The sequence below is a fragment of the Myroides sp. C1519 genome (genome assembly GCF_038039755.1).
Classification (GTDB): Bacteria; Bacteroidota; Bacteroidia; order Flavobacteriales; family Flavobacteriaceae; genus Flavobacterium; species Flavobacterium phaeum_A.
Genome location: NZ_JBBPHM010000001.1, coordinates 230,686 through 288,356 on the forward strand (window position 1 = coordinate 230,686; position 57,671 = coordinate 288,356).

At 32.2% G+C, this 57,671-nt stretch carries 50 protein-coding genes (2 of these 50 only partly in view); 8 read left to right on the forward strand and 42 right to left on the reverse strand.

Going from position 1 to position 57,671, the window contains the following annotated elements; translation table 11 throughout:
* From AABL81_RS01010 to AABL81_RS01060, 11 genes are all read right to left on the reverse strand, one after another.
* On the reverse strand, positions 1 to 652 hold the 5' portion of the coding sequence (locus AABL81_RS01010) for a glycosyltransferase family 4 protein (protein WP_341340136.1). Its footprint begins 521 nt before the window's first position; only the first 652 of its 1,173 coding nucleotides appear in the window; the start codon lies at positions 650 to 652; its stop codon lies off the left edge, out of view.
* Between the two features lie 2 nt (positions 653 to 654).
* Complete coding sequence (locus tag AABL81_RS01015; protein WP_341340137.1) at positions 655 to 1,719, reverse strand: right-handed parallel beta-helix repeat-containing protein; 1,065 nt, start codon at positions 1,717 to 1,719, stop codon at positions 655 to 657.
* A gap of 1 nt (position 1,720) precedes the next feature.
* Positions 1,721 to 3,085 carry a phenylacetate--CoA ligase family protein gene (locus AABL81_RS01020; RefSeq protein WP_341340138.1) on the reverse strand — a complete coding sequence of 455 codons (1,365 nt, stop codon included), beginning with the start codon at positions 3,083 to 3,085 and terminating at the stop codon, positions 1,721 to 1,723.
* Positions 3,086 to 3,090: 5 nt separating this feature from the next.
* On the reverse strand, positions 3,091 to 4,203 hold the full coding sequence (locus tag AABL81_RS01025) for a glycosyltransferase family 1 protein (protein ID WP_341340139.1): 1,113 nt from the start codon (positions 4,201 to 4,203) through the stop codon (positions 3,091 to 3,093).
* The gene (locus AABL81_RS01030; RefSeq protein WP_341340140.1) at positions 4,200 to 5,294 is read right to left on the reverse strand and encodes a glycosyltransferase; all 1,095 of its coding nucleotides are present in this window, start codon (positions 5,292 to 5,294) and stop codon (positions 4,200 to 4,202) included. Before AABL81_RS01030 ends, AABL81_RS01025 begins: the two co-directional genes overlap by 4 nt.
* On the reverse strand, positions 5,291 to 6,487 hold the full coding sequence (locus AABL81_RS01035) for an EpsG family protein (protein ID WP_341340141.1): 1,197 nt from the start codon (positions 6,485 to 6,487) through the stop codon (positions 5,291 to 5,293). The genes AABL81_RS01030 and AABL81_RS01035 overlap by 4 nt, the downstream gene beginning before the upstream one ends.
* A gap of 1 nt (position 6,488) precedes the next feature.
* Positions 6,489 to 7,496 carry an ATP-grasp domain-containing protein gene (locus AABL81_RS01040; protein WP_341340142.1) on the reverse strand — a complete coding sequence of 336 codons (1,008 nt, stop codon included), beginning with the start codon at positions 7,494 to 7,496 and terminating at the stop codon, positions 6,489 to 6,491.
* On the reverse strand, positions 7,493 to 8,740 hold the full coding sequence (locus AABL81_RS01045; protein ID WP_341340143.1) for an oligosaccharide flippase family protein: 1,248 nt from the start codon (positions 8,738 to 8,740) through the stop codon (positions 7,493 to 7,495). Before AABL81_RS01045 ends, AABL81_RS01040 begins: the two co-directional genes overlap by 4 nt.
* Complete coding sequence (locus AABL81_RS01050) at positions 8,740 to 10,086, reverse strand: nucleotide sugar dehydrogenase (RefSeq protein WP_341340144.1); 1,347 nt, start codon at positions 10,084 to 10,086, stop codon at positions 8,740 to 8,742. The genes AABL81_RS01045 and AABL81_RS01050 overlap by 1 nt, the downstream gene beginning before the upstream one ends.
* A 70-nt stretch (positions 10,087 to 10,156) precedes the next feature.
* A complete protein-coding gene (locus tag AABL81_RS01055) occupies positions 10,157 to 11,128 on the reverse strand; it encodes an SDR family oxidoreductase (protein WP_341340145.1) in 972 nt (323 codons plus the stop codon).
* 445 nt (positions 11,129 to 11,573) lie between these two features.
* Positions 11,574 to 12,200: a DUF6266 family protein gene (locus tag AABL81_RS01060; RefSeq protein ID WP_341340146.1), complete on the reverse strand. Its 627-nt coding sequence runs from the start codon at positions 12,198 to 12,200 to the stop codon at positions 11,574 to 11,576.
* Between the two features lie 683 nt (positions 12,201 to 12,883).
* On the opposite strand from AABL81_RS01060, the gene AABL81_RS01065 reads away from it, so the two are divergent.
* Entirely contained in the window at positions 12,884 to 13,411 is a 528-nt protein-coding gene (locus tag AABL81_RS01065) for an antirestriction protein ArdA (RefSeq protein WP_158210635.1), read from the forward strand.
* Between the two features lie 73 nt (positions 13,412 to 13,484).
* Here the strand turns inward: AABL81_RS01065 and AABL81_RS01070 are convergent, their stop codons facing one another.
* Together AABL81_RS01070 and AABL81_RS01075 are read right to left on the reverse strand one after the other, a co-directional pair.
* The gene (locus tag AABL81_RS01070) at positions 13,485 to 13,661 is read right to left on the reverse strand and encodes a topoisomerase C-terminal repeat-containing protein (RefSeq protein ID WP_341340147.1); all 177 of its coding nucleotides are present in this window, start codon (positions 13,659 to 13,661) and stop codon (positions 13,485 to 13,487) included.
* Positions 13,662 to 14,279: 618 nt separating this feature from the next.
* The gene (locus AABL81_RS01075) at positions 14,280 to 14,504 is read right to left on the reverse strand and encodes a helix-turn-helix domain-containing protein (RefSeq protein ID WP_233269263.1); all 225 of its coding nucleotides are present in this window, start codon (positions 14,502 to 14,504) and stop codon (positions 14,280 to 14,282) included.
* A gap of 1,187 nt (positions 14,505 to 15,691) precedes the next feature.
* Between AABL81_RS01075 and AABL81_RS01080 the strand changes: the two genes are divergently transcribed.
* Genes AABL81_RS01080 through AABL81_RS01090 form a run of 3 tightly spaced genes read left to right on the forward strand, consistent with a single transcriptional unit; the run spans position 15,692 to position 22,633 of the window.
* Positions 15,692 to 18,757: a SusC/RagA family TonB-linked outer membrane protein gene (locus tag AABL81_RS01080; RefSeq protein ID WP_341340148.1), complete on the forward strand. Its 3,066-nt coding sequence runs from the start codon at positions 15,692 to 15,694 to the stop codon at positions 18,755 to 18,757.
* 11 nt (positions 18,758 to 18,768) lie between these two features.
* Entirely contained in the window at positions 18,769 to 20,148 is a 1,380-nt protein-coding gene (locus AABL81_RS01085) for a RagB/SusD family nutrient uptake outer membrane protein (protein WP_341340149.1), read from the forward strand.
* A 55-nt stretch (positions 20,149 to 20,203) separates the two neighbouring features.
* On the forward strand, positions 20,204 to 22,633 hold the full coding sequence (locus tag AABL81_RS01090; protein WP_341340150.1) for an alpha/beta hydrolase family protein: 2,430 nt from the start codon (positions 20,204 to 20,206) through the stop codon (positions 22,631 to 22,633).
* Positions 22,634 to 22,684: 51 nt separating this feature from the next.
* Here AABL81_RS01090 and AABL81_RS01095 read toward each other — a convergent pair whose 3' ends face one another.
* The 4 genes from AABL81_RS01095 to AABL81_RS01110 form a co-directional block, all read right to left on the reverse strand.
* The gene (locus tag AABL81_RS01095; protein ID WP_341340151.1) at positions 22,685 to 22,975 is read right to left on the reverse strand and encodes a DUF6520 family protein; all 291 of its coding nucleotides are present in this window, start codon (positions 22,973 to 22,975) and stop codon (positions 22,685 to 22,687) included.
* Between the two features lie 52 nt (positions 22,976 to 23,027).
* Positions 23,028 to 24,521 (reverse strand): DoxX family protein, encoded by a 1,494-nt coding sequence (locus AABL81_RS01100; RefSeq protein WP_341340152.1) that lies wholly within the window; start codon positions 24,519 to 24,521, stop codon positions 23,028 to 23,030.
* A gap of 86 nt (positions 24,522 to 24,607) precedes the next feature.
* Complete coding sequence (locus AABL81_RS01105) at positions 24,608 to 25,252, reverse strand: response regulator transcription factor (RefSeq protein WP_341340153.1); 645 nt, start codon at positions 25,250 to 25,252, stop codon at positions 24,608 to 24,610.
* Positions 25,242 to 26,012, reverse strand: coding sequence for a sensor histidine kinase (locus AABL81_RS01110; RefSeq protein ID WP_341340154.1), 771 nt, complete (start codon positions 26,010 to 26,012; stop codon positions 25,242 to 25,244). The genes AABL81_RS01105 and AABL81_RS01110 overlap by 11 nt, the downstream gene beginning before the upstream one ends.
* Positions 26,013 to 26,869: 857 nt before the next feature.
* On the opposite strand from AABL81_RS01110, the gene AABL81_RS01115 reads away from it, so the two are divergent.
* Together AABL81_RS01115 and AABL81_RS01120 are read left to right on the forward strand one after the other, a co-directional pair.
* Complete coding sequence (locus AABL81_RS01115) at positions 26,870 to 27,706, forward strand: RteC domain-containing protein (RefSeq protein WP_158210626.1); 837 nt, start codon at positions 26,870 to 26,872, stop codon at positions 27,704 to 27,706.
* Between the two features lie 486 nt (positions 27,707 to 28,192).
* Positions 28,193 to 28,768 (forward strand): Crp/Fnr family transcriptional regulator, encoded by a 576-nt coding sequence (locus AABL81_RS01120; protein ID WP_341340155.1) that lies wholly within the window; start codon positions 28,193 to 28,195, stop codon positions 28,766 to 28,768.
* 129 nt (positions 28,769 to 28,897) lie between these two features.
* Here AABL81_RS01120 and AABL81_RS01125 read toward each other — a convergent pair whose 3' ends face one another.
* The 19 genes from AABL81_RS01125 to AABL81_RS01215 form a co-directional block, all read right to left on the reverse strand.
* Positions 28,898 to 30,289 carry an aminopeptidase P family protein gene (locus tag AABL81_RS01125; RefSeq protein WP_341340156.1) on the reverse strand — a complete coding sequence of 464 codons (1,392 nt, stop codon included), beginning with the start codon at positions 30,287 to 30,289 and terminating at the stop codon, positions 28,898 to 28,900.
* A gap of 200 nt (positions 30,290 to 30,489) precedes the next feature.
* Positions 30,490 to 31,377, reverse strand: a complete 888-nt coding sequence (locus AABL81_RS01130) for a helix-turn-helix domain-containing protein (RefSeq protein ID WP_341340157.1) — start codon at positions 31,375 to 31,377, stop codon at positions 30,490 to 30,492.
* Between the two features lie 102 nt (positions 31,378 to 31,479).
* Positions 31,480 to 32,373, reverse strand: a complete 894-nt coding sequence (locus AABL81_RS01135; protein WP_158210623.1) for an urea transporter — start codon at positions 32,371 to 32,373, stop codon at positions 31,480 to 31,482.
* A 37-nt stretch (positions 32,374 to 32,410) separates the two neighbouring features.
* On the reverse strand, positions 32,411 to 33,199 hold the full coding sequence (locus AABL81_RS01140) for an urease accessory protein UreD (protein ID WP_341340158.1): 789 nt from the start codon (positions 33,197 to 33,199) through the stop codon (positions 32,411 to 32,413).
* Positions 33,200 to 33,201: 2 nt separating this feature from the next.
* Positions 33,202 to 33,840, reverse strand: a complete 639-nt coding sequence (gene ureG / locus AABL81_RS01145) for an urease accessory protein UreG (protein ID WP_158210621.1) — start codon at positions 33,838 to 33,840, stop codon at positions 33,202 to 33,204.
* A 15-nt stretch (positions 33,841 to 33,855) separates the two neighbouring features.
* Positions 33,856 to 34,545, reverse strand: a complete 690-nt coding sequence (locus tag AABL81_RS01150; RefSeq protein WP_158210620.1) for an urease accessory protein UreF — start codon at positions 34,543 to 34,545, stop codon at positions 33,856 to 33,858.
* Positions 34,546 to 34,553: 8 nt separating this feature from the next.
* Positions 34,554 to 35,048 carry an urease accessory protein UreE gene (locus tag AABL81_RS01155; protein WP_158210619.1) on the reverse strand — a complete coding sequence of 165 codons (495 nt, stop codon included), beginning with the start codon at positions 35,046 to 35,048 and terminating at the stop codon, positions 34,554 to 34,556.
* A 132-nt stretch (positions 35,049 to 35,180) separates the two neighbouring features.
* A complete protein-coding gene (gene ureC / locus AABL81_RS01160) occupies positions 35,181 to 36,902 on the reverse strand; it encodes an urease subunit alpha (protein ID WP_158210618.1) in 1,722 nt (573 codons plus the stop codon).
* The gene (locus AABL81_RS01165) at positions 36,899 to 37,273 is read right to left on the reverse strand and encodes an urease subunit beta (RefSeq protein WP_090406265.1); all 375 of its coding nucleotides are present in this window, start codon (positions 37,271 to 37,273) and stop codon (positions 36,899 to 36,901) included. The genes ureC and AABL81_RS01165 overlap by 4 nt, the downstream gene beginning before the upstream one ends.
* A 17-nt stretch (positions 37,274 to 37,290) precedes the next feature.
* Positions 37,291 to 37,593: an urease subunit gamma gene (ureA, locus tag AABL81_RS01170; RefSeq protein WP_090406267.1), complete on the reverse strand. Its 303-nt coding sequence runs from the start codon at positions 37,591 to 37,593 to the stop codon at positions 37,291 to 37,293.
* A gap of 134 nt (positions 37,594 to 37,727) precedes the next feature.
* Positions 37,728 to 38,108, reverse strand: coding sequence for a hypothetical protein (locus AABL81_RS01175; protein WP_341340159.1), 381 nt, complete (start codon positions 38,106 to 38,108; stop codon positions 37,728 to 37,730).
* A gap of 854 nt (positions 38,109 to 38,962) precedes the next feature.
* A complete protein-coding gene (locus AABL81_RS01180; RefSeq protein ID WP_199269096.1) occupies positions 38,963 to 41,395 on the reverse strand; it encodes a TonB-dependent receptor in 2,433 nt (810 codons plus the stop codon).
* A gap of 28 nt (positions 41,396 to 41,423) precedes the next feature.
* Positions 41,424 to 41,924 (reverse strand): GNAT family N-acetyltransferase, encoded by a 501-nt coding sequence (locus AABL81_RS01185; RefSeq protein ID WP_158210616.1) that lies wholly within the window; start codon positions 41,922 to 41,924, stop codon positions 41,424 to 41,426.
* 1 nt (position 41,925) lies between these two features.
* Positions 41,926 to 42,699, reverse strand: coding sequence for an ABC transporter ATP-binding protein (locus tag AABL81_RS01190; protein WP_341340160.1), 774 nt, complete (start codon positions 42,697 to 42,699; stop codon positions 41,926 to 41,928).
* Positions 42,696 to 43,703 (reverse strand): FecCD family ABC transporter permease, encoded by a 1,008-nt coding sequence (locus tag AABL81_RS01195; protein WP_090406278.1) that lies wholly within the window; start codon positions 43,701 to 43,703, stop codon positions 42,696 to 42,698. The genes AABL81_RS01190 and AABL81_RS01195 overlap by 4 nt, the downstream gene beginning before the upstream one ends.
* A 15-nt stretch (positions 43,704 to 43,718) precedes the next feature.
* Positions 43,719 to 44,723, reverse strand: coding sequence for an ABC transporter substrate-binding protein (locus tag AABL81_RS01200; protein ID WP_158210614.1), 1,005 nt, complete (start codon positions 44,721 to 44,723; stop codon positions 43,719 to 43,721).
* Entirely contained in the window at positions 44,713 to 45,195 is a 483-nt protein-coding gene (locus tag AABL81_RS01205) for a hypothetical protein (RefSeq protein ID WP_090406284.1), read from the reverse strand. The genes AABL81_RS01200 and AABL81_RS01205 overlap by 11 nt, the downstream gene beginning before the upstream one ends.
* A gap of 7 nt (positions 45,196 to 45,202) precedes the next feature.
* Positions 45,203 to 45,913 (reverse strand): hydrogenase nickel incorporation protein HypB, encoded by a 711-nt coding sequence (gene hypB, locus AABL81_RS01210; protein WP_341340161.1) that lies wholly within the window; start codon positions 45,911 to 45,913, stop codon positions 45,203 to 45,205.
* Positions 45,914 to 45,924: 11 nt separating this feature from the next.
* Positions 45,925 to 46,269: a hydrogenase maturation nickel metallochaperone HypA/HybF gene (locus AABL81_RS01215; RefSeq protein ID WP_090406290.1), complete on the reverse strand. Its 345-nt coding sequence runs from the start codon at positions 46,267 to 46,269 to the stop codon at positions 45,925 to 45,927.
* Between the two features lie 909 nt (positions 46,270 to 47,178).
* Between AABL81_RS01215 and AABL81_RS01220 the strand changes: the two genes are divergently transcribed.
* Together AABL81_RS01220 and AABL81_RS01225 are read left to right on the forward strand one after the other, a co-directional pair.
* Positions 47,179 to 48,405: an MFS transporter gene (locus AABL81_RS01220; protein ID WP_158210611.1), complete on the forward strand. Its 1,227-nt coding sequence runs from the start codon at positions 47,179 to 47,181 to the stop codon at positions 48,403 to 48,405.
* Positions 48,406 to 48,605: 200 nt separating this feature from the next.
* Entirely contained in the window at positions 48,606 to 49,529 is a 924-nt protein-coding gene (locus AABL81_RS01225) for an Abi family protein (protein ID WP_341340162.1), read from the forward strand.
* 200 nt (positions 49,530 to 49,729) lie between these two features.
* Here the strand turns inward: AABL81_RS01225 and AABL81_RS01230 are convergent, their stop codons facing one another.
* The 6 genes from AABL81_RS01230 to AABL81_RS01255 all read right to left on the reverse strand — a co-directional run.
* Entirely contained in the window at positions 49,730 to 50,755 is a 1,026-nt protein-coding gene (locus tag AABL81_RS01230; RefSeq protein ID WP_341340163.1) for a hypothetical protein, read from the reverse strand.
* 312 nt (positions 50,756 to 51,067) lie between these two features.
* Positions 51,068 to 51,439, reverse strand: coding sequence for a VOC family protein (locus AABL81_RS01235; RefSeq protein WP_158211364.1), 372 nt, complete (start codon positions 51,437 to 51,439; stop codon positions 51,068 to 51,070).
* 189 nt (positions 51,440 to 51,628) lie between these two features.
* Complete coding sequence (locus tag AABL81_RS01240) at positions 51,629 to 52,870, reverse strand: McrC family protein (protein WP_341340164.1); 1,242 nt, start codon at positions 52,868 to 52,870, stop codon at positions 51,629 to 51,631.
* 7 nt (positions 52,871 to 52,877) lie between these two features.
* Positions 52,878 to 55,853: an AAA family ATPase gene (locus tag AABL81_RS01245; protein WP_341340165.1), complete on the reverse strand. Its 2,976-nt coding sequence runs from the start codon at positions 55,851 to 55,853 to the stop codon at positions 52,878 to 52,880.
* 6 nt (positions 55,854 to 55,859) lie between these two features.
* A complete protein-coding gene (locus AABL81_RS01250; RefSeq protein ID WP_341340166.1) occupies positions 55,860 to 56,984 on the reverse strand; it encodes a PDDEXK-like family protein in 1,125 nt (374 codons plus the stop codon).
* A 184-nt stretch (positions 56,985 to 57,168) separates the two neighbouring features.
* On the reverse strand, positions 57,169 to 57,671 hold the 3' portion of the coding sequence (locus tag AABL81_RS01255; protein ID WP_341340167.1) for a toxin-antitoxin system YwqK family antitoxin. 226 nt of this gene lie beyond the right edge of the window; only the last 503 of its 729 coding nucleotides appear in the window; its start codon lies off the right edge, out of view; its stop codon occupies positions 57,169 to 57,171.

Consider the following 57,671-nt stretch of genomic DNA (forward strand, 5'->3'; position numbering starts at 1 on the left):
CTTTATCACCAACTAAACGTCCTACAAATATAAAAACAAAATCACCTTCTTTTATATCTAAGGTCTCTTTTAATTTTTCTAACTCCTCTTTACAAAGTACATCTCTATTGAAAATAGAAGTATTAATACCATTAGAACTACCATCAGCAATTACTTCTAATTTAGATGGCGAAGTGAATTTTTCTAATAATATAAAATCATACAATCCTTTGGAATTAGGATAAACCTTAGTAGCAGAAGAGTAAGTAAGTTTTTCTACAAAATTTAGAATACTACGTTTTATTCCCGTTGCTTCCATTAAAGGCAATCCTGCAACTGTATGTAAACGAATTGGAACTCCTGCTAATTTAGCACCTAACATTCCTACAATACCTGCTTTAGGTGTATGTGAGTGTACTATTAGAGGTTTTTCTTTTTTACATAGCCAATAAAAATTCCACAATGACTTCAAATCTTTAATTGGAGAAATTGTACGAGTCATTTCGAGTGGTACAACACCTACTCCTTCATCTTTATGTACATCATCCAATTCTTTTCCACAAGATGAAACGCCTAAAACATTAAATCCTTTTTCAAACATAAATTTATGCTGTCCTTTTAAAAGGGTTTTTAAAGATATTGGTACTGTAGTTATACGAATTAAAGTATTCACAATTAATTAAATTTTATATTACTGAATATAATATTTCTTATTTTATTATTCTCAACTAACTTTCTTTGGTTTTTCTTAACAATTAAATCTTCAATATGTATATCAATACTTTTAAAAACGACATAAGGACTAAATTCATAACCATAAGGACTAAATAATTTTATACCCATAAAAATAGGATTTATAATTTTTATATCTTTAAATTCTATAAGTCCTACAAGTTTTTTAAAATCAACATCATAATTTCTTTTATAATCACCATAAACGATCCCAATACTATCATTTATTGAAATAAGATTACTAATTGTAATGGACAATTCTCTATCCTCATATGATGGATATCTCATTAAACCCACCGAAACACCAACACCATTATTTGAAGACTTAATATTACTTATTTTTAAATTTTCTAATAATGCTTTACTATTATTGGGCTCTATACAAATACCTGCTGTAGGTAATGTACCATCAGTAAAACTAACATCGATTTCACTAAGAGTAATATTCTTTCCACTTCCAATGGTTATACCATTTCTTCTATTCTTGTGAAGATTTATTTCACGAATAATAACATTTTCACTATTTTGCTTATCTGAATGAGTTACATCTATCCCATCCCCCCAACATTGAGAAACACTCACATTATTAATCAAAATATTAGTACCCCCTTTTATATAAATTCCCATACCCCATTCGCCTTTTTTGCCTTTATGATTAAACCTATCACCTATTATTACGGCATTTTGAACTATTACATCATGTACATTTTCAATTAACAACATTGCATAATGAGATTTCGAGCTTGGCTTCAAGACAAGCCTTCCTCCATCTTCAAAATCTAATTTTGTAGATGACCTAAGAATTAATCCTGTATCATTTATTAAAATCGGAAAATCTGGAAATACAATATTATCATAATTATCTAATACATCTTGCAAGTATTCTGTATAATCTACACTTGCATCTTTCACATACCCATTAGGAAGGAAACTTTTAATATTAACTTGGCTAAAAACTAAAGTAATATTAAAAATAAAAAATAATGTAAAAAAACGTTTTTCTAACATTTTAAATCAAATCTTTAATATTATTCTTAACAATTCGAAATTTACCACTCTTTTCTACTGGAATTTCATCAACATACGAAATATTTAAATTCATTTTCACACCTATTCTATCCCTCCAATTCTGAATAAATTTTTTTTCTATTTCTTTGGTATAAATTTTTGAATCTATTTCCATTAATACACCAATGCTATTTAATTCATCTTGGATTACTTGAAATTTTATTATTCCCTTTGTATCCTTTAATGTATTAGAAACATTTCCCAAATTTATTTTTCCATTTTCAGGTGAAAATACAAAATCATCAATCCTTCCTAATATTTCTTTAACCAAAGGATTATTATTTCCACAATTACAAATTTTATTCTCTTTTTCTAAAACTATAGAATCTCCAATATCATATCGAATTAAAGGCGTTCCTTCCGTTGTAAAAGAAGTAAAAACTAACCTTCCTGATTCACATCTCTCATCTAATTTGTTTAAGACTTCGAAAACACCACTTTGCAATTCTAAATGTAAATTTCCTTCACTACATTCAAATATAAATGGAGCCCCCTCAGATGAAGCGTATTGATTATACATTTTACATTTAAAAAATTCTTCAATTATAACTCTCATCTCTACAGTAATTGTTTCTGCAGTAGGAAAAATAGCTTTTAAACTATTTAGAGGATAGATATACCCATTTTTTAACCCATATTTTGCAATTTCTAATATAGTTGATGGAAAACCTACAAAATATTCAGGTTGATATTTTATTAAATCTTCTATGTAATATTTCATATACTCCTCTTTTATATGAAAAGTAGAATAATAACGTACCTTATAAAGGTAATCTGATTTCCAGAATCTATTTTTTTTTAAATCACATTTTGTTAATAAATCTTTACCTGAAAACCAAGCTGTTTTCTTTCCTAATTTATATCCAAATCTATTTCTAAAATCATCTAACATTGCAAATCTTTCTTGCATATTAGATTTAGTAAAAATTACTTCTAATGACTTCCCTGTTGTCCCTCCCGTTTTTGAAATTATTCCCTGAGATTTGCTAATGGTATAAACATTATTAATATTCGACCTTAAATCCTCTTTTCTAACGATTGGTAACCCCTTTATATCTTCTATTTTACAAGCATCATATTCTTTATAGAAACTTGATTTTTCAATACTTTTTTTTATAAAAAAATCAAATCGTTTCGATTGTATATCTAATAAGTCATTTAAACTTAATCCCCTATTTTCATTAAACACTTTTAAGTACTTATAATAATCCTTCCCATATCTATTACGATAAGCTAATAAATTAAACAAGGAAATTAAAATACACTGAGCAAAGTTTGGTAATAATTTATATATTTTTTCTTTCATCCTTTTTATAAAATTACAGACGCATAAAACGACTCTAAAAATCTAACATTTTCATCAACATCATAATGAGCTTCTTTTATTTTATACTGCCAATTATCACGACTTAATTTATTTGCCAAAAAACGACACATTATATCTGCCCAATCCTTAGCAGGAAGTTCTAAACTTACCCTTTGAACAAGTTGAGTAATCTCAACTTCGTTTGGCAAGCTATCTGTCATTATTACAGGTAATCCGCAACATTGTGCTTCTACGGCTACTATACCTAATCCTTCGAATAAAGAAGGAAATAAAAAAATATCCATAGCATTCAAATATTCATTAGCATTTGCTACTGCACCAGTAAAAATTACTTTATCTTTTAATCCAAGCTTCTTAACTTTTTCATTTATATCAGTCAATAATTCTCCATCCCCTAATAATAATAAACAACTATTAGGCTCCTTCTTATGAAACTCATAAAAGACATCTATCATAAACTTATGATTTTTTTGAAAATTGAACCGTGCAATATTACCAACTAAAATAGTTCCATCTTTTATAGCTAATTCTCTCCTAATTCCTTCACGAACTTCATTGTTATAAACAAAATTATCACTCTTAATAGCATTATTAAATACAATAAAATTATTTTCAATTCCAAACAACCATCTTCCCGCTTGGACTGAACATGCAAATCTATGAGTTGCAACTTTATTTATTTTCCTCTTTAAATAACTTTTAATTAAACCTTTTATTCCTGAACCAGATTTATCAATATGACTATGAGAGATTCGTATGAGCACATTAGATTTCATCGCTACATCTAAGACTAAACTACTATTTGCATTTAAATGTGAATGAATAATCTTATAGCTATATCTATTCAATATTAATGCTAATTCCTTTTTATATGAAGAATATTTAAAAGGATTTAAAGATTGTATAGGTATTATATTACCTCCTAATGCTTTAATCTCTTTATCAAAAAAACCTTCTTCCTTTCTATGTACTAAAAAATCAAATTGAACTTTACTTCTATCTATATTACGATACAATGTCATTAAAAAAGTCTCAATACCTCCTAAATTCATTATAGTAACTACATGTAAAATTCTGATAGCACTTGTTTCTTTCATGACACTACTTCTTTAAACCAATTATTATAATCAAAATTAACAAATGTATTTTTTGGAACATTGTGAATATCTCTAATTTTAATCAATCCTTTTGCTAATTCTTCAGGATCTTCCACTGGTACAACTACACCATTTACCCCCTCAATAATTACATTCGTAAAATCAACGCAATTAGTGACTAAACAGGGTTTTTGTAAAACTAAAGATTCTAAAACAACATTAGGAAACCCTTCCTTTCGTGAAGATAACACAAATGCATCAGCATTACTTATATATGAATAAGGATTTGATTGAAATCCAATTAATTTTACAAACTCCTGTAAATTCCTTTCCTTAATTAAATTTTCTAAATAGCTCTTATAATCTTCATTTTTCTCTCTATTATCACCCATTATCAAAACTTGGCTATCTAAAAATCCTTGTTTCACTACAATATCAACAGCCTTAATCAAAATATCAAAGCCTTTAACGTCTCCCAAACTTCCTGCTGCAATGTAAGTATAAAGACATCTGTTGAAATAATCTTTTTTCACCTTTTCTAAACTACTATTAATTACATGATTTACATCTACAATATTCCTAATAGCAATTATACTATCTGAACTTAGACCATAACAAGACATAATATCTTGCTTCATCTCTTCACTTTGACTAATAACGAAATCAGACAATTTAATAACTCTTTTAAAAAAGAAAGTATATACCTTACTTCTCCAATTAGATATTAATTTATTAGAAGGCAATGTATTTAATCTCACTATAGTTTTCCATTTTTTTCTATTTAAATATTTATAAACTAAAATAGGTAAACTTAAATGATCAAATGAAGTGAAAATTAAGTCAATTTCATTCTTACCAATAAAACCAAATATATCAGGAAGAGCTTCTCTTACATTATTTTTGTTCAAATAAATAACATTAACTCCATCTTGCAAGAGACAAAACATTTCATTCTCTTTCTCTGTCCCTTTACAAATAATTAAAATAATTTCGTATAATTCTAATGATAAGCAATTAATAATATTTGTTGTAACTCGTTCAACCCCTCCTCTTCTCAAAGAGGGAATAATAAAAACTATTTTAATTTTCATAGATAAAAAATATCTTTTAATGTATATGTAGTTTGTAATATCTTGTAAAGAAATAAATTCTCTATCGTAAAGTAAGGCTTAATATTATGCCTATATAAATAAACAGAAAAAATAAAATATAGAATAAAAGATAAATACAAAATTTTTCTTAATAAAATCAAACTATACATATGTTTTACATATGCACTAGTCGTACAAATATATATCAGGCTAATTACTAAAATTGGTTTAAAATTCATTACATATCTATCATAAACTAAAAAACCAAAAGGAATAGTAATAACAACTGGTAATAAAACCAATAACAAAACATTCAACAGCGTTTTTGGTAATAAAACATAATATTTAACCAAAAAAAACAACCCAATAGATATAGTAATAAAATAAGATAATAGTATTGACCAATTTGTATCTCTTACCTCATTTATATATATTATTGCTTTATTACTAAAACCGGGTAAAATAGGACTTATCAATGATAATAACCCTTGTACAGGAATCAAGGTGAACAAGACAAAAGTAACACATGACAATTTTATCATTAACTTCCTATTTTTCACTTTATAAATTAAAATAAAAACAGGTAAATATATTAAAACTCCAATATGTGTTAATAAAGATAAAACAAAAAAAAGTCCACCTTTCAACTTTGAATCTTTAAAATAAAAAAACAATATTGATAATAAGAAAAATGAACAGCCTAAGACATATCTAGTACCAGATAGATAATACAATATAGTAATTGAAAAAAAATAGAATATAAAACTAAAAAAATACACTCTATTGTTAACTATTTTTTTTCCTATTATATGATCAAACAAATAAAAAAATACAAAAAAATTAAAAGTTGATAAACAAAAAAGTAATAATTGAAATTTTGCAGATAATTTATTAAATATGAAAAAAAGTAAATAAAAAACATAATCTGTACGAGTCTCTAAGTATGAAAGAAAATCTTTCAATGAAAAATATTCCATTTCTTGATACCCCCTATAATACCTTGCAATATCAAGCGACCAATCAGGTAATAACAAATATGTTAATATCCCCATAAACATTGCAAGAATAAACAAAGCACCCCTTTTTCTAAAATAAACATCATGCAATATAAACGGTAAAGAAAATATTGGTGATATTAAAAAAATTAAAAAAGGAATTAAACTTCTTTTTCTAAAATTACTTTCTTTAATCATCTCATAAATCAATTAAATCTTCAATTATCCAATCTAATGGTGAAAAACTTCCTTCATTCCATTTTAAATTTCGATCCCAATATCCTTTACAATTTCCAGAACCAGATGTACCGAACCCATAACTCATTTCAACTATTCTAACCTTTTTTTCTTGATCGTAAATAAAATCAAAAGCAACCGTTTGCAATTCTAATTTTTCAGCAACTTCGAAAGCTAATTTAACAACTTCAGAATCGATTTCATTATAAATAAAGTTTTTGCTACCTGATGCCCTAAAATCTCCTTCACGAACCATACGTTTCATACCATATGCTCTCTTTCTTCCAATCACAATCAATCTAATATCACAATCATTTTCAGGTAAAAATTCTTGATAATATACATAACCTCTCTCTTTATGAATAAGTTTAACTGCATTATTTGGAAAAAACAAACGTCCTATTGCTTTAATTAAGTCGGAATTTGTTGCTCTTCCACTTTTATAAAGATTAAAAGTATCTTTGATTCTTGTAAAAGGATTAAAACTACTATGTCCTGATCCAAAACTCTTTGAGATTATCCTCTTATTTTCATTATAACTTTTTATAAGCCTCACATTTGCTGCTCCAGCCCCACCCCTTAATTTAAAAACTACAGGATAATGAATCTTTTTAGCCCATGCCAAAGCTTTATTTTTATCATAAAATACAAAACTTGGTACAAGGGGAGCATCAACTAATTCTAACAAATATTTTTGTCCTACCTTATCATCAAAATGCCATCCACTTTTAAAATCAGGATAAACCTTTTTTCCTGATTGTTCTATAGAAAAAAGTAATTGTTTAGCAAATAACAAATCACGATAATCATTCTGTTGATGATGCCACATTACAATATCACAATCTTTGATATTCTCAGCTATACTAGAACTATAACAATCGACAATTTTAAATTCTAATTTATTAACTTTACAATAACTAATCCAAGCATTTGAAAAAGTACTATTATTATCATGTATTGCTATTTTCATTTCTTATTAAATTTTAAATATTTTATATATAGTCCTCCTCCCATTAACCATCTACTTAAACTCAAATTAAAAGCAGCTCCAATTATACCAAAATAATACACTAAAGGAAATGCTAAAATAAAACCTATTATAGAAGCTCTTATTGTGTTTCGCATTACCAATTTATCTTGTCTTTCAACTAAAAAATAATTTAAACCAAAAATATTTGAAAACACATACCCGAATAATCCTATTAACAAAATGACCAAAATATAAACAGCTTTTTCATCAAAAACATTTAAATACCAAAACACTAATTTATGTAAACTTAAAACTATTATACACATTGTCAATGATACAATAATTATCATTTTTTTATATTTAGGAAAAAAAAATTTCTTTCTATTCAAAAAAGGGAAAAAAACTCTTGATAATATATCTACAACGGTTATTACTAAATTTACGACTATCAGTATGGCCTGATACAATCCAACCATAGATTTAGTTCCCATAACCCCCAGTAAGAACAAACTTGTATTATTGTAAAGTGTAGGTACAAATTGATTTACAAATAAAGGAAAATTACTTTTTATAGTTCTTTTTATAATTTTATGTGATAACCACACAAACTTCAATTTATACTTATAAATTAACATAAGTTGTCCTACTAAACCAGCACCTATTAAACCTAACGCTTGTAATAACGGATAAATCCAATAATCTTTTTCTGATCGAATAAAAACAAATATACAGAGCGTAAAGAAAATCTTTATACCTAAATTTAAATAGGTTATATATCGCATTTTTTCAATACCTTGAAAAAACCATTCAGGAAATAATGCATATCCAATAAGCATTATTGCACTAAAAAAATAAATTAATTTAAATTCATAAAAAGGAGGATATACTAAAACTATTATTGTTATCAATAGTAATGAAAACAACAAAAAAAGCCCCTTTACAATTAATACTTTACTATAAATTAAGTTCAGTTTAGTTTGACTATGCCTAAAGATTGCTACATCCCTAACAGCTGTAATTCTAAAACTAAAGTCGGTTAAAGATTGGAAATAGGCAATCAAAGAAGCAGCAAAAACAATTATACCATATTTTTCAAACCCAATAATACGTAGAACATAAGGTAGTGTAATTAATGGCAGAATCATCCCTATTAGCTGTAAAGCTGATAGGGAAATAAAGTTTTCTAAAAGTGCACGAGCATCCTTATTTTTAAACTTTTGTTTTATTTGTTGAAAAACACTCACTATAATCTACAATCAACCCCTTCGTTTAAAGCACCTTTCACATCATAAACCACAGCAACCTCTTTTTTCAAAGGCTCTAAGTCTAATGCCACTAATTCATTGTGAGATACTCCTAAAACAATAGCATCAAAACGCTGTGGTGCATCTGGTAATCTGTGATCTGCTACTTGTACTTTATTGTTCAAAATATCATCTAAAGTAGTATGACTCACTACACCATATTCGTGCATAACCTCTGCTGGGTTAGCCCAAGGATCATAAGTTGTAACTTTTACACCGTAATCTTCTAATGCAGCAATTACATCTACAATTTTTGTATTACGTACGTCTGGACAGTTTTCTTTAAATGTTACTCCTAACATTAATACTTCTGCTTTGCTAACATTGATTCCTTTTTTAATCATTGTTTTCACTACTTGAGAAGCTACATACTCGCCCATTGAGTCGTTTAAACGACGTCCTGCTAAGATGATTTCTGGGTGATACCCTTTTTCCATCGCTTTTTGAGCTAAGTAGTATGGATCAACTCCAATACAGTGTCCTCCTACTAATCCTGGTTTGAATGGTAAGAAGTTCCACTTAGTACCTGCTGCTTCTAATACAGCGTGTGTATCTATATCTAATAGATTAAATATTTTTGCCAATTCGTTTACAAAAGCAATATTGATATCACGTTGCGAGTTCTCAATTACTTTTGCCGCTTCTGCTACCTTAATTGTTGGTGCTAAATGCGTTCCGGCTGTAATAACAGCTTTGTAAATATCATTTACTACTACCCCAATCTCTGGTGTAGATCCTGATGTTACTTTTAATATTTTTTCTACCGTATGTTGCTTATCTCCTGGATTGATACGCTCTGGCGAGTATCCTCCATAAAAATCTTCATTGAATTTCAATCCTGAAACTCTTTCTAATACGGGCACACATTCTTCTTCTGTTACTCCAGGATATACTGTTGATTCGTAAATTACGATATCTCCTTTTTTCAACACTTTACCTACTGTTTCAGACGCTTTGTATAAAGGTGTTAAGTCAGGGCGATTGTGTTTATCTACTGGTGTAGGTACTGTTACAATATATACATTACAATCTGCAATATCTCCTAAGTCATAACTACAAAATAAACCATTAGTAACTTCTCCAATTGTTGGGTTAGTTTCTACTAAAGCAGCTTTTAAAACATCATCAGCTACTTCTAACGTACTGTCTTTTCCTTCTCTTAGTTCAGCAATACGTCCTTTATTGATGTCAAATCCTACTGTAGGAAATTTTGTACCAAATAATCTGGCTAATGGTAATCCTACATATCCTAATCCTATTACAGCTATTTTATGTTGTGTGCTCATATGGCTATTGTATATTTTGTTGATGTTCTATTTTTATTTTTTATTTAATCTCTTCAGTTCGCTTAATCAGTTAATCCCTAAGGTTATCCCAATACCACTTAACAGCTTCTCTTAATCCTTCTTTAATTACGTGCGTTGGCTCATATCCTAATAAAGTTCTTGCTTTATCTACAGAAGCCAATGAGTGAGGAATATCTCCTACTCTATTAGGTCCGTGTTTTACCTCTACGTTTGTAATTTCTGCATCGTATTCAGCTAAAAACTCTTTCAAATATCCTATTAATTGGTTTAAGGTAGTTCTATCTCCTACTGCTGTGTTATACACAGTATTAACAGCTTGTGGATTGGTAGTAAGCATTGCACGTTCATTCATCTGAATTACGTTGTCAATGTAAGTGAAGTCACGAGAATAATCTCCTGTTCCGTTGATTACTGGACTCTCGTGTTTCATAAATTGTTTTACGAATAATGGAATAACTGCTGCGTATGCTCCATTTGGATCTTGGCGACGCCCGAATACGTTAAAGTAACGCAATCCTATTGTTTCAATTCCATAAGTTCTTGCAAATACGTCTGCATATAATTCGTTTACATATTTTGTAACAGCATAAGGAGAAAGAGGTTTTCCAATAATATCTTCTACTTTTGGTAAGTTTTCTGAATCTCCATAAGTTGATGAACTTGCTGCATATACAAAACGCTTAATCTTAGCGTCTCTTGCTGCTACTAACATATTTAAGAATCCTGATACATTCACATCGTTACTTGTGATTGGATCTTTTACAGAACGAGGTACTGATCCTAAAGCTGCTTGGTGCAACACATAATCCATTCCCTCTACTGCTTTTTGACAAGCCTCTAAATCACGGATATCCCCTTCGTGCAACTCATAATTTTCATTGCTCATAAAAGGTTCGATATTATGTTTATGCCCCGTTGCAAAGTTGTCTAAACAACGTACAAAATATCCTTTATTCAAAAAGTACTCCGTTAAATTGGAACCTATGAATCCAGCTCCACCTGTAATTAAAATCTTAGTCATTTTCTTTTTTTTATATAACGTATTTCCGTGATAAATAGTCTAACAAATGTTAGCAGATTGCCAATTATAGGCATCGTTCACATCTTGTCAAGCTACAAATGTACACTTTTTAAAAACTTTTTCTCAATTAAAAACACCCTTTTTCAGTGAAGTAGTACTTTTCTTGAGGGAGTATATTTAAGACAAGGAATCCCTTGAAAAGACACATAATTCAACACCTTTAAACACCTTTTAACAGGTTTAAAATGTTTATTTTTTGTTTTTAAGCTTATTAAAGTGTTTTACTATATTTTTTAAGATAAATATTAAGTAAACGTAAAGTGATAATCGGGAATGGGAAATGGGGAACCGAAAACCGTGATGCGGGAACCGGAAACAAAAAAGAAGGTTCACCACATACGGTGAACCTTCTCAATTAAACAATCAAATTACTATGGGCTATCGACTACACAATACCTACGTACATACTTGTACTACACTGATCGCCTTTTGTAACAACAAGCCATACTTCATTTTCATTTGCTTTCCACTCCTCTGCTAAAACAACTGTCATAGTACCCTCATCGCGACTTGCAGAGATCTGGTTTGGTAAAAACATCTTTTGAACTTTGTTATAAACAATAGCGGTAACTCTGTCGTCTCCTTTGCTTAGGTTATTACTAACGCCGCTTGTCCACTCAATCGTAAGGTTACGGTTTTCAAATTCGTAGTTGCTTACACGAACATTGTCTAATACTCCTTTTGTAATTACTACTTTAGAATAGTTGATCTCAAATTCTCCGCCTTGTGATTCTTCAATCGTTTCTAACAAGTGATACGACATCGCTAAGTTGGTTCTCGATTTAACGCCTTGGTATTGTCCAAAGTACTTGCTTGTTAGGGCAAATAACGGGCTCAAAAAGTTGGCTACTAATTTGAACTTGGTACGCTGAACTAATTGTTTGGCACTTGGTGCTTTTCTGCTTTTTCGAGGTACTGATCTCAAAATGTTTTTACCTCTCCAGTTTGCTCCTACAACTGTTCCTACTTTTCCTCTTACAGGTCCTAAAATTCCTTTTTCTGATTCTGCCATGATAATGGTTTTTTAAAATTTAATTAATAAAAATTTGCGTCCTTATCCAGTAGCTACTATTTGATTCTGAACCCATTGCAAACCTACGGCGACTTTTTAAAACTTTTTTATAGCCCTTCCGCGTTTGTCCTTTTTCTTCCGTTCCTTTCCCTTTTCTTCCGTTCTTTTCCTTTTTTTTCCGTTCTCGTCTCGACTTTATATTGCATTGCTTTTTGTGGGGCACACAAATTGTGTTTAACGTAACTGATAGGTAACATTCTTCGCTAAAATTCAAGAATTAATCGGGAAGCCTGCCCCTTTTCCAAACGACTTGCGAACAAGTCTAAATTCATATAGGTGTAAAATTCAACATAGGTGATGATGCTTTGGGGGCAATCTTATCTTTTTTATATAGACACATCCCTATCAAAACAAATTTATTCAATGTAAATTAGAGCAGAATATCCCTATAACAACCGACTAAATTTCCCTTCATTATTTCCATATAGACCTTAGCTCTGGTATTTCCATTAGGCAAAGTTTTTTAGCTTTTTAGCTTTTGCAAGTTCAAGTCCTATGGATTACCGCAATAAATCTTCCTCACTCTATGAGCGTATTTATTTTGTGAAACTTGCTCATAGCTAAAAACCAAAACTCTATAGCCATGAAATTAACCAGACCCTAAGGTCATAATACTATTTATCATGGAAAATTTAATGCACTCAAAAGTTTATGTTGGTACTTATGCTAAGTATAACAATGGTTCAATTAAAGGACAATGGATAGAGCTTAATAACTTTAGTTCTATTGAGGAGTTTTATGAGTTCTGCTCGGAACTGCATGCTGATGAAACAGATCCTGAATTTATGTTTCAAGATTGGGAAAACATTCCTTCTGAATTAATCTCTGAAAATAGTCTTTCAGAAAATATCTTTTCAATCATTGAAAAAGTATCAGATTTAGATTATAAAACCTTAGAAGCTTTTTCAGCTTGGATAAGCATTAGTAATCCAAATATTGAATCTGATGATATAGACTCATTATTTGAATCATTTGAAGATGACTATCAAGGATATTACAATAGTGAAGAAGATTTCGCTTATCAAATCATTGATGAATGCTATGATTTATCTGATTTTGCAAAATCATATTTTGATTATGAGAGCTTTGCTAAAGATCTTTTCATTGGTGATTATACCAATGAAAATGGTCATATATTTAGAAATAGCTAATAATTCTTTGATTAGTATATACCAAAAGAAGTTATCTAAATTAGATAACTTCTTTTGGTATATTTAGTTTTAATTACTTACTTTTAAACTCAAATCCAGTAGTACAATCTTCTTTAAGGTTAATATAAGCCTCAAATTTCTTTCCTGATTTACTTATCAATCCTTTTAGCAGTTTGGTTTTCCCCTGTTCAAGTAAATCTGTGATATCATCAATGGAGAGCTTAACGCCACAAATCTCTCTAAACAACACCCAATTACAATCAGTATCTAAACATTTAACGACCTTTTCTCTTTGTTACAATGTAGTTCCGCCCAAGCAACTACAAATTTCATAACCTGATGTGAGATAGTTGGTTTGTTTCAAAGAATAGAGATAAGCAAACAAGAAAGTAAGTACTCTCATAGAGAAGCCCTTTCATATGTTCGGACAAATAATCAAAACATGTCATAATACGCTCCATTCATAAAAGGAATTCTGTACGATTTATATTCATAATTTTAGATTTTAACAGATTGATTAAATTTGTTAAATCTAACATCACAAAAAAACTTGATAGAATCAATCTGCCAAGTTTTACCAATAGAAGGTAATAATAAAGACAAGAAATCTTATTTCAATGAGTTTTAATTAGAAAGAACTATACAAACTCTAGAATTCTCAAAATTCCACACCTGTAGCAGAGACATATATTCCAATAGTCCAAAATGTATTAACTAAATTATTAATCGTATTTAAACTATATGTTTCAAAAGCATGTTTTTTTATTTAAGAGGCACAAATATTTTCACTACTATTAGAATTAAAATAACTACTGGAACAATGTTGCTACTTTCTCTCAGATATGACATTTTTAGTGCACCATATATCTTAAAATTTAATATCTAATAATTCTTTAGGTGGTTTATTTAACCCCTTTGCTAAATCTATCAAAGTTGTCAAAGAACAATTTCTTTTTCCATTTTCTATATCACTAACTGTTCCTTTAGTAATCTTATAGCCATTAAGAACAACATCATCTTGACTTAGACCTACACTTTCTCTTAATTCCTTTACATGCTCACCAAATTTTTTTAAAATTAGTTCTTTTTCCATATTAATTACTGCTGTTTCTACAAATTGCGTAATTAATTACGTTATAAATGTTACAAGTTCTTGTAACATAACTATTTTTTTGTATATTTGTTTTTATATAAACCTTTTTTATTTGGTTTAAGTTTTAATGACACATTTTTTATTATATAAGCTAAAGCTTATTTATTTCTCTTATCGAAAACTGGCACTTTTCATTTTAGCAACGAGAAAATAAGTATCTTAGCCCATGACCTAGGCATGGGCTCACTTATTCGTTGCACGGTATGCCAGTACCTCGATTTGGATATTGTGAGTACCCATGCCAACTTATTTTATATAGGATTGTCATTTACTTCTCACTTTATCGAAATACTTAAGTTTCGCTTTATATTAAACATACTACATACCTCTTATTCATACCGTCTCCCAATTAGGTATATAGAGGTTTTAAAACAAAGGTGGATTTGTTTAGTGTTCATTGTTTGAATGAATGCTTTCAATACCTTATCTATCCTTAATGGACTTATCGAATGTTCTATTCGAGATTTTTTCAATTATTACATTTTATTATTTATCAAAAAACAATTAGTAACTAAACCCACATTTTAGCCTATGAATAAATTTTAGTTTAACTAAATCTTATCGCTGTAGATTGATTTGACATTAACTCTTTAATGTTAGATGGCTACCCTATTATCTATTTAGTTAGAGTTATAACACATTTTACGCTATGTCTAAAAACAGTTTTTAGATGCGTACAGGACATTTATTGCCTTATAATTCATACAAGTTAAATTATTCATCCATTCAATTATAAGGCAAGGTTTTTTAGTTAGTTATAAAAATGCTATGAAAAGTTTTTCACTGAACTATTTATTAATCAATTTTTAAAACATTTTAATTATGGAGAAAAAAAGCTTGCTAAAAAGCTATACTTAAGTTATTTAATACAGGTATAGTACTTAGTAGGCACTTTAAAAAACAACAAAAAGTATTGCTTAAAGGGAGTTTTAAGTAATGCTAACAGTCCATGACTATCCCTTTGCTCTAGTTTGCATTTTGGGAGACGTGCTTTAGAGCTTGGGGATAGTTTTTATAAAATAATATGAATACCTATTAACTAACCTTTTGATATAAGCTTATTAAGTACTACGGCAATAAGAATCTTAATGATTTAAAAGCATATATCAAAATCAACTATAAACATTATGAAAACTCTATTTACAACCATTGCTGGTTATGGGATAGTTCTGCTTTTAAGTAGCTTTACTATTTACCCTATTTATGCCGTATCAAATGATAAGAACTTGTTTTTAAATGTGTCTAATACATTACAAGATACAAAACAAAAAACAACTATAAAACTCTCAGGAACAGTAAAGGATTCCTTTGGTGCTCTTGGAGGTGTTATAGTGACAGTTGGGACTACAGTAGTTACAACAGATTTAAATGGAAAATATACCATAGATATTTCTTCTGGTGACAAGATAACCTTTTCAATGATGGGTTATAAAGATCAGTCTATTGTCTACACTAAGGGTAATGTTCTTAATATTACCCTTAGTGAAGATAGTAGCACACTTGATGAGATTGTAGTTAATGCAGGGTATTACAGCGTTAAGGATCGTGAGCGCACGGGAAGTATTGCTCGTGTGACTGCTAAAGATATTGAATTTCAGCCAGTAACTAATCCTTTACAAGCTATACAAGGAAGAATGGCAGGAGTTAGTATAACGCAAAACTCAGGAGTTCCCGGAGGAGGATTTGATATACAAATACGTGGTAGAAATAGTTTGCGTACTGCAACAAATAGTCTTTACGATGGTAACTTACCCCTTTACATTGTAGATGGCGTACCACTATTATCAGATAATATGGGATCAAGTAACTTATCAGCCTCTATTATTCCTTATTCAAATATCAATCCTTTAAACTCTATAGCTCCAGATGATATAGAAAGTATAGAGATTTTAAAAGACGCTGATGCTACTGCTATATATGGCTCAAAAGGAGCTAATGGGGTTATTTTAATTACAACTAAGAAGGGTAATAAAGACAAAACTTCTTTAACAATGTCTTCTTCTACTTCATTTAGCAAAGTAGCAAGTAAAATGAAGTTACTAAACACCGAGCAGTTCATCAAACTAAGAGAACAAGCTTATGTAAATGACAAAGTAACACAATATCCTACAATTGCTTATGACCTTAATGGAACATGGGATAAGAATAGGTATACAGATTGGCAGAAAGAACTTATTGGAAATACAGCATTGACTAATAATATTCAGTTAGGAATATCTGGTGGGTCTCAGTTGTCTTCTTTCCTAATTACAGCTAATCATAATAAACAAACAACTGTTTTTCCTACCAATGATGGATATACTAGAAATACTTTTCTTGCCTCTTATAATTACAAGAGTAAAGACAACCGATTAGATGTAAATGTATCCACAAATTATGCTATTCAAAAAAATAATCTTTTGCAAAAAGATCTAACACAAGCAGCTTTATCTCTTGCTCCTAACTCACCTGAGTTATATGATCAAGATGGTAAAACTAATTGGCAAAATGGAACCTTTGTTAATCCTCTTGCACAAAAAGATGCAACATATAATTATAATACTAAAAATCTAATTTTAAACAACAATATTAGTTACAATATCTTCTCAAATACATACATAAAGTTAAACACAGGGATAACCTCAACAAACTTTGATGAGACTACCCTAACACCCCATACAATATATAATCCTGCATTGGGGTATACAAGTGAGAAATCCTCTGCTCAAAAAGCAACTAATAACTCATTTTCATATGTAATAGAACCACAATTGTCATGGTTAAAAACATTTCAAAAACATCGGATAAACATACTAGTGGGTAGTACATTTCAATCAACTAAAAGAAATAGTTTATCTATTAATGCAAGTAATTTTACTTCCAATGCTCTAATATCAAATATAAACGCAGCGAAAGTTAAAAATATCCAACAAACCAATGATTATCAATATAAGTATGTTGCTGTATTTGGTAGATTAAATTATAACTATGACAATAAATATATCTTAAACCTAACAGCAAGAAGAGATGGTTCTTCTCGTTTTGGGGAAAATAATAAATTCGGCAACTTTGGAGCAATTGGTGCTGCTTGGTTATTTTCAAATGAGTCAATACTAAAAGATATCTCATGGTTAAATTTGGGAAAACTACGTGCGAGTTATGGAAGTAGTGGTAGTGATAATATTGGGGATTATCAATATTTAGACACATACTCTCTTACCAATACATCATATGATGGAATTGTTGGGCTTTTCCCTTCTAGATTACATAATCCTAATTTTAGTTGGGAAAAAACAGTTAAACTAGAAACTGCTTTAGAATTAACGCTTTTAAATAATAGAATTAACTCAACTATTGCGTGGTATAAAAATAGATCTTCAAATCAATTAGTTGGTATACCATTAGCAGCTACAACTGGCTTTTATACCATACAAGACAATCTACCAGCTACAATTAAAAATACAGGATGGGAACTAACATTAAATACCATTAATATTGACCAGTTTGATTGGAAATGGACCACTAATTTTAATATTTCATTTCCCAAAAATAAACTTGTCTCTTTCCCTGGTCTTGAAAACTCTGCCTACGCAAATCAATATATAGTTGGTAAACCTACTAATATTAAAAAAACATATTACTATGAAGGTATAGACTCTCAAACTGGTTTATACAAGTTTACTGATTACAATAAAGATGGAAAAATAACCGCAAGTGAAGACAAACAATATGTAGTAGAACAAGGAACAACTTATTTTGGAGGGTTACAAAACACGTTAACTTATAAAAATTTCAGTTTAGACTTTTTATTTCAATTTGTAAAACAACGAGGTTATAATTATTTGAATTCTTATTCAACTATTGGTTTCTTAAAGAATCTTCCTATTGAGCTATTAGACTTATGGAGTCCTGAAAATCCAAATGCTCAATACACTTATCCTACAGCAGGAGGTAACAAAGAATTGAATTCACTTTCAACTTATATCGGACAAAGTGATAGAGCTATAAGTGATGCCTCATATATAAGATTAAAGAATGTTTCTTTCTCTTATAGCCTTAAACTTCCTAAAGCTAAGATAGAATCACTTGTTATATATATTCAAGGACAGAATCTATGGACTTATACTAACTACTTTGGCCTTGATCCTGAGTCTTTGCAAAATAGATTACCTCCTTTAAAAACCTATGCCTTTGGTATGCAACTAACTTTTTAATTCTAAGAACTATGAAAAATCATATTTATAAATTCTACACATTACTCTTATTCACAATATCACTTATTTCTTGTGAGAGTATGATTGATATAGATTTGCCTAATGATCAAATAAATACTGAAGATGTATTTAAAGAATATCACACAACAAAAGCCGCTTTATCCAATATCTACGTTTCAATAAGACAGAAGTCTTTATTTACTGGTAATAGTAGCGGTATGGGAAATGCATTGGGGTTATATACAGATGATCTAGTAAGTTATGCTCAACCTAATTCTGCTTCTGGTATATATGAAATCAACAATAATACTTTACTTTCTTCTAACAGTACTATTAGCTCTTTATGGAGAAATACATATGAAACTATCTATTCAATCAATGCCTTTATAGAAGGCTTGAATGCAAGCCCTTATATAGAAACTAAACAAAAAGAAGAACTTCTTTCACAAGCATATTTACTTCGAGCATTGTTATATCAATATCTCACGCAATTATTTGGAGATATTCCCTATATCACAACCACAGACTATAAACAAAATACAATTGCTAGTAAAAGTAACTATCAACAAGTCTTAAGTTTTGTTGAGAGTGATCTATTAAAAGCCTTATCAGGTCTTACTTACACATATGACAATAAAGAACGTATTTACCCTAATAAGAGTGTCGCAGAATTGCTTTTAGCTAAAAATTATCTATTACAAAAAGATTATACCCAAGCATTTAATTATGCAACTAAAGTAGTAGAAAACCCTTTGTATAAGATTGAAGAAAATCTAGACAGAGTATTCAAAAAAGATGCTATGAGCACACTGTGGCAATTAAGTCCCAACTCACCTGGAGAAATGACCTATGAAGCTAGAAATTATTATATCGCTACATCTCCTCCTACTACGCAATCATTATCAGAATCAATAATACGTGATTTTGAGAGTAAAGACTTACGCAAACAAAAATGGATTACAACTATCACAAAAAACAATCAAACATGGTACGCTCCTTATAAGTATAAAAACATAGAAAATAATACCAATGAATACTCTATCATATTTAGAATCGAAGAAGCACATTTTGTCTTAATAGAAGCATTAGCGTATCAAGATAAAATAGATGAAGCCCTTGCTTATTTAAACAAGATAAGACAAAGAGCTAATCTTGATCCTATTAATCAGAAAATAAGCAAAGATGATTTTATAAAGATGATGCTACAAGAAAGTAGAAAAGAATTCTTTACAGAACACGGGCATCGCTTCCTTGATCTAAAAAGAAATAATATGCTTTCTACTCTTGCAGTAAACAAAGTAAACTGGGAACAAAAACACACCTTATTTCCTTACCCAGAGAGTGAATTAGAAATAAACAAAAATCTTAAACCACAAAACTATGGTTATTAAAAAACTAATACTATGCTGTCTAATACTAATCTCTCACATTGTTTTTTCAAGCACTATGAGAGATACTATTGTCAATTATAAAAATGAATATACTTTAAAAAGCACTCAATTTTCATCTAATGGAAATTGGGCGATTATAGCTTCAAAAAATAAAAACAAAACAGACTCTATTTACCTAATCAATACTAAAACTAAGTTACAATCTCCTTTAATCAAGCTTGCTAAGCATGAATTTATAAAAAATTATCTATTCACTTTTAAAAACAGTACCTTAAATATAAAGAATTTAAATACTCTTGAAAATAGCATAATCTCTGATGTAAACAAGTACAACCTCTTAGATGTTTCAAGCCAGTTAGTATATCTAAGTAAAAACAAGACACTAACTCTTGTAAAAATAAAACAGTCAAAGAACATTCTTCAATCTATTAATACTATTAGTGGTGTTGACAATTATTTTCTAAATACTGAGAAAAATCAATTACTCTTATTAAAAAACAACGCCCTATACCTTTATGATTTAGATAATTTAAGAGTAGACAAAATAATAGATCTTGATGATGAAATTCAAGAAGTTAAATGGCAAGTAGAAGCAGATACATGTTTAGTTGTTACTAAAAAACAAGAAGCCATTTATATCAATACCAAATCACTTCAAGCTACTCCTATTAAACTTCCACAAAGTGAAGCAAAAGTTGTGCTTTTTCAAACAGTACTACCCTATAATGGAGATGCCCTTTTTATAAGAGTTATTGAACAAAAGTCTGTTAACTCTTTCGCTACATACTTAGATATTTGGAATGGAAATGATCAATACTTAAACAAAAAAGGATTCGATGAATCTGTGCAAAATAGCTATAAAGAAGTCTATTTATACAACCATTCTACGAAGGCTTTACAATTAATTTCGTTTAAAGAAAATAAGGACTTTTTATATATTAACTCCCCTACTAAATTACTCCTATACGAAACAGCACAAACCAACAATTACTCAACTTACAAGCCGAACATAAAGCTTAGTATTTTTGATATTAATACACAACAAACAAAAGAACTAGATCAGTCTATTTCTTGGCCTAGTAATCATCTTTCATTCTCTCCTAAGGGTACTCATATTGTCTATAAAAAAAACACCACTTGGAAACTTTATGATATTGAAAAAGATAGGACAATACTATTAGATACATTTTCTGAAAGTGCTCAAATTTATTGGTCAAAAAACAATGAAATGCTTTATGTAATTAATCATGGAAATATATGGTTATATAATATAGAGACTCAAAACGTTTCGAATCTAACCAACTTTAAAACTAAAAATGAAATAAGTATACTAAATGCTACAGGGTATGTTAATATGCCTTTACAAGATATCAGTCCTATAATTATAAAACAGAATGAACCTGTTGTTTTTATACAGAAAGATAAAGATAAAAATACCAATAGCTCTAATCTATATCTACTGACTAAAAATAAATTAAGCATCATTCATAGTAATACATCTAATAAAATAACAGATGTACAAGCAAGCAATGATTATAAAAGGTTTATGTTCACCCAAGAGAATTTCAACCTACCTACTACCGTTTTCATTTCTAATCTTTTTAAGATTGATACCTTACTACAAAACAAAACACCGAAGAACTTATACAATTGGAAACAACAGAAAATAATAGCGTATAAAGATAAAAATGGAACTCCTTTAAAAGGTATTCTATATTATCCTAAAGAGTTTCAAAAAGACCGAAAATATCCGATGATTACAAGTGTATATCAAGAACAATCATTTCTACATAATTACTATACCCCTCCATCAGACACTGAAAGTAAGGGATATAATACAACATCAATGGGCTTGAAAAACTACTTTGTTTTCTTACCTGACACCCATATTTCGGAAGAAGACGGCCCTGGTGTTTCAGCTGTTGATTGTGTTACACGAGCCATCAAAGCTGTAAGTGCAATTGAACCAGCTATAGATACAGAAAACCTTGGGATTATAGGTAACTCCTACGGTGGGTATTTAGTTAACTTTATCATTACACAAACTAACTTGTTTAAAACAGCTATAAGTGGCGTTGCTGTAAGTGATATTATATGGGATTATAATTCCTATAATTACAATTTTCCAAATCCTTCCTATTGGAAATATGAAAATGGACAATATGGTATAAAAAATTCACTAAAAGATGTACGAGAAATATACTTGAAAAACAATCCAATTCTCTTTGCTGATCAAGTAAATACTCCCCTATTATCCTATACTGGATATTTAGATGAAAATGTACCATGGGAAAACACTAGACATTTTTATATTGCACTTAAAAGATATAACAAAAAGCAAATCGCATTATTCTATAAAAAAGATGGACATGCTATATTAGGTAAAGAATCAGCATTAGATATAAATAAAAGAGTTCTAGACTGGTTTGATTACTTCTTAAAGGACAATAAAGATCATACATGGATTAATCAAGGATTAAATTAAATAGAAAGAGACGCTTTTTAGGCGTCTCTCTTTATTATGACAAATTAGTACTTATTGTCTTTGATAAAGTGGTTTACTACAAGTTGTTCCTTCTAATTCAAATAAAGCATGTTCCTTCTCTAATGGATCATTCTCATCTGTCCAAGTACAAAGAATTCCACTATTAATTACTGAACAATTCTGCTCTGAGTTCATACAAACGACAGGAGCATTTTCATCAAGATAGTAGCCCTCACGCTCATTTGGATCAACATTTTTCATTGCATTTGTTGCAAATGCACTACCGATAGCAAGTGCGAATACTCCGATTGGCAAACCTGCTGATTTTAAAAATTTTCTCATGACTTTAATGTTTTTATTTTGTTAGTTAGCTTTTTTAAGGTTGAGCTAAACCTTACTGAAACTTGCTTGTTAGCGATCTGGCCAGTTTGTAACGAACAAGGTTCTTGTCAAATAGACCATAGAGATAATGGTCTGTAACAATTAAATCAGATAGCTTATCTTCCCCTAGGTGGTTGATGTAAAAGCTTCCAACATAACTGTTATTTATAAAGTCATACACATCTACAATACTGGCTTGTTTCCACATCTCTTGGGACTCATTTTGTCCCATTGAATTTGATACTATAAACAAGAGATTGCGATGAGCGATAACTTTTGAATTAATAGCTTTTACAGGAGAAGTCATTTTGTTTTCTCCTGTTGATAATTTAGCTGAAGCGATACTTTGGGTTTTAGTCCTATCTATAGTGTTTTGTATGTTTAGTAGATTTAGTTTTTGATCCGTTTGAATAAACTGATTTTTATAATAGTATGTGTATATTAATTGTTGTTTTTCTTTACTATAACTTAGTATTCCATCTGTGTCAAAAACTCCATCTGAATCACTTTGTAGTAAATCAGAATTGAGTTTTACTTTAGTGGTACTTTGTTGATTTATTATACCTAGTACATTTTGATAGTTTTTACTACTTTGCCCTTTAAAGGCAATAGTAGTGGAATCTATTGGAGTAAAGTCTGAAAAGTAAGCCTCTTTGTAACTTAGTATTTCTGTAGGTTGTTGCTTATTTTGATTATCTAGTCTTCCTTTAAATACTATAGAAATAGTCCCGTCAGCTACGTAAAAATAAGGGTACTTTGTTTTGAATTTTAATTGAGTATAGGGAAGTTTTAGAGAGTCAATCTGTATCTGAAAATCTTGTCTTTGAAATTGTTGATCAATTGATATATATCGAAGTGGAGCGGTATAATTACCCAAATATATAGTGTCATTATAGTAACCTGAAAAGTAGAAAGAGTTAACTTGTAAATCAAGAGTTTCATCCTCTATTACTCCATGAGGTAAATACCTTCTTATAAAGGGATTTTCTTTTTTAATAATGTGTTCTGAAGAAAGAAAAAGCAAAATAACAATACCTATGCTTAGTATAGTTAGTAATATAGAAGATATAATAAAACGCTTTTTGTTTTTTTTATTATTCTCTTTATCATTTTCTTGAAAGTAAATAGCTAATAACCCCAAAATACAGACGATGATATTAAACCAAAGATGCTCTGTCCATCCCATCTTTTCAAGTATGCCTCCACAAGAACAAGGAATAAAATCACTGTAGTTTAATATAAGGTAGATGTAAATGGTAAAAGCTACCATTAATCCATAACTAAAATATAATCCTAAAGTTTTGGTCTGCTTTAATGATAAAAGTAAAGCAATAACAACTTCAACAATAATAACCAAATAAGCTATAATAGTAGCATAAGCACTTAATAATGGAGACTGAGTCAGTTGAACTTGAAACTCTTCAAATGTGATTAGTTTACTTATTGCTGCATAAACAAAAAGTAGCATAACAAAATAACGTACAATAAGGACATACTTGGCTTTCATGGTATTGCATTTTGGGATATCCAAAAATACAAACACCTAATTATCAAAACAATACGTGTTTTTACGTAACTTTAGTAGTTTATCTTCTAAAGAAGATCGTCTTCTGTTATATAGTGTCGAATAATAGCATAAGCAATAGCTCCAATAAAGTTATTGGCTTTTGTTTTTTGCATAATAATCTCTTTGTGCTTCTCCACAGTTCTAACACTTAGATGAAGCTTTTCTGCTATTTGTCTTCCACTATACTGCTTTACAAATAACTTAATAATCTCTATCTCCTTGTGAGTTAAACCAGCATCCTTTTTGTAATCAGCATCTTGCAAGTGTTTTACTATACTCCTTATTTGACTATCATAATACACTCCATCCTCATATACATTGTAAATAGCTTTTTTAATCTGAGACAATCCTGCATTCTTTGTTAGATATCCCGCTATATTATATTTAAGCATTCTCTCTATAGTATAAGGATCATTAAAGCTACTAAGAACAAGTATTTTAATGTTTGGATAACTCTCATTGAGTTTAAAAGCTATCTCAAAACCATCCATAATAGGCACTTGAATATCTAAAAATAAAATATCTACCATTTTATTTTTTAAAATCTCTAATAACTCTATACCATTAGAACACTGAAGTACCACTTTTAATGTGTCCAATTGAGACAAAAGCAAACCAAAACTTGTTCTAAAAAGTTTGTGATCATCTACTATTCCAACTTTAATTTTCATATTTATTCTTTATTTTTAATTTGACAACATTTACTTCTTTTTGTCGCTGATAAATAAAGTCTGCCTTAATCTGCTGTACTCTTGTTTTAATATTACTAAGCCCCAAGCCAACATCCTGTCCTTTTAAATCAGCATTAAAATCATACTTTATACCATCATCAATTATAGATAATATTAACTGATTATCCACCCATTTAAGTTCTAAGACCGTATAAGTTGCCATACTATGTTTAATAATATTTTGGATTAACTCCTGTACTATTCTATAGAGTTCTAACCTAACTAACTCACTTAAAGAAAATGTTTGTTTATCACATTTAAAAAACATACTTATATTGGTTGCTCTGGATATCCTAGTTAGATAATTACTTAGTATAATGCTAATTGGATTATCTTTAATCAAAACAGGAGAAAGATTATAACTCACTCTTAAAGCTTCGTCATAACACAATAAAACACTTTCTTGGATATCTGAAATTGTAGACTTTATCAAATCCTTGTCTTGACTAAGTTCTATAACACTAACATAATTTTTTAAAGCAGCTAAATCTCCACAAAGTCCATTGTGTAGCTCCTTAGCTATTCTTGCCCTTTCTTTATGCTTTACTATTAAATTATTTCTAAGTTGTTGTTTTAACTGATTATTGCGATACTTGTTTAAATTCTTCTGATAAACAATCACAAGGATAATCACAGTAATAACAAGAGCAATCATAATAAAAATCTCAAGCCAAAAGAGTAGTTTTATTTTATTTTCCATATTTAATTAATAATATGATTTTAAGAATCTCATTTACTTATACTATTTACTAAGCAATAATCATTAAAATTGGTATCGTTATTGTAGGTATAACCAAATAGCATAAAAGTAAAAACATTGTTCTTATCATGAAAAATAGCCGACTAATACCTAAAACACACCACATAATAAACAAAGACGAAAAAAAACTGAACTAACTATACGCTCATTCATAGAAACCTCTCAATCAAAACCTTAATAAAATAATTAATTGTTCTTTTTTGCGTAAATGATTTCTTTTTACTAATAAACATAATTAATAAAAAAAGACCTACTATACAGAGTTAAATATATGAACATTATAAATCTACCTTCCTTATAGACTTGGTTGGCTTTTTTTATTATATATAGATATATACTAATTCTTCAAACGTCATTCAACACATTAAATCTCTGTTCTTTGATTGACTATATAAGACCTCTTTCTTAATGCTTAAAAATCTAACACTCGAGAAATTTGAAATCCAATATTTTCATTTTATTATAAAACTCGCTAATCTTATCAATACCTACAAAATAACGATTAAGCTTATATGTTGATATATTAATCACAAGACCTATACTAATTTGAGTTTTTTAACATTCACAGCATTTTTTTTATTAATATAAATAAAACTAATTACAAAAAAGTCAATTATGTAAATATTCACTATTTAAAAACAATAAACAATACGTGTTTTCCGCATATTTACCGCATATTTACCGTGTTTTTACGTATTGTATTTTAACTATAGATTGTTTTATTTTAAAAGAGCTACTAAATGATGGTTTTCCCCAAGTAACTGTGTCAATAATTAACCAACCAATATTCAACAATTATGACACAAAATGTTCTTTACACAAGTGTATTAAAACAAATCGAATCAAAAGAAATTGAACTAAACTTAAATGATTCTACTTCCATTTCACAAACCTATGAAATGATTCATTTTTTAAGACTCCTACTTGTAAAACTCAAAAAAGAAATACTGCAAACTGGATTTTTAAATCAAATAGAAGAAATAGAGTTTTTTAAAGTAATTAAACCTCAAGTTTTAGGAAAACTAATCTATTATAACAAGCTCTATAAAATAGAAACAAGTTGTCCAATAGATTTTGTTGTTAAGAATAAATACTATCATAAACATCTGCACGAATTAAACCTTGAGTATAAGAAGTATTTTGCTCACAATGAATTTTATAAATATTATAATGCAAACCGCATAGACAAAGACATCGAGTACTTTACTCTTGGTAAAATGGATTTACTTATTGGTTTAAATAGCTTCATATTTGAAGTAGACGCTATGTTTTCAACTTATTATGACTATAAGATAGCTAGAATCCTATCTCATGATCTCCTTCAAAATTATCTTCATGAGAAAATACAAGAATACAGTATTAGTAACAATCATATTATATCATCTAATTTAGTTTGGTCTGAGTCTCAAAATGCACTGGTAGAACTTATCTATGCGCTTTATCTTTCAGGATCAATTAATAATGGTAAAGGAGAGATACGAAAAATTGCACTCCTATTTCAACAATTATTTGGTATAAAACCTTTAGATATACATCATGCTTTTCACAGAATGAAATATAGAGCTAAATCCAAAACGTGTTATTTAGATAAATTAAAAAAAGTATTAGAAGAATATATGGATAAAGAAGGCTGAACACATATATTTATTTTTAATAAATAATTAGTCTTAAAATTAAGTATCAATCTCTTGACTTTTACAAAATAATTTTAAACAAGGATACTGAATGCTCTTTTTACCCAAAGTGTTGCGGATAAAACAAAAACGGGAGACCGATATGTACTGCGATCTCCCGTTTCTTTAAACACACACTTTCATTTTTAACTAAAATGAAAAACAAAAATTACGTTTTCTTCGTTTCCAACGAAAACGGGAGAGCACCACTTACCTTGCTCTCCCGTTTTTTGTTTTGAAAAAAACACTTTATCACTTGTAATATAAATTGAAAAAAAAAAATCAAAATTAGATAACTAAAACACAACATTAAATTATGAATATAACCTAAACACAAAATCCTCTAAAGCTTTCCAACTCTCGAGATATTTATCTAATTTTGACACTACAAAAGTCACAAAAATTACATCACTCACATAGGACATTTGTCCTTAATGCTATAAAAAAATGTTAAGAATAAATATTGATTTTTTATCGTACATCGAGTCGCTTGCTCAGACGGAAGTTTTCAATGATAAAATTCTCCTACATCCTTATAAACCAAAGGATATTATGCTGCACCAAGGGGATGCGGTTACCAAAGTTATCGTGATTAAAGACGGTATTACCAAGTGCTTTATTACAGAGGAAAATGGGAAGGAATATATTCCGGAGTTTTTGAGTACGGGTGAGATTATGGGTGAGATTGAATACTTGAGTAAAAGGAACTGCTTGTGCTCAGTGGAGGCAATTACACCTGTGAATGCGTATATTATTCCACTATCGGTTTTTGAGCATTTACTGAAAACAGATATTACGTTTAATAATACGATTTTAGAGGTTGAGGCGGTACGTGTGTATAACACCAGTCAACGTGCTTCTTTTCAACAGTTATATACGGTTGAACACGCTTTGGAGAAGTTGTTGGAACTACAACAAAAAGAGAATGTGGTCATTTCTAAGGAGGATATGGCGTCTTATCTTGGAATTACAACCCGCACGTTGAATAGATCGTTGAAGAAGATTCACGATGACGACGAGTAATTACTGCTGATCTGTAAATAGCTAAAACAAGTACGCTACATCGCATAACACGCTTTGGAGAAGTTGTTTGACTGATAAAATATAAAAAGGGCGAATATCACTTCGCCCTTTTTTAGTATGTATGCTTTCTTAAAACTTCGCTTTGTAATCTTCTATCTCAGCAACAGTTTTAATCAATTCTGGTCCTAAGTGTTGATAACCATCGGCTTGAATCAAGAAGTTATCCTCTATTCTGATTCCCCCGAAATGTTGGAACGCCTTTACTTTGTCGTAATTGATGAACTCCACATTTTTCTTGTCTGCTTCCCACATTTCGATTAACTCTGGAATGAAGTAAATCCCTGGTTCCACTGTTAATACGTGACCTGCTTTCAAGGCTTTTCCTAAACGAAGCGACTTTAAACCAAAGATGCTTGTTTCTTTCGGTTCGTCTGCCGTGTACCCCACATATTGCTCTCCTAAGTCCTCCATATCGTGTACGTCAAGTCCCATCATATGTCCTAATCCGCATTGGAAGAACATCGTATGCGCGTGTGCGGCTACTGCATCTTGTGCGTTCCCTTTCATAAACCCTAAGTCGATTAACCCTTGTGACAATATTTCTGCTGCTTTTAAGTGAACGTTTTTAAACTTGGTTCCTTCTCTCAATTCTGCTTTTGCTGCTTCAAACGCGGCTAATACCACATTGTACAAATCGCGTTGTTCTGCTGTGAATTTCTTGTCCACCGGAAACGTACGTGTTAAGTCTGACGCATACCCCATGGCTGTTTCACATCCTGAGTCGTTTAACAGCAATTGCCCCGACTGTAAGGTGTTCATCTTATAATGGTTGTGCAGGATTCCTCCGTTGATGGTTACGATAGACGGATATGCTAACTCACAATTATGGCTTCCGGCTACGTTCTGAATAGCACTGACAATCTCGTATTCCTTAACGCCTGCCTTGCTCATACGCATCGCCAACAAGTGCATTTCATTGGTTACTGTTAATGCCTTTTCAATCTCCACAATTTCCTGTGCTTCTTTGATTTCTCTTTGTGCTACAATGGCCTTAATCATTGGCACGGATGGCGATAATTGTTTGATTGGCAATTCTAATAAATCACTTAACAATATTTTGTTTACCGACTGATATGGTGGCAGGTAATGCACTAAGCGTTGTGCGTTTTGTGCCTTTTTAAGGTACGTATATAAGTCTGCAAAAGGGCGAGTTTCCTCTACTCCTGCTTTTGCGCATTTCTCTTTTAGTGTTTCTTGGCGTCCCATCCACACGATTGCGTCAATTGACATCTCATCTCCAAAGACAATTGTTTTGTTTTCGTCTAAGTCGATGATTGCTGCTAAATGGGGTTGTTGGATGCCAAAATAGTATAAAAACGAACTATCTTGTCTGAAGTGATAGGTGTTGTCTTCGAAGTTTACTGGGTTTTCAATGTTTCCCAAAAATAATAAAAGGCCTTTAGCTTGTACATTATCAGCTAATTTCTCTCTTCTGTTTTTATATGTTGTTGTGTTGAACATAGCGTAAGTTTTAGACTTCTAATGTAGGTAGTTTGAAGGAGAATATCAAATGAATTGTTTTTTGAAAGATGTGCTTTCATACTTTTTGAAAAACTTCGTTTTTCTATTTCTTCTCTTTTCTTTTTGTCTTGATACCAAAAAGAAACAAAAAAAGCACCTAATCAATTGAAAAGGTGCTTTTGGGTTATATATGTTTTTTACTACAAAATAAACTTCTGTTTTCGATAATCGCTTGGCGAGTATGCTGTTACTTTCTTGAATAAACGAGTAAAGTACGAGGCTGAACTATAGCCTAATTCAAAGGCAATACCAGCGATATCTCTGATCTTATCTTGTAATAAGATTTGACTGTGCAGAATACTAATTTCATTGATCCACTGCTTCGGGGGTTTGTTTGTTGCTTCCTTGACGCATTTGTTGAGATAGTTCTCTGAAATGTGGAGAAGGTTTGCGTAGAACAGCACATTTTTATGGTCGATATGAAATTTCTGTACCAACTCTCTGAATTTAAAGGCAATGTCTAACTGCCTTGTCATTGGGGTCTTATTCTCAATATCTGTTCTAATGATTTTCTTTAAGACAGTTAGCAATAACGCTATACTGATTTCCATATCTTTAGTTTCGCCATTTACTTCCTCTTCCAGCAGTTCTAATACGCGTCTAACCCAATTGGCATTGGTGTCGTCTAAAACTACATAAGGGTTCATTGTAAAGAATTGTAAATCTGTACTACCTAAAGAAATATCGGTGATAACCTCACTCTCGTAAACAACAAAGAAGCCTTCTATGTCTTCCGATATAGACAACGTAGCTGTAATATTCCCTTGTTTTACGTTGATTACGTCTCCTGCAATTAAGGTATACGCTCCACTTTCAAGGTGTTGCGTTAGGGTACCTGTGGTTACAAAAATCATAAAGTTAAACGTAGTACGGTACGGGATAACTGGCATTACGATGCCTCTCAAATAATCCTCAATACGATATATCTGTATTTTACTCTCATTAAAAAGGCTGTGCTCATTAATATCTGGCAAAAACAGCTTTTTGTACTGATAATTATTTAGAATTTGTATTGAAGGTTTTGACATATTGGATATAAAATTAAAGACCTTGTTTTCTTTATTAATCAAAGCTAAATTAAGCAATACAAAGGTCTTAATGTGTTATAATTGTAATAAAAAAAGACTTTTCTATGCTATTTCTTGCTTTTTAGAAAAATATTTATCGACTAACCATCCATCAAATCTTCTGATTGGATACATTAACCACATTGAAAACACAAATGGGAACGTTAAGGCTGTCCATCCATATTCTATCATTAAAGCGTCAATATACGTTGCAATAGTTACACTTACTAAAACGTAAATTCCGTCTCTAACTTTGTCTCCTCCCATTGCAATACCACAAAGTACAGCGTTGAAACTTAAAACTCCTTCTTTTACTAAATCGTCTGAGATATCAACGTAGTGAGAAATGAAAACACTAATCATTACTGCTACAAAAGCGTATAGCGCATTGATCGGCTTACTGATGAATACTCCTAAAAAGAAGATAACACCTGCTATGAAGCTTCCTTGGAAAATTACTTGTCCGAAGGCGTGTCCTTCAATTAAGAAATCGTCTAATTCTTGAATGTCAACGAAGTGTTCTGGCACTGAAGGGATAGCTAATTCTGGGATACTTAACACAAAAAGTGTAATCCAAGTCATTCCTACGAATGGAAATGTATATGCTGGTAGTTTGTATTTTACAGCATAACCCATTGCGATAGTAGCTATTACCGATGCTAAAACAATAGCCAACCACACCCAAATATTAGATTGGAAGTAGAAGATTAGGGCTACCCCGATTAAACTTGCGTTAAAACCGTATAGTCCGTTTTCGATATCTTCATCATTGAACTTCATCAACTTTGCAGTTCCGATACCTACTAAGTTACTCACAATACCAGCTACTCCCATTAGTGCTGAATCGTAAAAAATAGCTGCAATAAATAAGATTCCTGTTATTGCGTTTCCTTGTAACATAATTTGTCCAAATCCTTTGAACAATGCATTGTAATAATGACTAACAATCGTTTTCATAAACGTACTTTAAAATATAAAATTTTTGAACTCTTTTTTATAGGAATAGTTCACTCCACAGTTTTTGTTGAATCTCCTGAAAGATGTTGAATAGTTGTTCTGCACCATAACCAAGTATCCTTACTACAAAGCCATCTTGCTCTGTTTTACTAATTCCAAAAACGATGTTTTCAACGTCTTTGTACTGAGCGTGGAAGTAAGTGATGTATTCTTCTACTGACACATTAGCTGTGTTACAGTAAATCAATGTTCCTTGGTGTGTAAAACCTTCTAAAATTCCCAATCCTTGAATAGGCATCAACTCAGGTTGTAACAACACATTGTCTTTTAAGACCATTTCATTGTCTACGAAAACTTCTGTTAAGTTTTGAAAGTGATTGTACTCAAACTGTTCTCCAGACATCTTACGTCCACAAGTAACAATATCACTTAATAAGAATTGGCAATCTTCTGCCAGATTAACGATGTTGTGACTAATGAATGTTGATGAATTCTGAGGTACAACAGGGTGAGGTACATAAGCAAAGGCAGCTCCTTTTTCAAGGTTGATAGCCATTGTTTGTGTTGACTTATTTTTCATGTGGAATAAACGTTGGTACGCTTGCGTTTGCAATTGTAACTTCGAGTTCTCTGCCACTTTCACTTCAAGTCTGTGGTCATCTCCGTCTAACAATCCCGGTGATGAACTCATAATCATCAGATAAGCTGCCTTATCACGACGATATTGTCCCACTGGAACAATTCTGAATGGTTGAGTAACGTATGCATCCTTTAAGAAGGATACACCGTCACGTTGCTCAACTTTAATATCTAAAGAACATACCATACTTATCGTTTTAAATTTGGTTCTTCAACATCCTCTAAAAGAGCATATTTTTTAATCCAACCGATAATAGCATCAAGTCCTTCTCCTGTTTTTAAGTTTGAGAATACAAATGGAGCTCCTTTACGCATTAAGCGTGCGTCTGCTTCCATTACTTCTAATCTTGCTCCTACATAAGGGGCTAAGTCAATTTTATTGATCAACAATAAGTCTGATCGTGTAATAGCTGGTCCACCTTTACGAGGCATTTTTTCTCCTTCTGCTACGTCAAGCACGAAAATTGTGATATCAGCTAAATCTGGACTGTAAGTAGATGATAAGTTATCTCCTCCACTCTCGATTAAGATTAACTCTAAGTTTGGAAAACGGTGTGCTAATTCATCAACAGCTTCTAAGTTCATACTTGCGTCTTCTCTAATTGCTGTGTGAGGACATCCACCTGTTTCAACTCCGATGATACGGTCTGCTGGCAACAAACTGTTTTCTGCCATAAACTTCGCATCTTCTTTTGTATAAATATCGTTTGTGATTACAGCTAAGTCATACTCATTCAATAAACGACGACTTAAACTTTCTAATAAAGCAGTTTTACCTGAACCTACTGGTCCTCCTACTCCAATTTTAACATATTTTCTAGTTTCCATTTTCTATGAGTTTTATTATGATAAATACAATCGAGAATAAAGGTTTTCGTGTTGCATACAACGAATATCAAAACCTACATTACACAATCCAATTAAGTTACGGTCAAGGTTTAGGGACTCTTGGCTCAACGTCCATAAATCATCGTGCAAATAGTATAGAATATCTTGTCCGTCTAACTGACCAAGTGGTACAAGTTTTACGGCATTGGTTACCATACCAATTGCAGCATTGTAATAATAAGCGTGCATAGCCTCTACAATAGGAAGTTCCATTAAGTAAGCAAACATTCCGAATAGAACACAATAGTGGCTATAAGCTTTCTTTTCTCTGATAATTTGTCCCCATTGTTCTACCAATGGATCATCTACATATCTCGAGAATATTTTAAACAACCTCACTCCCAATTTTTGACTTCCTTGGCGTACTTCCATTGGGCTTTTTAGTGCGTTACACTCTTGATCAAGCTTGATTAATTCAGCTAAATCCCCTTTTGAAGCAGCGTCGTAAGCTAATTTCATGATAGCGGCATCATTATATTTAAGGTTATACCACAAGTTATGTCTAACATATTCTTCTGCAGTTACCTTACTATTCACAAGTCCTTCTTGTACATAAGTTTCTAACCCGTTTGAGTGAGTGTAACCACCTATGGGTAAAGTAGGATCTGATAAGTGTAATAATCTTCCTAAAAACTGACTCTGCATAGTAATTATTATTTTATTGACATTATAGTTTTTGACATTTGAAAAGAAAAGCGTTTATTATGGCCAGGATCTACATTAGCATTCAACTTGTGTAATAATACTTCAGATTGAACACTTGGTGCATATCCTTGTTGTTGTAGCCATAAATAAATCGGTCTTTCAAAAGGCATTAGCAGCTTATTCTCCTTTACAAAAAGAGCTAAATGTTTGTTTCCTACTTCATAAGCTACTAAACCTAAATTTAAAAGATCATCAAACTGCACTACGATTGAGTCACAAGGGAGAACGCGAACGACAACCATTCCTGTTTCATCGTCAACTAAAACATCTCCGTGTCTTAGTTCTTGACCTTTGTCCATAAACTTAATCGCCACTTCCCTTCCTGACGCTGTTCGCAATCGTTGTATTCTCTTCTGAGTTTGAAACCACTCAATAGACAATACATCGACTTCCGAATTGTCTAAGGCTGTGATATCATTGCGCAATGCTTTTGTTATAATCATGATAAATGAGAGACTTTTTTATATTCCTTTTCTGCTTGCCTTGATGAAGCATTAGCTATTAGCAGTAACAGCTAATGCTTTAAAAAGGTTTAAAAGATCAAGGTGCAAAAGGTTTACACCTTGATTGTATTATTAAAATAAGAAGTAACGTTGTCCTAAAGACACTTCGTCAATTGGTTTACTTGTAATTTTTTTACCGTCAATTGTTACTTCGTAGTTTTCTGGATTTACAATGATCTCTGGTGTTGCGTCATTGTGAATCATATCTTTCTTAGAGATATTACGACAGTTAGCTACTGGTAATAAAGTTTTGTCTAATCCGTATTCTTCTTGGATTCCTTTTTCTAAAGAAGCTTGAGAAACGAAGTTGAAACAAGTGTTTTTAACTGCTTTTCCTAATCCACCAAACATTGTTCTGATGATGATTGGTTGTGGCGTTGGGATAGATGCATTAGCGTCTCCCATTTTAGAAGCTACAATCATACCACCTTTGATAATCATCTCTGGTTTAGCTCCAAATAAAGCTGGTTTCCAAAGTACCATATCGGCAATTTTACCTGGTTCGATAGATCCGATGTAGTTAGAAATACCGTGAGCAATTGCAGGGTTGATAGTATATTTAGCAACGTATCTTTTTGCTCTGTAGTTATCGTTTTCAGCACTTTCATCTTCTGGTAAGAATCCAGTTTGTTTTTTCATCTTATCAGCAGTTTGCCACGTTCTTGTGATAACCTCACCAACACGACCCATTGCTTGAGAGTCAGAACTCATAATACTGAATACACCGTGATCTTGTAAGATATCCTCAGCTGCAATAGTTTCAGGACGGATACGAGAGTCAGCGAAAGCAACATCCTCAGGGATATTTTTGCTTAAGTGGTGACATACCATAAGCATATCTAAGTGCTCGTCAATTGTATTTTTTGTAAACGGACGAGTTGGGTTTGTAGAAGCAGGTAATACGTTAGGGTACATTGCTGCTTTGATGATATCAGGTGCGTGACCTCCACCAGCTCCTTCAGTGTGGAAAGTGTGAATAACACGTCCATTAATCGCTTGCATTGTGTCTTCTAAGAAACCAGCTTCGTTTAATGTATCTGTGTGGATAGCTACCTGAACATCGTATTTATCAGCAACTGATAACGCTCTGTCAATTGTAGCAGGAGTTGCTCCCCAGTCTTCGTGGATCTTAACTCCTAATGCTCCAGCTTCGATTTGCTCGATGATTGGTTGCTCTGCTCCTACGTTTCCTTTTCCAAAGAAACCAAAGTTCATTGGCAATCCATCAACTGCTTGTAACATACGTTTCATATTCCATTTACCTGGAGTAACAGTAGTTGCGTTAGTTCCATCTGCTGGTCCTGTACCACCACCGATCATTGTAGTTACACCACTGAAAAGCGCAGTTTCAATTTGTGTTGGGCTGATGTAGTGAATGTGTGTATCAATACCTCCTGGAGTCATAATGTATCCAGCTCCACCGTGAACTTCTGTAGATGCTCCGATGATCATATTTTCAGTTACACCGTCCATTGTGTCTGGGTTACCAGCTCTACCAACACCAACGATTTTTCCACCTTTGATACCGATATCTCCTTTTACAATTCCCCAGTGGTCAATGATAAGAACTCCTGTGATAACCATATCAAGTACACCTTCCTCAGCCATGTGATTAGATGACTGTAACATACCATCTCTTACAGTTTTACCTCCACCAAATTTTACTTCATCTCCGTAACTTGAGAAGTCTTTTTCAACTTCAATGATAATATCTGTGTCACCTAAACGCACTTTATCACCCACTGTAGGTCCGAATATAGCGCTGTAGTTTACTCTACTTACGTTTAAACTCATGATTTTTTGTTTTTAAAGTGATTTTTCTCCATTTTTTTAACTGCTGCAATTTTAGCTTCTTCTGAGATTGTCTCTCCGTTTGCTAAATCATTGTGTCCGTAGATTTTTCTTAAACCTGCGTATGGCACAAGTGCAACTTCTTTTTCTTCTCCTGGTTCAAAACGAACAGCAGTACTTGCAATAATGTTTAAGCGTTTTCCGAAAGCAGCTGCTCTGTCAAACTCCATCATCTTATTTACTTCAAAAAAATGGTAGTGTGAACCAACTTGAATTGGTCTATCTCCTGTGTTAACTACAACGATTTTAGTAATCTCTCTACCTTCGTTGCATACAACATCTTCTTCTCTAATAAAATATTCTCCTGGAATCATTTTTACTAATTTTTAAATTAACGAATAGGATTGTGAACAGTTACTAATTTTGTTCCGTCTGGGAAAGTAGCTTCGATTTGAACATCGTGGATCATTTCTGGAATTCCTTCCATTACGTCATCACGTGTTAATAAAGTAGCTCCGAATTGCATTAATTCAGCAACTGATCTTCCATCACGTGCAGCTTCTAATAATTCGCTACTAATGAAGGCAATTGACTCAGGGTAGTTAAGTTTCAACCCTCTTGCTTTACGCTTTTTAGCAAGTTCTCCTGCTAAATGCAATAACAATTTCTCTGTTTCTCTTGGTACTAAGTGCATACAGAATTTATTTAAAATTGAACAATAGTTATCTTAACCAACATCATAAACGATGCCGATTAGCTTAAAATTTTCATTGATAAGTATTCTTTAACACAATGAGTGTTAAAGACCTAAGGATCACTAAATAGTGATTATACGATAGGTAGTTTAAAAGAATGGTACAGGATGTACTTGGCTCTATACTGCAGTAAGTGAGCACATTGTTCATTCTGTCCATTAAGAAGTCCTTTTGGAGAGTAATCTACATTGTTAAAAAAGAAATAAGCCAAAGCGTTCTCTATCAATAATCCGATAAATTCTGCTGTGTTTGTATCTTCACTTAATTCAAGTTCGATACCAACGTGGGGATGTTGGCTTATTTTATATATGTGTTCCGAAGAAACCTTTGTTGTCGAAAATTGTACAGCAGAGTTTACTTCACCTCGTACGCCTCCTCTGTTTTGGTTAGTTGATGTCAAACCAAAACAAAGAAGAGAGAAACTTAAAACGATAAAATAAATTATCTCTTTCATACAAGATTTTGTTGTTGTTTATTCTACTGAAATTATATGTACAAAGATAAAACCGACAAGTACTATGGTGATAGCACAAATCTTGACTATACTACCATAAAATAGGTTTTTATCACTTTTTTTTTGTTTTTTTTCATCCATTTTTCTGTTTAAAAAAGCCTAACAACCCTGATATACTTGGCATTACGAGAAATAAAGCTTCTTTTACTTCGCGTAAATGACTTTTTTTGACCAACAAGAAACGTGCTATTTCCTTTTTTTAGGTACATATTGGGAATTAATTATAAAAAATTAAGTAAAAATACGCCTTGTAAGAAGTTTCTACAAAACCTTATAGCTCATTTTACTAAAAACTCATCTTTTAATCTAATTCACTACTTTTAGTACAACGCCTTTTATTTGCTTTTTAAATGAATTGGTTATCGCGTTTTAAAAGTACCTTTCTCTTGTAATAAATATTCTTTTGTAGACACCTTTTTAAGCTCTGTTATTACTATCTTCTTTTACACTGATACCACATTACTACCACACAAGTACCACACTCCTTCGAGAAAAAGGGCTTTTTTCGAACTAATGTGGTACTTGTGTGGTAGATGTGTCGAACATGGTCCGTTTAAAACTGGGCTTTGATATGTTCTTAATCACAAACACAATCCAATGCAACACCTTTTAAAGCTTCGTTTATCTCGCTTTTTTTAAAAAATTGATGTTTATGCTTAGCCCCTAACTTTCTACTGTGTCTTTCTTCCAAAAGACACCTCCTCAAAATAAAAGCAGCAGCAGGCAAACGCCCACCACTGCTTAAAATATGCAATTAAAAATTAAAAATCTGTCTGACCTTTCGGCCAAGCTAACTAAAAGTTATATCCTAAAGAAACCATTACGTTTCTCGGTGCTCCTGCAAATACACGTGTGTAGTCAAATCCTCCTAAGAAGTAATATTTGTCAAATACGTTATTTACATTCACAGCTACTTTAAATTTATTGATGTGATAGTACAAGGCTACGTTAGCTGTTGTGTATGATGGTAAATACCCCCAAACTGCTTCTCCTTGTGCGTTCTTTTCTGAACTATCACTTAATCTTCTTTGGTCAACGTAGTACACACCTGCTCCAAATCCTAATCCTTTTAACGCAGTGTCTGAGAAAACGTATTTCATCCAAACGCTTGCCGAATTTCTTGGTGCTCCTGGTAGTGATTGTCCTACTTCTGACGGAATCTCAGAGTCTTTTACTTTGGTGTCGTTAAAGGTGTAGTTGGCCATAACCTGAAACTCTTTCGTAATTTGTCCACGTACGTCTAACTCAACTCCTTGAGACACAACCTTTCCTGATTGTCTGTACACTGGTAATCCTGCATCGCTTACACGCCCTGTTCCAATCAACATATTTTGTCTTTCAATTCTAAACAAAGACAAGTCCATTTGCAATTGGTTATTTAAAAACCCTGCTTTTGCTCCTGTTTCTACTTGGAAACTACGCTCTGCTTTAAACGGAGTATCTGAACCGTAATCTTTGTGGTTCACTACAAAGTTTGCCGCTACTGGTACGTATCCTTGTGAGTAACTTGCAAAGTAGTTGATTTGCTCATTAATCTTATACGTCATTCCAACTCTTGGCAACCACACGTTTTGTGTTGCTGTGTAATCGTCGTTTAAGTTTGTACTTTCTGATCTGTAATTTTCGTGACGCAATCCTAATACCATTTTGAAACGCTCACCAATACTCATCTGGTCTTGTACGTAAATTCCTGTACTTTTATACGGACTCATAAATGGGTACTGAGAGTTTGATCTCCACACATACGTACTTGTATCTGCTCCTTGGTACACTGGGTTGTTTGTATCAAATGTCAACGGAACAATCTTTCCATCTACTTCTTTTGTTCTCGCCTCACGTTGCCAACTGTTCTTATCTCCTTTATACTGAGCGTAATCAACACCAAATACAATGTGGTTATCAAAGTTTTTACCGTAGATATCCCATTTTAAATAAGATACTAAGTTGTCTGTGTACTCTTTCCCGTGACGGTCAAAATAACGCAAGTTCACAATAGTCTGTGCCTCATCTGCAAAAGAGTTCAGCGTTCTATGCTCGTTCAAATCCTCTTGATAGATAGACTTTTGATAGTTTACATATAGGTTTAAATTGTCAACGATGCGTTGTGATAAACGACCACTTAACGTAGTTGTTTTCGTTTTAAAGAAATCTGACGGTTGGCTCAACGTAAACGACTGAGGTAAAGCGTACAAATCTTTTCCTTTGATACTCATTCCTCTATCCAAATACCCGTTAAACTGGTCAAAGATTAAATCTACATCAATCTGTGTTCCGTCAACTGGTTTGAAGGTAAACGATGGTGCTACAGCAAAGTTCTTGCGGTTATTGATATCTCTAAATGTTTTAGAATCCTCATAACCAGCATTCAAACGGTATAATATTCTCTTTTCTTTATCTAATGGACCACCTACGTCTAACGTTGTTCTCAATGTTTGAAAACTACCAGCAGCTATCGTAACTAATCCTTTGTGTTCTTCTAACGGTTTTTTAGTAACCATATTAATTGTTCCACCAGGTGAAATATCTCCAAATAACGAAGCTCCAGGTCCTTTTAACACCTCAACACTTTCTAAGTTGATTGTCATCGGTGAACGGTAGTAACTCTCTCCAAATCCGTAAGCAGAACGAAGTCCGTTCATCAAACGCATCCCATTGTCGTATCCTGATTTAAACCCACGTACAACAAATTCATCATAAGAAGATGCTTGTGTTACACCTGCTAAATCTTGTACCACATCGGTTACTTGAAACGCTTGTTTATCTTCCATCAACTCACTTGAAACAACGGATACTGACTGTGCTAAGTCTTTCAACTTACCGCTAAACTTCCCTCCTAATACAGTACTATTTGTCAAGTACGAATTATCACGGCGGATTGTTACCAATACCTCATCTAATTGTTGTTTATCGTCTTCTAAAGTGATACTCATCCCTTTATCCGCACTGTAAACTCCTTCTTTAAGTGTTACAACTTTTGTTTTGTAGCCAATTGCCGTTAATTCAATATCAACTGGCAACTCAACTTTATCTCCAAAGCGGAACTCCCCTTTGTCATTGCTTTCTGTCATCAGCGCTTTTTGTGGTGCTGCAACCAATACATCTGCAATAGGCTTACCCTTTCCATTTAGAATTACTCCGAAAACAGTTTCGGAAACTTGGGCAATAGAAATCATGGGAAGAAATACCAATAGGATTGATAACTTCCAAAAAAGTGATTTTTGTTTCATCTATTTAGTGGTTTTTGTTGTTTCTTTTTTACAGTGGATGCTCCATGTGAAGCGTAGAGAAACCTCCTTCTTCTGCATCCTTAATCAAGCGGAATCCTTGTTTTTGCCAGAACTCAAAAGCGCCAGTCAAAAACGGATGTGTGTGTAGGTACAACATATTGATGCCCTTGTCAATAGCAACTTTTTTAAGTTCGTCAACCAAGAGTTGTGCTATTTTCTTACGTCTATAAGCAGGCTCCACAAATAAGCGAGCTACTTCTACTGTAGTATATTGACTGTAATCTAAATACGGAAAACGGTGATCGTATTCCATCATACCAATTACGCCAATTAAGTTTCCTTGTTCATCGCGAGCTTGTAAAAAAACACCCTTAGGGTTATTGATATACACCTCGTTAAAATTGGCTAAGTCGCCCGGTACTTTAGCAGGGTCGAGCATGGGAAACAACCCTTTTCTAAATTCTATTACGTATTGTAATATCTCCTGAGCGTCTGCCTGCGTTACTTTGCTAACCTGTATTTTTTCCATCTTATTTCTTTCTTGAAGGAACATATAATGGTCGCCCATTATTCTGTAAATACGTCAACGGCAACTTATACGTCTTTTCAAGTAACTCGTGCAATTCTTCTTGTTCACACGTATTTACGTCTAAAAGGCGCTTGTTCTCCGTTAAGTAAAACTTATCACCATACATAAATGCCATATTGGGGTCGTGCATCACACAAAGTACCGTAGTCCCTTGATCTACCAAGGCACGTACACACTCTAATACAGCCACTTGATAATGTAAGTCTAAGTGATTTGTTGGTTCATCTAACAACAATACATCTGGTTTTTGAACCAATACGCGGCACAGTAAAACCAATTGTCGCTCTCCCCCAGACAATGACGTATATGCCTTGTCTTTCAAGTGGACTAAGTCAAACTGATTCAACACATCCTCTACCGCTTGGTGGTCCTCCTCACTGGGTGAAAACTTAGAAAAAGAAGCACGACCCGTCAGAATCACGTCTTTCACTTTAAAAGGAAAGGTCGTTTGGTGAAACTGTGTTAAAAACCCAAGGCGAATTCCTTGTTGTTGTCCCGGTTTAATCTTTCTTCTCTCCGTATCACCAATGATAATTTCACCAGTATATTTTTGTTCCAACCCTGCTAACACATTAAACAGCGTTGATTTACCACTACCATTTCTACCCAGAATAATAGAAAACTCTCCTTTTGCAAACTGAACATTTACCTTGTTCAACACTTGTTCTTTTCCGTACGAAAAACTCAAGTCTTTTATTGAAATTATACTGCTCATCCGTTCCAATTCATTAAACTTTTCTTCATTAAGTAGATAAAAATAGGTGCTCCAATCAACATTGTAAATACGCCTACAGGTATCTCAAACGGCATTATAGCCCTTGAAAAATCATCAATTACCAATAAGAATGCTCCCCCTATACTAATATTTGCCCAAACACAAATACTGTTATCTGGTCCGAAAATCATTCTACTGATATGAGGTACAATTAATCCAAACAAGCTAATTACACCTACTGCAGCTACAGACGAAGCTGTAATCATAGTAGATACGGCAATTAACACCAGCTTTAATACTTTTGGATTAACCCCTACCGCCAGTGCTTCGTTGTCTCCTAACGACAATAAGTTAAGCTTCCATCTTAAAAAGACAATCACCGCCAGTCCGATTACAATAGGATAAACAGCCATATTTACTTTTGACCAAGAGGCTGTGTGTAAATTACCCATTGTCCATTGTATAATCGCTTGCAACTTATACGGATCACTTAAATATTGCAATAGCGTTAGTAAAGCTGTGAAAATTCCGGATATGATAATTCCTGACAATACCATACTTACAATTGAAGTACGACTACCAGCATAGGAAACACCATACGTCATTAAAACAGCACACACACCAAAGGCAAAAGCAGATAAGTTAATAGACATAAAGGGAAAAAGCATTGCCAACGCCGCTCCAAAAGCAGCCCCAGAGGAGATACCTAACGTAAAAGGATCTACAATTGGGTTTCTAAAAATGGCTTGTAATACACCACCAGCAGACGCTAAAGAAGCCCCTACTAAAAAAGTCAAGATGATACGTGGCATTCTTACCTTCCATAAAATAGTCTCGATTGGACTTGTAGCTATATCCTGCCCTTGCCAACGTGCAAACATTCGCCCAGCATAGTGTAGCAACTCGCTTAGACTCAGGTTTTCTGTTGAACCTAACAACAGTGAACCTATGACTAAAACGATAGGAACTACCCATAATAACGCTACTTTTAGCTTATTCCCCATATTCTATTTATCTAACTAATTATTCGTTTTATATAGCTCTTTCAACACTTCTTGTATTTCAACATTCAGTTCATCTGCCGATTTTTCGTTGTAACACCAGTTGCGCACTTGCTTAGCAAACAGTAAAAACTTAACTGTGTGGGGGTCGTAATAGAATGTTGGGTACATTTCATATACGTGTTTGTTTTTAACTGCTGGCAAGTTTTCTAATTCTTTCAAACTATACACATCGTTTTGACTTGAGTCCCAAAGGATAATGATATCTGGATTCCATTTGTACAAAGTCTCAGCTCCTACATTTGGCGCCTCCATTTCTAAAGGACAAGCATTTACTGCTCCAGACAAATTAATTGCTAAATCCATTAAAGTACCCTTTCCTGAAGTTGATAACACACGCCCCTTAGACCAAGCGTAATAAGCTGTTTTAGGATTCTCGAACTTAGCTGTTTGCATTTTTGCTACCTCTGCTCTGATATAAGTAACAATTTCTTCAGCACGTTCTTTTTTACCTAATAACGTCGCCATTCCTATCAATTCCTTATAAATAACTTCCTGACTCTTGCTTGATACCGTATATACTTTGATTCCCAATTGCTCTAACTGCTCTACTGTTTCAATGTCTTTGTCAAACGTAATAACCAAATCAGGTTGTAACCCGATAATTGACTCTATATTACTTGAACCACCACCAAAACTCGGTGTAGCAATCTCTTTATTGGCAATTCTCTTATCCAGTTTAGACAAAAAAGAAAACGTATCTTCTTTTTGATATACTTGTTGCGGAATACCCACTAATTTATCTTGAGCTCCTAACATATAGATATCATCTACAAGCGGGTCATAAAGAACAACAATGCGTTGTGCCACAGCGTCAAGCGTAATCTCTTTATCTCTACAGTCTAACGCAGTAACACTTGTTTCTTGCACTTGCTCTTTCTCTTCTACTTTAGATTTACACGCATTTGTAAAAACGGCGCTAATCATCACAAGTGCGAAGAATAGAAATTGTTTATTTTTCATTGGATAGTTTTATTAGTTTTCTCACATTCTTCACTTCGTTTTGCATCAACAAAGTTTTTTCTTGTAAGCTGATTTTGTCATTTAGTTTAGCAAGTAATTGCTCGTATAAATTCCCGTCATAAGGCACGGTAAACGATTTCTTGTCAGCATCGGTAAACAACGGTAAGTGCCTGTTGCCTATATAGTAACAAAAATCTGCTACTTCGCGCTCTACATCAGAAGAAAAGACAATACACAAGGCAGGTTTTACAGCTATTTTAGCCAAGCAAACCCCATTTGCACAAAGCAAATCTCCCTGTTGCCAATCTCTATTCACTGTTTTAGTAAGATGAAGTTCTACCCCCTGCTTAGTCTGTCTTTTAATCAATTGCTTTTGCGTTTCAAACCATTCAATCTCAAACACATCAGCAACTTCATTTGAACAACCTACTTCAGCAGACAGAACCTCATCTATTAGAATAACTTCTTGCATAAAGGAATTACTCTTCAGTATTTTTAGCTTTTTTCTCAGCTACTTTATCTTTCAACCATTGACACCATTGGTCCATTCCGTCTCCTTTTAAAGTACTGATTGTAAGCACCTCAATATTAGGGTTTACTTCTCTTGCATCTTTAGTAACGTTCTCTACTGTAAAAGGTACGTAAGGTAATAAGTCGGCTTTAGAAACAACCATTAACTCACTTGTTAAGAACATTCTTGGGTATTTTTTAGGTTTGTCATCCCCTTCAGTAGTCGCCAATAAAGTAACGCGGTAATCCTCTCCTAAGTCAAAAGCAGACGGACATAATAAGTTACCTACGTTTTCGATAAACAACAAGTCTGTTTCGCTTAAGTCGATGTGGTCTAACGCTTGAAGAATCATTTGTGCTTCAATGTGACACATACCACCTGTTACAATTTGCAAAGCATTAATCCCTACCTCTTGCATACGTACTGCATCTCTATCCGTTTCAGGGTCACCAACTAATACAGAAATGTTTATTTCATTCGCTAATCTCTTACCAGTTTCTTGCATCAAAGTAGTTTTACCAGATCCAGGAGAAGAACAAACATTAATCACACATACATTTTTCAATTTCTCACGAATAGCATTTGCTACATAGTCATTTGCTTTTAATAAGTGAAGAGTTGTATTATCACATTGAAGTGAACCTACACGGTTTCCTAAACTTTTTGGATTGCTAGCCATAGTATTAATTTTTAAGCTTGTTTAAATATTACTTTTGATATAAATAAGTCATTTCCTTGTACAATGTTTGACGAAGGTTGTCCACAAGGACATACGAACTTGTGAAACTCGACTTTAAAATCCTTATTGCAGGAATCACAATGGGCAATGATATCTTGTACTACCACATCCAGTTCCATATCCTTATACGTTTCATTATCTGCTATAAAAGCATCAAAAGCATTTTGAATAAGAACAGGTTGTACATTTGACAATAAACCCGCTGTAATTTCTATTTTGACGATATCTTCACTTTTCGCTTGATAATGCTCTTCAAGTGTTGAAAAAATATCTTTTACGATTGTTAATTCGTGCATAACTTCAATACGTCTTTAATTACAATAAAATATGAGTCAATATATTCATCGCAAAATCCAGGCCCTTTTTAACTGCAAAATCACACTTTGCATAAAAAACCTTATTTTTTGTCCAATAAATTAGAATATATATAGTAGCTATAAAATGTCAGATACGGCACTTACACTTTTCTTTACTAAAATGTGCCCAATAGCTAATGAATGTTTTAATCCTTTTCCTCTGTTAAGTCTAACTGAAGGCTTAATAATAATCACACTTTCGTTATTAAAACAGTACAAAATTACGAGGTATCTCAAGGCACAAATAGCACAAATCTTGACTATTCTACCATAAAATAGGGGTTCACAAAATTTTATGATTTTACAACTATTTTACGCAACTTTAAATATCTTCTTATATTTCTGAAAAATTGCATAACATCCACTAAAAAAATTAGAAAACAACCTCAAATTATAAGCTGAAATAAGAAAAAAAGTAACACAGCTTATTTTTAATAGAAAAAACACAAAACACATTCATTGGTGTTTCCACAAGAAAAAGAAGTTTAAAATCAGATTAAAAAAGGGCTTTAACCCTCTTTTTAACGAAAAAAAATAGCACAAAAGAGGGATATTTTAGGGACCTATACTTTATTTCATTTCGATATTTATCACTCGCCATAAAATAGCGTTCTGCTAAAAATCAAATCATTTTTCCCGAAAATCAAAATGGCACTTTTCTTGAATAAATCAGCACATTTATTATTTACAGCATTAACATTTTCAAATGTCAATCCCAGCAATAAACAATTATCTTTGCCCTCGTTTAGTAGTTTTGGCACATCTGTTGTTTCTACACTAAACCTCAATTTGACTTATACGCATTAAAAAAGGTGAATATACACCCTATTAATGCACAACACATTATATATGACAGAACCACAAAATAACGCTTTTACCGGCTATCAGAAATTCGCCATTTTTATACTTGCCATTACGCAGTTTACCGTAATCCTTGACTTTATGGTAATGGCTCCTTTAGGTGATTTGCTGTTAAAGAGTTTAGATATGAATACCAAAGACTTTAGTATTGCCGTATCTGCCTACGCGTTTAGTGCGGGTATAGCGGGATTACTAACGGCAGGCTTTGCAGACCGATTCGACCGTAAAAAGCTACTGCTGTTTTTTTACGTTGGGTTTATCATCGGAACCCTGTTTTGTGCTCTTGCAAATTCATACACTACGTTAGTACTGGCGCGTATAGTAACCGGATTATTCGGTGGAGTAATAGGCTCTATCTCTATGGCTATTATCACCGATTTGTTTAGCTTACAACAAAGAGGTCGCGTTATGGGCTTCGTACAAATGGGCTTTGGAGCAAGTCAAGTATTGGGTATTCCGATTGGACTATACATTGCTAACAAATGGTATTGGGAAGCGCCGTTTTTTATGATTGTCGGCTTGTCTATCCTTATTGCCTTTGCCATTGCTATTTACTTTAAACCGGTAACAGAGCACTTAAAATTGCAACAAAACAAAAAAGTGGTTGCTCACCTTTGGCATACGTTAAAACACAAAGATTACCGCATCGGCTTTTTGTCAATCTGCTTCTTATCAGTAGGAGGATTTATGCTAATGCCGTTTGGAACCATATTCGCAGTAAACAACTTAGGCGTACACCCAGACCAGCTGCCTATATTATTTATGATATCAGGGATAAGCTCACTTGCCTTAATGCCATTCATCGGTAAACTAAGTGACCGTATGGACAAATACCGCTTGTTTACCATTGCCAGTATTTGGTTAATGACCGTATCTGTTGTGTACACCAACCTATTTCAAATCCCGTTTTGGTTAGTGGTAACCACGAATATCTTAATGATGATCGGAATTATGAGTCGTATGGTACCCGCAACAGCTTTGAGTAGTGCTATTCCGTACTCTAAAGACAGAGGGGCTTATATGAGTATTTCCTCGTCTATACAACAAATATCAGGAGGTATCGCAGCCACAATATCCGGCTTAATCGTCTATCAAGAATCTGCTACCAGTCCATTAATCAATTACGATAAAGTAGCCTATATGGTGATTATTGTGTCTTGTATCAGTATTTTCTTAATGGGACGCATCAACCGTTTGGTTCAACAAAATAGATAGATATAGTTTTGTATAAAACAAAAATACCCTCTTTACACATCGCGTAAAGAGGGTATTTTTATATTGCTTTAATCTATTCCTCAAAAAGAAAAAAAACATTCCTTATAAATTAAGAAATCAATATCCATTTTTCTCCTTTTTATTTCACTTTAATACTATTAATCTGATATATTTACATTAATAAAGTGTAAATCAATGAAATGGGAAATATAGCTACAACCGTTGAAGACCAAATAAATATACTAAAATCTAGAGGAATGATTATTCCTGACTATGACAAAGCAAAGGAACACCTTTTAGATATCGGTTATTATCGTTTAGGTTTTTATTGGTATTACTTTGAAAAAGATAAAACCCACAACTTTACAGATAAAACAAATCTAGATGATATCATTGATTTATACTACTTAGATATAGACTTAAAGAATCTTTTACTTAAATATATTTATAGAATAGAAGTCCATTTTAGAACACAATTGATATACCATACTTCAAATATGTATTTAGATACACCTAATTGGTATTCTAATAAAAAAATTGTAAATAAAAATATCGTTTTCAATATATGTAAATCCTATGAAACATTAAAAGTAAAGAACAATATAATTAAAAAGCACCATATCAAATATACTGACGAAAAATATGCTCCTGCATGGAAAACTATGGAGTTTTTAACTTTTGGCCAAATACTAAAAATTTACTCTAATTTAAAAAGCAATGAATTAAAATGTACAATTACTAATTCATACCAATTAAGAGAGCCAAATACCTTAATTGACTATTTAACAGCCATTCTAAATATTCGTAATATATGTTCTCATAGTAATGTCCTTTTTGATTATAATCAACCAACTGGTATTGCGCGAATCCCAAATAAACAATTTAGAATAAAATCAAGAAATACAACTAATTTAAATGCTTCTTTAAGACTTATATTATTCATTCTCAGTAAAATTTCCGTTAATAGAACAAAAGAACTTGAACAATCTTTTTATACAATAGTTAATGAAAAAAGAAATAATGAAAAGTTAAAAAAAATTATTGACACTCATATAAACTTGGATTTTACAGAAAATGGTGTAAATTTGCAAGACAGAAGTGCCCCTTTATACATTCTGCTATAAAGCAGCACTATAAAATAAGATATTGACCTCAGAATTCGTTCTGAGGTTTTTTATTTATATACCTTCCTTTATTCATCCCCCTCTCAATTAAATATCATAAACATAATTTGATTACTATTTTATACATATAGCACAAAAAGAAAAACTCCCTTGTTAATCAAATTAAACAAGGGAGTTTTGAATTATATATAAAAAGCAATTTACTCTTTTACAAGCTGACCTTTCTCATCGTATTCCTCTACACCTACTATCTTTTTTTCATCAAACGGATAAACACTAAACGGCAATAAATCGGCAAAGCTTTCAATAGCATTTAAGTCTTTCGCAATCACGTCAAACTTGCTTGTAATAGCACTTAACAACTGCTCAAGTGAACCTTCAAACACAGCCGGAAACTGCAAAAACATAGGTGTTAAAAACTGATTAGCAAACTGATCCATATTTGAATCAAACGGCAAACGTTTAAAACTAAACTCCTGTTCTACCTCTTTCTTATCTTTGTAATACACTGTCATTGACAACGGAGAACCCTTCTTTACCACTTCAATAAACGGTTTTGCCGTAAACAAGTGTTGCCCCTTGATAAAATAATCTGCCGTAAGCTTATTACCAACCTTTTTAACCACTATCAAACTCTCACCGCTCATATCCTTAATTGACAACTGATCGTCTGTTAATTCAAACGAAATGCGGTTAAAATAATGCATCTCAAACAGATCTATGAACAGACTCTTCTCTTCAAAGTTTTCATAATTGACAATTCCCAAAGCATTCCCCTCTTCAACTTCCTTATACACTCGCCCACTCTTAACTTTTCCTCCTTCGTAAAGCGTTTCCAAATCGTACATAAACGGAGCAGCAAACTGATCTCTTGCCAAGTAATCGTACGAATACTGTGCTTTTCGCTCTCCCTGTTCATAATAGTTAATCAAGTTAATCTCAGACAGTATTTTTTCCTCTTTGAAATACCCTTCAAACGGTTTACCCTCTTTATAAACCCCTTTATACATCTTTTGTGGTTTACCATCAATCATAAAACCATTGTCTTCCACCTCAACCACCTTTCCTTTTTCATCCTTCAAAATACGCTTGTACAATCGCTTGTCATCTTCGTCATAAAACACCTTTTCTTCTTTCATATCACTCCTTTTTTCTTGAGCAAAAACAGTCCCAAAAGGCAGGCAACACAGTGCCCCTAATACTATAATTCCTTTGATTCTTTTCATAATTCACTCAATTTAGTTTGGTTTAATTTGTTTCTACACTTATCGTTAGTAAGCTGAAAGAGAATACAATATAGAAAAATAATTGCTTGGGTGTTAAAATATCTTTACAAATGGCGAAATAACAAGTACCCTAAAATGATTATTAGCTGTTTGTCAATCAACCGTAAACACCACTAAATGTGTCATCTATAAGTACAACATCAGTAATCGTACACCCACACATTTCTAAAGTTTCCCCTATTGATTGATTACAAAAAAAATCCCCATACTTCAAGTGAAATATGGGGATTCTTTATGCTATAAAGGCAACGCCTATCTGTGTTGGTCTATTAAGATCGGATTACCATCTGGATCCACTAAAATAACATAAGCAGGTCCTTGAGTTGATTCATCTGCTTTAGTATGCAGTTCCACCCCTTGTGCCAACAGGTGTTTTTGAATATCGCGTACATCAACAAAATCATCAATATTTTGTGCCTCTTGATTCCACCCAGGATTAAACGTCAGCATATTAGCATCAAACATTCCTTGGAACAATCCTACTATGGTATCTCCGTTTTTCATCACCACCCAATTCTGCGTGATATCTCCCCCACGTTGGTAAAACCCCAACTTCTCATAGAATGCTTTGGACACGTGAATATCCTTTACTGTTAAGCTAACAGAAAAGGCTCCCAATTTAATACTTTCCATACTTTTTGTTTTTTGATTAGTAAAGGAAAGATAAGATGTTTTTAGTAATGTTTGGAGGGGGGATAAAAAAAATGCCCCGAAGATAGTCGAGGTAATATCTTAATCAAGATTTTACAATGACATCTAATATTTACAACAATAAAAAAGTCTATCAAACAACAGACTTTCTTAGTTTTATTTTTACCTATCTATCCACTTATTAACCACATCACAAACTCTCTCTTCAAAATTATGTATAGAATCACCTACTCCTAAATGAATTATATAACACAGATCTCCTTCTCTTCTCTTTAAATACGTTCCTTCTTGTACTTTTAGATCTTGACTTGGGTAAACTAATGCTACCTTATTAGCTTCATAAAAATGGTGGTACACAAACATCTGTCGCAAATCCTCAACTGATGCATTTGGCAACCCCTCTAAATTTTTCCACTTCGTATCAAGAACAAATACCTGAGAAGAATCCTTCTTATTCGTTATTACGATATCAGCATACATATTAACACTCTTATAGTCACCAGTTTGTGATTGCCAAAAACCTTTCTTTACTTGTTCTCTTACCTTATGAGTTTTCTTCAAATATTTGTGCAATGTCACAAATACAAAACGCTCCCACAGTACATTCATATCAAACAACAAAGCCAATACCTCATTATTTCCTCCTTTAATATCAGGATGATAATTGAGCAGTAACAACTTTGCAATACTCAACGCTGTTTCATAATCAACTGTTTTTCGATTGAGAACTATCCTATCAAATGTTCCTACTGTTATCTTTAAATCCAATTGTTCAGGAAAATTAAACAATAATTGATTTATCTCACTCTCCAATGCTACATTGGTATTAATGCGCTTAACCAATTGCAAAGCCTTATATAGAACTTTATGCAATTCATGATTTACATCATACATACTGTGTCTTGTATAGAAACGTTCTTGATGTACCAAATTCTGCTGTACATGTTTCCCAAATACTATACCTCCTTTTAGCGCTAAAGTATTCCCTTCTTGTCTTCTATACTTTTTAACCAAACCTTGATGAATCAATCGCTTAATCTCTTGTATGTACATCGCAATATATACATCAAGAATTGCATTGGGTTTAATAGATAAGTTACTTGTTGTAGGAGTATGCGCTTTAAACGAACCTACACGCCAAATCATATCTATCAATAACTTTCGCCAAATATCCTTTTTTTGTTCATTCTTCTCTACTTTAGGTAATATTTCTATTGTTAAGTCTCCTAACTGAAGTACTCCTACATTTTGATTAAACTTAACCCCTTTGTGTATTAAAGAATAAAAAGGCACACCTGCTGTTCCATAGAAATCAGACAGTCTCTTGTGATGCTGTTCTGTAAACATATCATCACCTATTAGTAACTTTTGGTGCTCAAAAACAGTAATTGTTTGTTTACTCACTTTATCTCTAATTTTTTATCAAAAGTGTATCTATCGCTATCCTAAATTCTTCTTCATTATCAATAGATTTCAATACATAAGTAACCTTATTCTGAAACATATCACTATCATAGTCAAAAGAAGCAAACCTAACCTTCATCTCTTCTATTTTAGTCACAAAGCCTTCTCCTAACACTAATCCTATCTTACCATAATCTCCATAGAAATACTCTTGAAGCAAAGGAAGAATGTTATTCTTAAAACGGGCCATTAATATATCTATAGAATCTACTCCTAAGAAATAACTATGACCTATCAGGTGATCTCTATCTAATAATACTTCTATACGAGCATTGATAGTTTCTAATACTTCTCTCAAATCAATTCCTAAACTATTTTCTGACTTGATTACCTCATAGTTAGGCATCATCTCCTCAAAAGTAAAACGACGTCTTAAAGCAGTATCTAAAGCTTCTACACTTCTGTCTGCAGTATTCATCGTACCGATAAGATATAAATTAGCAGGCACACCAAACTTATCTTTAGAATAAGGTAAGGTTACTTGTAATTCTTCTTCTTTCCCTAATCGCTTGCTCTCTTCTATTAAGGTAATCAACTCTCCAAAAATAGCAGACACATTACCACGATTGATCTCGTCTATGATTAGTACATAAGATAAGGGGGTATTATCATTCTTTACATTCAGTAAATTTTTAAAAACATCCTTCTTAACATTTGCATTATAAAACTCATAAATAGACTGTTGAGAGATTTTCTTGTCAAAAAACTTTTCAGGGTTTGCATTAAGGTCCTTGATTATCCATTCTATACTCCTAAAGTGTCTTAATGAAGTTTCATTATTGTTATCATAAGTATATCCTCCCTTCACAATACCGATTGCATCTATTATATGATTCCCTTTGGTTGCAATCACTATATCACCTTCTTTCATTTTGTTTAAAGTAAAGGTGGCTAAGACATTATAAGAACTTTCAGAAACTAAATCAGGATACAATTCTTTAAACCTATCTCTATATTCCTCCCATTTCACTAAGCTTGTCAATTCTGACAAATCATGTTCTCCACCCCATGATATGCCTCCAACATTATTCATAATACAATAATCATGTTCTAAAGGATTTTGCTTCCCTCCTAAAGACATTTTATAATAGTTAATATTATTCCAATCGACATTTATATCACTTACTTGATGAATAAGCTTAGCATCTTTTACAATAGACTTAAATATTCCATCATTAATATCATAAACCACAGTTCTTTGTCCAGTTTCTATATTGTCCTCTATTTCTGGCTTTATCCCTTCCACAAAGTCCTCATACGTCATACTTTGATGAAAGGTCGTAAACACAATTTGTCCATTCTCTACATACTTATTAAATTCTTGTTTAACTACCTCACGCTCTTTACCTAAATCAAAATCAGGAGCTACTATAGCTAATGCTTTAGCGATAGTATGATAAGTCTTCCCCGTTCCTGGAGGTCCGTATAGTATTTGGTTTAAAGGTATGTTCATTTCTTTTCCTGCTTTATATATCTCTGCTAACTGATTTTCTACTTGATTATTATTAATTAAGAACTCACGTATATCATCACCAATAATCTTATCTAAATCAATAAAACTCTGGATCATTTCACTTATACTTTGCTCTTCAAGAATATCTTCTTCATCTAAAGAAAAAGCTTTATAAAATCTTATAGATTGAAAGTAATCTTTACTATTATTTTTTTTTGCCCAATCTATCCAATACACAAGCTCAGAATCATACGTTTTATTCAATAAATGACCATATAATTTCTTTAAAAGCAATGTTATTTCTTCAAACTGTTTTTCGTCTTCTAAATGTAAGTCTATATAAATAGAAGACTTATCGCAATACAATTCATAGTGAATATAGTCATTACCTATAATGCCATATTCATCTTGCACCCATTGAAAATCCTTTCCATTTATTCCATTATATTTAATTGATGAGTCCTTTAATTCTTTTAATTTATCATTAAAGAACTCTTTAACCTTTTTAAACTTATCATAATAATCATTACTTTTCTCTAACATAGTATATAAAAAATCTTGTGTCAAAAGATTATAATTTGAATCATCAAAACTCCCCTCTGGCAAATACTGCTTTATCAAGGATAACAATTCAGTATCTTTTTTGATAAAATTATCCCTAATCTCTCCTGCTATTTCAAGATAATCTAAGTACTTCTCTCCTTTTTCAAGAGATTCAATTTTAAGAATATCACATAACTTTTTATAAAACGAATTTTTAAACAATAAATACTTCTCAGGGTATTTAAAACTTAATAAAGTAGATATAGTACGTTCATCATGGTGATGCTGAAGTTTTGTTTCAACCTCTCTATAAAGACTTTCAATATCCCCACTAAATTGCTTTATCCTTTCTTCAAGGTCTATATTCTCATCATATAGAGCTAATAGTAAATCTGAATATTGTTCCTTCCTTTCATTATTCAAATGCTTCATTGTCGAAATAGCACTATAATACAATAGGTTCACAAACTTCATACTAAGTAACTCATTAACAATGGTATTTTTTTGTAACGAAGGCATTCCTTTCTGGGTAGCAAATAGTAACCATTTATACTCTTCATCCTTTAAAGCTCCTGAACTTATTTTCTTTTTATATTCTTCCAGTAGTTTTTTTATAACATTTGATTGCTCCCTAATACAACTGCTAATAAATGAATCTTTTTTACTAATTATTTTCGCCCCGTTATTTTCTAAAAAAATATTCAATCGCTCTCCATTATTAGCTGAACTTGGTACAATTAGTTCCAATTTATTCTTGCGAAAATACTTCTCTACAAACTCTAATACTTTTTTGTTTGGATACTCCTTTCCTTCATTTACTACAAAATAATATCTTCCATTATTTTTAGTATTCCAACCTTTCTTATCTAATTCACGAAAGGCATATTGTAGTGCCTCGTCCCAAGTTTTCCAATTCTGTTCTTCCATCAATCACTACTTTACTACATACTTGTTTATCTCTTCAATTACTTTACTTATCAAACCTTCAGTCTCCTTTTTACTAATAATTTGAAATGTTTCTCTAACACAAAAGTCACTAAACTTATATTTACCTTTAAACAAAACTTCATAGTCTTTTTGACAATTGTCTCCTAAACATCCAACAGTAAAACCTTTATGATCATTACACACATAGTAAGTAGTTTCTTCATACATAAAAGCTATTGCTACTTTAGCCTTTAAGCTATTTCTATGAGTACAAGCTGTAATCTGATCCTCATTTAACTGTGAAACTTCTGTATTATACTTACTTTGAATTACAATACGTAATGCAGTCATAAATTCATGTACAGTATGCCATTTTATATGTTTAAACTGATTTTGTATTATATAGTCATTAACATCTTTATTAGTAATCCAATACTTATATCCAGATTCTAAATCTTTAGCTATTTCTTTTTTTAATTCAACTGCTAACTCAAAATCATTCGTTATTTCTTTTACTAAATGTAAATATTGTACTATACTTCTGTATAAATCACTATTGGATAGTGTTTGTTCCATACACTTTTCTAGCCACTTCGTTATAAAACCAATATAATCAAGTCTAATTAACGCAGGTTGTATATCTTTAAACTGCTCATAAAATGAAGGTTCTTTTCCATTTAGAGTAAGATACACTAAAGTAATATCACTAAACTCACTTTTCTTTTTATCATAATAATTAAGAAGCTGGGCTGTAATTACCTCTCCCTCCTTTTTATTGCTATCTCCAGCAAATATCTTATTCTCTATAATAATAGCTTGTCCTTTACTATTTTGAATCAGTATATCTATATTCTCATTTTCCTTCTTTCCTAATTCCTTTGGACAAACAGATACTTCTTGTAAATCAAAAGTCTTAATAGATGTGTTACTTAAAAACAATTCTAAAAACATTGTTCCTTGCCCATGGCTACCATTTGGATTTAATAAGAAAGCGATAAATCTTGAATGCAAACGTCTTTCGTCTGTAATATGATGCATTACCTTAAACAAATTAAAACTTCCATATTCATTTAACTTATACTTTTTACAAATACGTTCTATCTCTATCGTAAACTCCTTATACTTTTCCATTTCTTTTTTACTTTATCAAATATTCTAATTCACTCAAATCTAAACCTAAGTATACACTTTCATTACTTCACAACTTTAAAAATCAAATCAAACTTTATATTTAATTACAAACTCATCAAAGGAAAGATAAGATGTTTTTGGTGATGTTTGGAGGAGGGATAAAAAAAATGCCCCAACCTAAAAACTAATACCTCTTAACCTCCCCAACCAACACGTCATACTCATAATTTGCTTCACCCATTAATTTCCCATTCTCATCATATCCCTTCGTAATTCCGTGTAGCGATCCCTCTTTATAACCAACTTCAGACTGCAATTGTCCGTTGCTATAATACTTCTTAACCACCCCATCTAAAACCCCATTCTTATAATTTGCTTCTATCTCTACCTTTCCATTCTCAAAATACCCAATAGTAACACCATTCGCTAGCCCATCTATATAACTTGATTCACCAGAAAATTGTCCCCCTTCATAATAGGCTTTAATCTTTCCGTTAAGTTCCCCATTTTTATAATCTGATGCAGTACGCAATTGCCCATTCTCATAAAAGTGTTTCTTAACTCCTTCTATCTTTCCCGCTTTGTAGCTGGTTTCAAACGCTATTTGTCCCTGCTCATTATACTCCTTAAGAACACCATCTATATCCCCGTTCTTATAATTCCCCTCTGCTTTTAACTGCCCATTTT

Coding starts and splice junctions, on each gene's coding strand:
- AABL81_RS01015 (WP_341340137.1), bottom strand. CDS start 1,719: ATGTTAGAAAAACGTTTTTTTACATTATTTTTTATTTTTAATATTACT.
- AABL81_RS01020 (WP_341340138.1), bottom strand. CDS start 3,085: ATGAAAGAAAAAATATATAAATTATTACCAAACTTTGCTCAGTGTATT.
- AABL81_RS01025 (WP_341340139.1), bottom strand. CDS start 4,203: ATGAAAGAAACAAGTGCTATCAGAATTTTACATGTAGTTACTATAATG.
- AABL81_RS01030 (WP_341340140.1), bottom strand. CDS start 5,294: ATGAAAATTAAAATAGTTTTTATTATTCCCTCTTTGAGAAGAGGAGGG.
- AABL81_RS01035 (WP_341340141.1), bottom strand. CDS start 6,487: ATGATTAAAGAAAGTAATTTTAGAAAAAGAAGTTTAATTCCTTTTTTA.
- AABL81_RS01040 (WP_341340142.1), bottom strand. CDS start 7,496: ATGAAAATAGCAATACATGATAATAATAGTACTTTTTCAAATGCTTGG.
- AABL81_RS01050 (WP_341340144.1), bottom strand. CDS start 10,086: ATGAGCACACAACATAAAATAGCTGTAATAGGATTAGGATATGTAGGA.
- AABL81_RS01055 (WP_341340145.1), bottom strand. CDS start 11,128: ATGACTAAGATTTTAATTACAGGTGGAGCTGGATTCATAGGTTCCAAT.
- AABL81_RS01060 (WP_341340146.1), bottom strand. CDS start 12,200: ATGGCAGAATCAGAAAAAGGAATTTTAGGACCTGTAAGAGGAAAAGTA.
- AABL81_RS01065 (WP_158210635.1), top strand. CDS start 12,884: ATGGAAAATTTAATGCACTCAAAAGTTTATGTTGGTACTTATGCTAAG.
- AABL81_RS01075 (WP_233269263.1), bottom strand. CDS start 14,504: ATGGAAAAAGAACTAATTTTAAAAAAATTTGGTGAGCATGTAAAGGAA.
- AABL81_RS01080 (WP_341340148.1), top strand. CDS start 15,692: ATGAAAACTCTATTTACAACCATTGCTGGTTATGGGATAGTTCTGCTT.
- AABL81_RS01085 (WP_341340149.1), top strand. CDS start 18,769: ATGAAAAATCATATTTATAAATTCTACACATTACTCTTATTCACAATA.
- AABL81_RS01090 (WP_341340150.1), top strand. CDS start 20,204: ATGAGAGATACTATTGTCAATTATAAAAATGAATATACTTTAAAAAGC.
- AABL81_RS01095 (WP_341340151.1), bottom strand. CDS start 22,975: ATGAGAAAATTTTTAAAATCAGCAGGTTTGCCAATCGGAGTATTCGCA.
- AABL81_RS01100 (WP_341340152.1), bottom strand. CDS start 24,521: ATGAAAGCCAAGTATGTCCTTATTGTACGTTATTTTGTTATGCTACTT.
- AABL81_RS01105 (WP_341340153.1), bottom strand. CDS start 25,252: ATGAAAATTAAAGTTGGAATAGTAGATGATCACAAACTTTTTAGAACA.
- AABL81_RS01110 (WP_341340154.1), bottom strand. CDS start 26,012: ATGGAAAATAAAATAAAACTACTCTTTTGGCTTGAGATTTTTATTATG.
- AABL81_RS01115 (WP_158210626.1), top strand. CDS start 26,870: ATGACACAAAATGTTCTTTACACAAGTGTATTAAAACAAATCGAATCA.
- AABL81_RS01120 (WP_341340155.1), top strand. CDS start 28,193: ATGTTAAGAATAAATATTGATTTTTTATCGTACATCGAGTCGCTTGCT.
- AABL81_RS01125 (WP_341340156.1), bottom strand. CDS start 30,289: ATGTTCAACACAACAACATATAAAAACAGAAGAGAGAAATTAGCTGAT.
- AABL81_RS01130 (WP_341340157.1), bottom strand. CDS start 31,377: ATGTCAAAACCTTCAATACAAATTCTAAATAATTATCAGTACAAAAAG.
- AABL81_RS01135 (WP_158210623.1), bottom strand. CDS start 32,373: ATGAAAACGATTGTTAGTCATTATTACAATGCATTGTTCAAAGGATTT.
- AABL81_RS01140 (WP_341340158.1), bottom strand. CDS start 33,199: ATGGTATGTTCTTTAGATATTAAAGTTGAGCAACGTGACGGTGTATCC.
- ureG (WP_158210621.1), bottom strand. CDS start 33,840: ATGGAAACTAGAAAATATGTTAAAATTGGAGTAGGAGGACCAGTAGGT.
- AABL81_RS01150 (WP_158210620.1), bottom strand. CDS start 34,545: ATGCAGAGTCAGTTTTTAGGAAGATTATTACACTTATCAGATCCTACT.
- AABL81_RS01155 (WP_158210619.1), bottom strand. CDS start 35,048: ATGATTATAACAAAAGCATTGCGCAATGATATCACAGCCTTAGACAAT.
- ureC (WP_158210618.1), bottom strand. CDS start 36,902: ATGAGTTTAAACGTAAGTAGAGTAAACTACAGCGCTATATTCGGACCT.
- AABL81_RS01165 (WP_090406265.1), bottom strand. CDS start 37,273: ATGATTCCAGGAGAATATTTTATTAGAGAAGAAGATGTTGTATGCAAC.
- ureA (WP_090406267.1), bottom strand. CDS start 37,593: ATGCACTTAGTACCAAGAGAAACAGAGAAATTGTTATTGCATTTAGCA.
- AABL81_RS01175 (WP_341340159.1), bottom strand. CDS start 38,108: ATGAAAGAGATAATTTATTTTATCGTTTTAAGTTTCTCTCTTCTTTGT.
- AABL81_RS01180 (WP_199269096.1), bottom strand. CDS start 41,395: ATGAAACAAAAATCACTTTTTTGGAAGTTATCAATCCTATTGGTATTT.
- AABL81_RS01185 (WP_158210616.1), bottom strand. CDS start 41,924: ATGGAAAAAATACAGGTTAGCAAAGTAACGCAGGCAGACGCTCAGGAG.
- AABL81_RS01190 (WP_341340160.1), bottom strand. CDS start 42,699: ATGAGCAGTATAATTTCAATAAAAGACTTGAGTTTTTCGTACGGAAAA.
- AABL81_RS01195 (WP_090406278.1), bottom strand. CDS start 43,703: ATGGGGAATAAGCTAAAAGTAGCGTTATTATGGGTAGTTCCTATCGTT.
- AABL81_RS01200 (WP_158210614.1), bottom strand. CDS start 44,723: ATGAAAAATAAACAATTTCTATTCTTCGCACTTGTGATGATTAGCGCC.
- AABL81_RS01205 (WP_090406284.1), bottom strand. CDS start 45,195: ATGCAAGAAGTTATTCTAATAGATGAGGTTCTGTCTGCTGAAGTAGGT.
- hypB (WP_341340161.1), bottom strand. CDS start 45,913: ATGGCTAGCAATCCAAAAAGTTTAGGAAACCGTGTAGGTTCACTTCAA.
- AABL81_RS01215 (WP_090406290.1), bottom strand. CDS start 46,269: ATGCACGAATTAACAATCGTAAAAGATATTTTTTCAACACTTGAAGAG.
- AABL81_RS01220 (WP_158210611.1), top strand. CDS start 47,179: ATGACAGAACCACAAAATAACGCTTTTACCGGCTATCAGAAATTCGCC.
- AABL81_RS01225 (WP_341340162.1), top strand. CDS start 48,606: ATGGGAAATATAGCTACAACCGTTGAAGACCAAATAAATATACTAAAA.
- AABL81_RS01230 (WP_341340163.1), bottom strand. CDS start 50,755: ATGAAAAGAATCAAAGGAATTATAGTATTAGGGGCACTGTGTTGCCTG.
- AABL81_RS01245 (WP_341340165.1), bottom strand. CDS start 55,853: ATGGAAGAACAGAATTGGAAAACTTGGGACGAGGCACTACAATATGCC.
- AABL81_RS01250 (WP_341340166.1), bottom strand. CDS start 56,984: ATGGAAAAGTATAAGGAGTTTACGATAGAGATAGAACGTATTTGTAAA.